Origin of the sequence: Nonomuraea sp. NPDC049709 (assembly GCF_040674815.1) — a bacterium.
In the GTDB taxonomy this organism is placed as follows: domain Bacteria; phylum Actinomycetota; class Actinomycetes; order Streptosporangiales; family Streptosporangiaceae; genus Nonomuraea.
This window is the reverse complement of the sequence record NZ_JBFANM010000013.1, coordinates 1-56,243: the sequence shown is the minus strand read 5'-3', so window position 1 is coordinate 56,243 and position 56,243 is coordinate 1. Positions and strand designations below refer to the sequence as shown.

54 protein-coding genes and 1 pseudogene (1 of these 55 running past the window's edge) are annotated in these 56,243 nt (G+C 72.4%); 32 read left to right on the top strand and 23 right to left on the bottom strand.

Features of this window, described 5'->3' with window-relative positions:
* Positions 1-3, bottom strand: partial view of an LLM class flavin-dependent oxidoreductase gene (locus AB0J69_RS15125; protein WP_364117138.1) — the start only. The gene continues 897 nt to the left of window position 1, outside the view; only the first 3 of its 900 coding nucleotides appear in the window; the start codon lies at positions 1-3; its stop codon lies beyond the left edge, outside the window.
* A 64-nt stretch (positions 4-67) separates the two neighbouring features.
* Here AB0J69_RS15125 and AB0J69_RS15120 point away from each other — a divergent pair, with 64 nt between their 5' ends.
* From AB0J69_RS15120 to AB0J69_RS15110, 3 genes are all read left to right on the top strand, one after another.
* Complete coding sequence (locus AB0J69_RS15120; RefSeq protein WP_364117137.1) at positions 68-442, top strand: helix-turn-helix domain-containing protein; 375 nt, start codon at positions 68-70, stop codon at positions 440-442.
* A 164-nt stretch (positions 443-606) separates the two neighbouring features.
* Positions 607-2,139 carry a hypothetical protein gene (locus tag AB0J69_RS15115; protein WP_364117135.1) on the top strand — a complete coding sequence of 511 codons (1,533 nt, stop codon included), beginning with the start codon at positions 607-609 and terminating at the stop codon, positions 2,137-2,139.
* A 145-nt stretch (positions 2,140-2,284) separates the two neighbouring features.
* A complete protein-coding gene (locus AB0J69_RS15110; protein WP_364117133.1) occupies positions 2,285-3,910 on the top strand; it encodes a hypothetical protein in 1,626 nt (541 codons plus the stop codon).
* A gap of 104 nt (positions 3,911-4,014) precedes the next feature.
* On the opposite strand, the gene AB0J69_RS15105 is transcribed toward AB0J69_RS15110, so the two are convergent.
* A complete protein-coding gene (locus tag AB0J69_RS15105) occupies positions 4,015-5,205 on the bottom strand; it encodes a helix-turn-helix domain-containing protein (protein WP_364117132.1) in 1,191 nt (396 codons plus the stop codon).
* Positions 5,206-5,392: 187 nt separating this feature from the next.
* Here AB0J69_RS15105 and AB0J69_RS15100 point away from each other — a divergent pair, with 187 nt between their 5' ends.
* From AB0J69_RS15100 to AB0J69_RS15050, 11 genes are all read left to right on the top strand, one after another.
* A complete protein-coding gene (locus AB0J69_RS15100; protein WP_364117130.1) occupies positions 5,393-6,169 on the top strand; it encodes an ABC transporter ATP-binding protein in 777 nt (258 codons plus the stop codon).
* A gap of 23 nt (positions 6,170-6,192) precedes the next feature.
* Positions 6,193-6,963: an ABC transporter ATP-binding protein gene (locus AB0J69_RS15095; protein ID WP_364117386.1), complete on the top strand. Its 771-nt coding sequence runs from the start codon at positions 6,193-6,195 to the stop codon at positions 6,961-6,963.
* On the top strand, positions 6,960-7,850 hold the full coding sequence (locus AB0J69_RS15090) for a branched-chain amino acid ABC transporter permease (RefSeq protein ID WP_364117128.1): 891 nt from the start codon (positions 6,960-6,962) through the stop codon (positions 7,848-7,850). The genes AB0J69_RS15095 and AB0J69_RS15090 overlap by 4 nt, the downstream gene beginning before the upstream one ends.
* A complete protein-coding gene (locus AB0J69_RS15085; RefSeq protein WP_364117126.1) occupies positions 7,843-8,940 on the top strand; it encodes a branched-chain amino acid ABC transporter permease in 1,098 nt (365 codons plus the stop codon). Before AB0J69_RS15090 ends, AB0J69_RS15085 begins: the two co-directional genes overlap by 8 nt.
* Entirely contained in the window at positions 8,930-10,201 is a 1,272-nt protein-coding gene (locus AB0J69_RS15080; protein ID WP_364117125.1) for an ABC transporter substrate-binding protein, read from the top strand. Before AB0J69_RS15085 ends, AB0J69_RS15080 begins: the two co-directional genes overlap by 11 nt.
* Positions 10,202-10,203: 2 nt before the next feature.
* A complete protein-coding gene (locus tag AB0J69_RS15075) occupies positions 10,204-10,965 on the top strand; it encodes an ABC transporter ATP-binding protein (RefSeq protein WP_364117124.1) in 762 nt (253 codons plus the stop codon).
* Positions 10,962-11,636 carry an ABC transporter ATP-binding protein gene (locus AB0J69_RS15070; RefSeq protein WP_364117122.1) on the top strand — a complete coding sequence of 225 codons (675 nt, stop codon included), beginning with the start codon at positions 10,962-10,964 and terminating at the stop codon, positions 11,634-11,636. The genes AB0J69_RS15075 and AB0J69_RS15070 overlap by 4 nt, the downstream gene beginning before the upstream one ends.
* Before the next feature lie 4 nt (positions 11,637-11,640).
* The gene (locus tag AB0J69_RS15065) at positions 11,641-12,498 is read left to right on the top strand and encodes a branched-chain amino acid ABC transporter permease (RefSeq protein ID WP_364117120.1); all 858 of its coding nucleotides are present in this window, start codon (positions 11,641-11,643) and stop codon (positions 12,496-12,498) included.
* Positions 12,495-13,511 carry a branched-chain amino acid ABC transporter permease gene (locus AB0J69_RS15060; RefSeq protein ID WP_364117119.1) on the top strand — a complete coding sequence of 339 codons (1,017 nt, stop codon included), beginning with the start codon at positions 12,495-12,497 and terminating at the stop codon, positions 13,509-13,511. Before AB0J69_RS15065 ends, AB0J69_RS15060 begins: the two co-directional genes overlap by 4 nt.
* A gap of 42 nt (positions 13,512-13,553) precedes the next feature.
* Positions 13,554-14,831, top strand: a complete 1,278-nt coding sequence (locus AB0J69_RS15055) for an ABC transporter substrate-binding protein (protein WP_364117118.1) — start codon at positions 13,554-13,556, stop codon at positions 14,829-14,831.
* Positions 14,832-14,893: 62 nt separating this feature from the next.
* The gene (locus tag AB0J69_RS15050) at positions 14,894-16,294 is read left to right on the top strand and encodes a glycerophosphodiester phosphodiesterase family protein (protein WP_364117116.1); all 1,401 of its coding nucleotides are present in this window, start codon (positions 14,894-14,896) and stop codon (positions 16,292-16,294) included.
* An 88-nt stretch (positions 16,295-16,382) separates the two neighbouring features.
* Here the strand turns inward: AB0J69_RS15050 and AB0J69_RS15045 are convergent, their stop codons facing one another.
* The 7 genes from AB0J69_RS15045 to AB0J69_RS15015 form a co-directional block, all read right to left on the bottom strand.
* Complete coding sequence (locus AB0J69_RS15045) at positions 16,383-17,855, bottom strand: hypothetical protein (RefSeq protein WP_364117114.1); 1,473 nt, start codon at positions 17,853-17,855, stop codon at positions 16,383-16,385.
* An 89-nt stretch (positions 17,856-17,944) separates the two neighbouring features.
* The gene (locus tag AB0J69_RS15040) at positions 17,945-19,192 is read right to left on the bottom strand and encodes a threonine synthase (protein ID WP_364117112.1); all 1,248 of its coding nucleotides are present in this window, start codon (positions 19,190-19,192) and stop codon (positions 17,945-17,947) included.
* A gap of 131 nt (positions 19,193-19,323) precedes the next feature.
* Complete coding sequence (locus AB0J69_RS15035) at positions 19,324-19,509, bottom strand: DUF4236 domain-containing protein (protein WP_364117111.1); 186 nt, start codon at positions 19,507-19,509, stop codon at positions 19,324-19,326.
* 89 nt (positions 19,510-19,598) lie between these two features.
* A complete protein-coding gene (locus AB0J69_RS15030; RefSeq protein ID WP_364117109.1) occupies positions 19,599-20,075 on the bottom strand; it encodes a (2Fe-2S)-binding protein in 477 nt (158 codons plus the stop codon).
* A 15-nt stretch (positions 20,076-20,090) separates the two neighbouring features.
* The gene (locus AB0J69_RS15025; RefSeq protein ID WP_364117108.1) at positions 20,091-22,379 is read right to left on the bottom strand and encodes a molybdopterin cofactor-binding domain-containing protein; all 2,289 of its coding nucleotides are present in this window, start codon (positions 22,377-22,379) and stop codon (positions 20,091-20,093) included.
* A gap of 8 nt (positions 22,380-22,387) precedes the next feature.
* The gene (locus AB0J69_RS15020; protein WP_364117106.1) at positions 22,388-23,608 is read right to left on the bottom strand and encodes an oxygenase MpaB family protein; all 1,221 of its coding nucleotides are present in this window, start codon (positions 23,606-23,608) and stop codon (positions 22,388-22,390) included.
* A gap of 23 nt (positions 23,609-23,631) precedes the next feature.
* Complete coding sequence (locus tag AB0J69_RS15015) at positions 23,632-24,855, bottom strand: oxygenase MpaB family protein (RefSeq protein WP_364117104.1); 1,224 nt, start codon at positions 24,853-24,855, stop codon at positions 23,632-23,634.
* 178 nt (positions 24,856-25,033) lie between these two features.
* Here AB0J69_RS15015 and AB0J69_RS15010 point away from each other — a divergent pair, with 178 nt between their 5' ends.
* The 4 genes from AB0J69_RS15010 to AB0J69_RS14995 all read left to right on the top strand — a co-directional run bounded on the left by AB0J69_RS15010 (position 25,034) and on the right by AB0J69_RS14995 (position 28,699).
* Entirely contained in the window at positions 25,034-25,702 is a 669-nt protein-coding gene (locus tag AB0J69_RS15010; protein ID WP_364117102.1) for a helix-turn-helix domain-containing protein, read from the top strand.
* 110 nt (positions 25,703-25,812) lie between these two features.
* Positions 25,813-26,823 carry an ABC transporter substrate-binding protein gene (locus AB0J69_RS15005; protein ID WP_364117100.1) on the top strand — a complete coding sequence of 337 codons (1,011 nt, stop codon included), beginning with the start codon at positions 25,813-25,815 and terminating at the stop codon, positions 26,821-26,823.
* On the top strand, positions 26,820-27,914 hold the full coding sequence (locus AB0J69_RS15000; RefSeq protein ID WP_364117099.1) for an iron ABC transporter permease: 1,095 nt from the start codon (positions 26,820-26,822) through the stop codon (positions 27,912-27,914). Before AB0J69_RS15005 ends, AB0J69_RS15000 begins: the two co-directional genes overlap by 4 nt.
* Entirely contained in the window at positions 27,911-28,699 is a 789-nt protein-coding gene (locus tag AB0J69_RS14995) for an ABC transporter ATP-binding protein (protein ID WP_364117097.1), read from the top strand. The genes AB0J69_RS15000 and AB0J69_RS14995 overlap by 4 nt, the downstream gene beginning before the upstream one ends.
* On the opposite strand, the gene AB0J69_RS14990 is transcribed toward AB0J69_RS14995, so the two are convergent.
* Positions 28,650-33,071, bottom strand: a complete 4,422-nt coding sequence (locus tag AB0J69_RS14990; RefSeq protein WP_364117095.1) for a cation-translocating P-type ATPase — start codon at positions 33,069-33,071, stop codon at positions 28,650-28,652. The two genes, AB0J69_RS14995 and AB0J69_RS14990, sit on opposite strands and share 50 nt — an antisense overlap.
* Before the next feature lie 286 nt (positions 33,072-33,357).
* On the opposite strand from AB0J69_RS14990, the gene AB0J69_RS14985 reads away from it, so the two are divergent.
* On the top strand, positions 33,358-34,791 hold the full coding sequence (locus AB0J69_RS14985; RefSeq protein WP_364117093.1) for a glycoside hydrolase family 43 protein: 1,434 nt from the start codon (positions 33,358-33,360) through the stop codon (positions 34,789-34,791).
* On the opposite strand, the gene AB0J69_RS14980 is transcribed toward AB0J69_RS14985, so the two are convergent.
* From AB0J69_RS14980 to AB0J69_RS14970, 3 genes are read right to left on the bottom strand one after another with little or no spacing between them, the layout of a single operon-like run.
* The gene (locus AB0J69_RS14980; protein WP_364117092.1) at positions 34,788-35,660 is read right to left on the bottom strand and encodes an LLM class F420-dependent oxidoreductase; all 873 of its coding nucleotides are present in this window, start codon (positions 35,658-35,660) and stop codon (positions 34,788-34,790) included. The two genes, AB0J69_RS14985 and AB0J69_RS14980, sit on opposite strands and share 4 nt — an antisense overlap.
* A gap of 13 nt (positions 35,661-35,673) precedes the next feature.
* Entirely contained in the window at positions 35,674-37,092 is a 1,419-nt protein-coding gene (locus tag AB0J69_RS14975; RefSeq protein WP_364117090.1) for an amino acid permease, read from the bottom strand.
* Between the two features lie 24 nt (positions 37,093-37,116).
* A complete protein-coding gene (locus tag AB0J69_RS14970) occupies positions 37,117-38,250 on the bottom strand; it encodes an aminotransferase class V-fold PLP-dependent enzyme (RefSeq protein WP_364117088.1) in 1,134 nt (377 codons plus the stop codon).
* A 76-nt stretch (positions 38,251-38,326) separates the two neighbouring features.
* Between AB0J69_RS14970 and AB0J69_RS14965 the strand changes: the two genes are divergently transcribed.
* Positions 38,327-38,863, top strand: a complete 537-nt coding sequence (locus AB0J69_RS14965; RefSeq protein WP_364117086.1) for an XRE family transcriptional regulator — start codon at positions 38,327-38,329, stop codon at positions 38,861-38,863.
* Here the strand turns inward: AB0J69_RS14965 and AB0J69_RS14960 are convergent.
* Entirely contained in the window at positions 38,857-40,194 is a 1,338-nt protein-coding gene (locus AB0J69_RS14960; RefSeq protein WP_364117084.1) for a HEAT repeat domain-containing protein, read from the bottom strand. The two genes, AB0J69_RS14965 and AB0J69_RS14960, sit on opposite strands and share 7 nt — an antisense overlap.
* Before the next feature lie 99 nt (positions 40,195-40,293).
* Here AB0J69_RS14960 and AB0J69_RS14955 point away from each other — a divergent pair, with 99 nt between their 5' ends.
* Positions 40,294-40,794: a DUF305 domain-containing protein gene (locus tag AB0J69_RS14955; protein ID WP_364117083.1), complete on the top strand. Its 501-nt coding sequence runs from the start codon at positions 40,294-40,296 to the stop codon at positions 40,792-40,794.
* Here the strand turns inward: AB0J69_RS14955 and AB0J69_RS14950 are convergent.
* Positions 40,739-42,298, bottom strand: coding sequence for an SDR family oxidoreductase (locus AB0J69_RS14950; protein WP_364117081.1), 1,560 nt, complete (start codon positions 42,296-42,298; stop codon positions 40,739-40,741). The two genes, AB0J69_RS14955 and AB0J69_RS14950, sit on opposite strands and share 56 nt — an antisense overlap.
* A 167-nt stretch (positions 42,299-42,465) precedes the next feature.
* On the opposite strand from AB0J69_RS14950, the gene AB0J69_RS14945 reads away from it, so the two are divergent.
* The 3 genes from AB0J69_RS14945 (at position 42,466) to AB0J69_RS14935 (ending at position 43,821) form a co-directional block, all read left to right on the top strand.
* Positions 42,466-42,882: a hypothetical protein gene (locus AB0J69_RS14945; RefSeq protein ID WP_364117079.1), complete on the top strand. Its 417-nt coding sequence runs from the start codon at positions 42,466-42,468 to the stop codon at positions 42,880-42,882.
* A gap of 142 nt (positions 42,883-43,024) precedes the next feature.
* Complete coding sequence (locus AB0J69_RS14940; protein WP_364117077.1) at positions 43,025-43,354, top strand: DUF3140 domain-containing protein; 330 nt, start codon at positions 43,025-43,027, stop codon at positions 43,352-43,354.
* A 245-nt stretch (positions 43,355-43,599) separates the two neighbouring features.
* Positions 43,600-43,821: a helix-turn-helix domain-containing protein gene (locus AB0J69_RS14935; protein ID WP_364117075.1), complete on the top strand. Its 222-nt coding sequence runs from the start codon at positions 43,600-43,602 to the stop codon at positions 43,819-43,821.
* Positions 43,822-43,855: 34 nt separating this feature from the next.
* Here the strand turns inward: AB0J69_RS14935 and AB0J69_RS14930 are convergent, their stop codons facing one another.
* Both AB0J69_RS14930 and AB0J69_RS14925 read right to left on the bottom strand, forming a co-directional pair.
* On the bottom strand, positions 43,856-44,542 hold the full coding sequence (locus AB0J69_RS14930) for a response regulator transcription factor (protein WP_364117074.1): 687 nt from the start codon (positions 44,540-44,542) through the stop codon (positions 43,856-43,858).
* Between the two features lie 16 nt (positions 44,543-44,558).
* Positions 44,559-45,689: a histidine kinase gene (locus tag AB0J69_RS14925; protein WP_364117072.1), complete on the bottom strand. Its 1,131-nt coding sequence runs from the start codon at positions 45,687-45,689 to the stop codon at positions 44,559-44,561.
* A gap of 135 nt (positions 45,690-45,824) precedes the next feature.
* Between AB0J69_RS14925 and AB0J69_RS14920 the strand changes: the two genes are divergently transcribed.
* Positions 45,825-47,339, top strand: coding sequence for an alpha/beta hydrolase (locus AB0J69_RS14920; protein WP_364117070.1), 1,515 nt, complete (start codon positions 45,825-45,827; stop codon positions 47,337-47,339).
* Positions 47,340-47,864: 525 nt separating this feature from the next.
* Here the strand turns inward: AB0J69_RS14920 and AB0J69_RS14915 are convergent.
* Positions 47,865-48,584: an ASCH domain-containing protein gene (locus tag AB0J69_RS14915; protein WP_364117068.1), complete on the bottom strand. Its 720-nt coding sequence runs from the start codon at positions 48,582-48,584 to the stop codon at positions 47,865-47,867.
* Between the two features lie 527 nt (positions 48,585-49,111).
* On the opposite strand from AB0J69_RS14915, the gene AB0J69_RS14910 reads away from it, so the two are divergent.
* A complete protein-coding gene (locus AB0J69_RS14910) occupies positions 49,112-49,333 on the top strand; it encodes a hypothetical protein (RefSeq protein WP_364117066.1) in 222 nt (73 codons plus the stop codon).
* Between the two features lie 21 nt (positions 49,334-49,354).
* On the opposite strand, the gene AB0J69_RS14905 is transcribed toward AB0J69_RS14910, so the two are convergent.
* On the bottom strand, positions 49,355-49,978 hold the full coding sequence (locus AB0J69_RS14905; protein ID WP_364117064.1) for an ATP-binding protein: 624 nt from the start codon (positions 49,976-49,978) through the stop codon (positions 49,355-49,357).
* Here AB0J69_RS14905 and AB0J69_RS14900 point away from each other — a divergent pair.
* Together AB0J69_RS14900 and AB0J69_RS14895 are read left to right on the top strand one after the other, a co-directional pair.
* Positions 49,965-50,426 (top strand): tyrosine-type recombinase/integrase, encoded by a 462-nt coding sequence (locus AB0J69_RS14900; protein WP_364117063.1) that lies wholly within the window; start codon positions 49,965-49,967, stop codon positions 50,424-50,426. The genes AB0J69_RS14905 and AB0J69_RS14900 overlap by 14 nt on opposite strands.
* Before the next feature lie 142 nt (positions 50,427-50,568).
* Entirely contained in the window at positions 50,569-51,246 is a 678-nt protein-coding gene (locus AB0J69_RS14895) for a hypothetical protein (protein ID WP_364117061.1), read from the top strand.
* Here the strand turns inward: AB0J69_RS14895 and AB0J69_RS14890 are convergent.
* Positions 51,216-51,419, bottom strand: a complete 204-nt coding sequence (locus tag AB0J69_RS14890; RefSeq protein WP_364117059.1) for a hypothetical protein — start codon at positions 51,417-51,419, stop codon at positions 51,216-51,218. The genes AB0J69_RS14895 and AB0J69_RS14890 overlap by 31 nt on opposite strands.
* Positions 51,420-51,662: 243 nt before the next feature.
* Positions 51,663-52,070: a hypothetical protein gene (locus tag AB0J69_RS14885; RefSeq protein WP_364117057.1), complete on the bottom strand. Its 408-nt coding sequence runs from the start codon at positions 52,068-52,070 to the stop codon at positions 51,663-51,665.
* Positions 52,071-52,144: 74 nt separating this feature from the next.
* On the opposite strand from AB0J69_RS14885, the gene AB0J69_RS14880 reads away from it, so the two are divergent.
* The 4 genes from AB0J69_RS14880 to AB0J69_RS14865 all read left to right on the top strand — a co-directional run bounded on the left by AB0J69_RS14880 (position 52,145) and on the right by AB0J69_RS14865 (position 54,359).
* Complete coding sequence (locus tag AB0J69_RS14880; protein ID WP_364117055.1) at positions 52,145-52,771, top strand: ABC transporter permease; 627 nt, start codon at positions 52,145-52,147, stop codon at positions 52,769-52,771.
* A complete protein-coding gene (locus AB0J69_RS14875) occupies positions 52,768-53,274 on the top strand; it encodes an ATP-binding cassette domain-containing protein (RefSeq protein WP_364117054.1) in 507 nt (168 codons plus the stop codon). Before AB0J69_RS14880 ends, AB0J69_RS14875 begins: the two co-directional genes overlap by 4 nt.
* Positions 53,244-53,558 carry a hypothetical protein gene (locus tag AB0J69_RS14870; RefSeq protein ID WP_364117052.1) on the top strand — a complete coding sequence of 105 codons (315 nt, stop codon included), beginning with the start codon at positions 53,244-53,246 and terminating at the stop codon, positions 53,556-53,558. Before AB0J69_RS14875 ends, AB0J69_RS14870 begins: the two co-directional genes overlap by 31 nt.
* A 189-nt stretch (positions 53,559-53,747) precedes the next feature.
* On the top strand, positions 53,748-54,359 hold the full coding sequence (locus tag AB0J69_RS14865; protein WP_364117050.1) for an ATP-binding cassette domain-containing protein: 612 nt from the start codon (positions 53,748-53,750) through the stop codon (positions 54,357-54,359).
* Positions 54,360-54,661: 302 nt separating this feature from the next.
* On the opposite strand, the pseudogene AB0J69_RS14860 reads toward AB0J69_RS14865, so the two are convergent.
* Both AB0J69_RS14860 and AB0J69_RS14855 read right to left on the bottom strand, forming a co-directional pair.
* Positions 54,662-54,991: pseudogene (locus AB0J69_RS14860) on the bottom strand (SDR family oxidoreductase); the annotation flags it as partial.
* A 636-nt stretch (positions 54,992-55,627) separates the two neighbouring features.
* A complete protein-coding gene (locus tag AB0J69_RS14855; protein WP_364117048.1) occupies positions 55,628-56,104 on the bottom strand; it encodes a hypothetical protein in 477 nt (158 codons plus the stop codon).
* Between the last annotated feature and the right edge of the window lie 139 nt (positions 56,105-56,243).

Sequence of the window (56,243 nt, the reverse complement as noted above, 5' to 3'; positions counted from 1 at the left end):
CATGACTTCATGCTCCGGATACCGGCGCCATTAGGCAAAGGCGAGGTTAGTGACTAATCTTTGGTAAGTGGATAGCGAAACACTCCAGAGTGCCCGCCCGGCCATTCACGAGCCGAGCTGCCGGAGCTTCCAGGACATCGTCGAGCTCGTCGGCCGCCGGTGGACCAGCGCGATCCTGCTCGCCGGCCGGCGCGGCGCCCGCCGGTTCGGCGAATACCGGGTGTCGGTGCCGGGGATCTCCGATCGGCTGCTCGCCCAGCGCCTGAAGGAGCTCGAATCCGAGGGCCTGATCACCCGCACCGTGATCCCCTCCACGCCGGTGCAGATCCGCTACGCCCTCTCCCCCGACGGCGAGGAGCTGATGAGGATCCTGCAGCCGCTGGTGGACTGGGGCCACCGGCGCAGCGGGCCCCATGAGGACCGGTCCGCCGGCACCGGATGACCCGCGTGCGGCTCGGCCTCGCCGTGCCCCGGACCGGGTGCCCGCCGCCGGGCGGCCCGCTCACGACCGGCTCCGCCCGTCCAGCGCCGCAGGCCGCCGATGTCCGCCCGGACGGATAGGGTTCGTGATCAATTGTGAAGATCACGTAAGAAGGGCGGGCCGCCGTGCTCTCCGTGCCGATCCGCGGGCCGCGGCGGGCTCAGCCGGTGTTCTGGTGGTGGCTGGCGGCCGCGTACGCGTTGTGGGAGCTCGTCCTGCCCCTGCTGGACCCCCCTCGGCGGATCGTGTGCGCCGGGATGCCGACCGTCCACCGGGTCGGTCCCGCCCGCCGCGCCGCCGCGGACGTGGCCGAGGTGATCGGTGACGCGGTGTATCTGGCGGGGCCGTTCCTGCTGGCGGCGATCGCCGTGTTCGTGGCCAGGCACGACGGCGCCCGGGTGCCCCTGCGGGTGGCCGCGCTGGGGTTCGGGCTCCTCGCGCTGCCCGAGGTGCTGGTGGTCGTCGAGGAGCTGCTCGCCCCGCCCGCGGAGCCGCCGCCCGGCTGCCTGCCGGAGCCCACCCCGGCCGCGTTCCGGATCCTGTCGATCACGCTGTCGTGGGTCGTCTCCCCGCTGACCCTGGTCCTGCCGGCCGGTGCGGCCGGCACGCGCATACGCCCCGACCGCGGCTCCGTCGTGCGGCTGGTCGCGGCGGCCGTGGCAGTCGTGCTCCTCGTGCCGGCCGTGCGGGTCCTGCCGGAGTGGCTGGCCGGGCCTCCGCTGGCGGACGACGGCACGCCCCGATACGCCGTGCTCGGCAACGGCATGCCCGAGACCGTGGACCTGGTGACCGGGCGGATCGCCGACGAATATCTGCCCTATCTCGGCAAGCGTGTGGCGCAGGTCCAGGCGGTCGCCGCCACCCGGCAGCCGGGCGAGTACGTCGCCAGCGTACGGCTGGCGAGGGGCCCGGACGAATGGTCGCCACGCGGACATGTCTCGCGCCTGCACCGCCTCACGGTGGACGCCGACGGCAAGGCGAAGCTCGGCGAGTCCCTGACCGGCCGGCTGACCGGGATCGTCGACCGCCTCGCGGTCTCACGCGAGGGCCGAGTCGCCTACGCCCGCCGCACCGAGGGCCGCGACCGGCAGGAACAGTCGTACGCGGGCGTGCTCGGTCCCCGCCGGGAGTGGCCCGCCAAGACGTACGGCCTCTACTGGAGAGACGCCCACACCCTGGCGCTGCCGGACGACCTCCACGTCACCCCGCTCACCCCCGGCTCGGCGACCGGCCCCTTCGAGTGGTGGGAGGCGGGCATCGACGTACGGCTGCCCCCGTCGGACCCGCGCTCCACCGCGGCGCGGGTCCCGGCACCGCGGGAGGACGGCGCCCACACCCTTCCGCTCCCGCTGCCGGACGGCCGGACCCTGCGGGTGCGTCACGGCAGCTACGAGCAGCGGTCGCAGCTGCTGCTGTACGAGGGCGACCGCACGGTGGCCACGGTGCTCACGCTCGACTGCGGCGACATCGTGTCCCTGGCCGTGGAGCCGTCCGGCCGGCATGTCCTGATCGGCAAGGACAACGAGAACGACCAGGTCGCCGGCCACAACCCGTGTGGCGGCAGGGACTACGAACTGCTCCGGGTCAGCCTGGCGGCCGGGTTCCGCCAGGAGGTCGTCTGGCGGGGCGACAGCTCCGTCCACGGGCTCACCTGGTGATCCCGGGGCCGGCGGGCAGGCGGCGGGCCGGCCGAGGCCGGAGGACCGTCTCCTGCTCCTGGCCGTTTCCGCCGCGGCAAGCCCTTGGGCATGCATTCGCAAAGCGTGCCTACCGACCGTGTGCGGCCTGCTACTTGTCGTTGTCATGCTTGTTGGTGAGATCGCCTGTGCGCCCGCTGGAGGCGCTGACGAGGCTGGGGCCGCGGAAGCCCACTCGATCGGCCGGCGCCGGTGCGCCCTGCTCGCGGTGGCCGTCCTGGCCGGAACCGCGCTCTCGGGCGGGGTTCCCGCCGCCGCTGCCGCTCCCCGGCCCAGCACGGCCGCGGTGGAGACCTATCTGGAGCAGATCCGGGACGAGCCCGGCCGGCTGGAAGCGTTCCTGACCGAGCTGCCCAAGGGCGCCGATCTGCACACGCACCTGTCCGGAGCGGTGCCCACCGGCCGGTTGCTGGAGTGGGCGATCGATGACCGGTTGTGCGTCGACGAGCGCATGGTCGCCGTGGCACCCCCGTGCCGGTCCGGCGCCCGGCCGGCCGCCGATGCCCGTACCGACCGGGCCTTCCGGGACCGGATCATCGCCGCCTGGTCGATGAAGGGCCACAGCGAACGCTCCGGCGAGTCCGGTCACGACCACTTCTTCGCCACCTTCGCCAAGTTCGGCGCCGCCTCCGAGAACAAGCCACGGATGCTGGCCGCGATCGCCTCCCAGGCCGCCGCCGAGCACACTTCCTACCTGGAACCGCTGATCAGCCGGCAGAGCGAGGCGATCAAGAAGCTCGCCGCCACGGTCACGTGGAGCGAGGACCTGGCGGCGATGACCCGGCAGATCACCGCCAAGCCGGAATTCGACCGCATCGTCGCGGCCGCCGACGCCGAGACCGACGCCGACCTGGCCCGGACCCGCGAGCTGCTCGGGTGCGACACCGCCCGCCCGGATCCCGGCTGCGCGGTGGACATCCGCATCGATCACCAGGTGGCCCGCATCGGCGAGCCGGCCCGGGTGCTGACCAACCTGCTGGTCGGCTTCGCCCTGGCCGAACGCAACCCCCGCGTGGTCGGGGTGAACCTGGTCCAGCCCGAGGATGACCCCAAGGCCATCAGCGAGTACGGCCGCCAGATGCGGATGATCGCCCACCTGCGCCGCTCGTACCGCACCGCCCGGGTGAGCCTGCACGCCGGCGAGCTCACACCGCAGTTCGCCGGCCCGGCCGCGCTGCGGTCGCACATCCGCCAAGCCGTTCTCGTCGCCCGCGCCGACCGCATCGGCCACGGCGTCGACATCGCCGGCGAGGACGACTCCACCGACACCCTGCGCACCATGGCGGCCCGGAACACCCTGGTGGAGATCAATCTCACCAGCAACTGCCAGATCCTGCGCGTGTGCGGCAGCCGGCACCCCTTCGCGCTCTACCGGCGGCACAGCGTCCCGGTCGCCCTGTCCACCGACGACCAGGGCATCGAGCACACCGACCTGAGCCACGAGTACGCCCGCGCCCTGCGCGACTTCGACCTCACCTACGCCGACCTGAAGACCCTCGCCCGCACCTCGCTGGAGCACGCCTTCCTGCCGGGCGCCAGCCTGTGGCGCGCGGTGGGCGAGCACCGGCCCGTCGCGGCGTGCGCCGGCCAGGTGCCCGGAACCGACCGGCCCGGCGGCGCCTGCGCCGCGTTCCTGCGCGCCAGCGACAAGGCCCGCGTCCAGTGGCAGCACGAGTCGGACCTGCGCCGCTTCGAGCAGCGTTACACCGCATCGCCCGCACCGTCACGGTAACCGGTGTCCGCCCCGGGTGCTTGATCCGTGGCGCCCGCCGCGCCCGCGCCACGGATCAAGCACCCGGGGCTCGTCCAGAGCCCGGGAGCCGCGGGGCGGGCAGGCTAGCGTTCGCTTCCCAGCAGGCGCACCGCCTCCAGCGCCAGGGCCAGGTCCACGATGTCGCGCGGCCGGGTGAGCGAGCGGCCGGTGAGCTGCTCGATCCTGCGTACCCGGTTGATGATCGTGTTGCGGTGGCAGAACAGCCGCCCGGCGGCCCTGGCGGCGGAGCCGTCGCAGGCGAGCCACGTCTCCAGCGTGGCCAGCAGCGTGTCCCGGTCGGCGGGGTCGAGCGCGAGCAGCCGCCCGAGCGCGCCGTCCACGAGATGGCCGGTGACGCCGGCCTGGCTGATCATCAGCACGGCCGGGACCCGCTCGTCCAGGCGGGCGATCTCCGGTCCCCCGTCCACGCACGTCCGCATGGCCAGGGAGGCGAGGTCGTGCGCGCTCCGTACCTGGTCCAGGCCCTCCACGACCGGGCTCACGCCGGCCACGCCGCTGACGATGAGGCTCAGCTCCTGGCACAGCTCGTCCAGCGTGGCCTGGCCGAGCGCTACCACGGCGACCTCGTGTGCGGGGCGCATCCGCCACATCAGCCGCATGGCGCCCAGGGTCGCGGGCAGCCGCACGTCGTGGTGGCGGGGGAAGCGGACGGTGACCACGGCGTAGCGGCCCCGCTCCGGCAGGTCGAGGGCGGCCGCGGCGGTCCGTACGACCCCGGTGTCGGCGGTGCCGTCGAGCAACGCGTCGAGGAGGGCGTTGACCCGCTCCTGGCTGCGGCCGAGGATCTCCTGCTCGCGCCGGCCGTAGATGTCGCAGGCCACCATGGACTGCCGGTCGATCGCGTGCCACACGTGGCCGGCCGCGCGGACCAGGACGCCCAGCCGCTCGGGGCGCTCCCGCTCCATGTGCTCCACGATCGCCGACCAGGTGACCTGGCCGGCCAGGCGGTACATGCGCAGCAGGGAGTCCAGCGGCAGCCCCTGCTCCGCCCTGCGCTGCGCCATGGATGCGGTGAAGACCAGGTCCCGCCGCTCCGAGGGCTCCTGGAGGATCGCCGTGATGCCCTGGCGCACGCCTTCGAGGGTGCTCTTCCAGTGCTCGTCGTAGGGGACGCAGGCGCAGTAGGCCGCGTCACCGCCACGCGTCCGGCTGACCAGTTCGTCCGTCAGCGCGGGCAGGCGTTCGAGCAGGGCCCTGGCGGCGGTGTGCAACGTCTGGCGGACGTCCTCGTCCACGACCGAAGAGGGACGCATCCCCCGAGGCTGCCATCCCCCTTCTACTAGAACAAGGCTCTGTAGCGTTTTGTGATCTGCCGTTGTGCGGCTGCACAACCGGCCCGGGGCCGGGATGGGCAGGGAGCCTGACTTCACCCCGGCATCTGGACGACGGTGCACGTCAAAGGTTTGGGTGAGCCGGCATGAGGTCTTGTGAGGAGATCGAATGGCGGAGCTGACCGTGGACGATCTCGCGGTGGACTACGGTCCCGTCCGGGCTCTGGACGGGGTCTCCATCCGCGTCCCGCCGGGGTCGGTCGTGGCCGTGCTCGGCGCGAACGGCGCGGGGAAGACGACACTGCTGCGCGCGGTGTCGGGAACGCTCCGGTTCCAGCGCGGGCGGGTGGCCAGGGGCTCGATCGGGATGGACGGCACGCGCATCGACGGGCTGGCCGCCGCGACCGTGGTACGGCGGGGCGTCACGCACGTGCCCGAGGGCCGCCGCGTCTTCGCCCGCATGACGGTGGAGGAGAACCTGCGCGCGGGCGGCATGGGCACCCCGCGCAGGGCCGCGGGCCGGGCCAGGGAGCGGGTCCGCGAGCTGTTCCCGGTCCTGGCCGAGCGGGCCCACCAGCGGGCGGGGCTGCTGTCGGGCGGCGAGCAGCAGATGCTGGCCATCGGCAGGGCGCTGATGGCAGAGCCGTCGGTCCTGCTGCTCGACGAGCCGACGCTCGGCCTGGCACCGCAGATGGCGGCCAGGATCGCCGCGACGATCAGGACGATCAACGAGGCGGGCACCTCGGTGCTGCTCGTGGAGCAGAACGTCGCCACGGCACTGTCGCTGGCCTCGTACGTGTACGTGCTCGAGGTCGGCTCGGTCGCGCTGGAGGGACCCGCGGCCACGCTGGCGGACAGCGACGAGGTCAGGCGCCGCTACCTGGGTGTCGGCGGGGAGTCGCCGGTGCTGGAGGTCAGGGCCGGGCTGTCGAGGTGGTCCGCGTGACCCCGACGTACCGACCGGGTGGTATGCCGGCGCTGGAGGTCCGTGACGTGACGGTTCGGTTCGCCGGTCTGACGGCTCTCGACGGCGTCGGCTTCACGGTCGCGCCCGGCACCGTGCACGCGATCATCGGGCCCAACGGCGCCGGCAAGTCGACCTGCTTCAACGTGCTGTCCGGGGTCTACAAGGCCACCGCGGGCAGCGTCCGGTTCGGCCGGGACGAGCTCACCGCGCTGCGCCCGCACGAGGTGGCGGCGCTCGGCGTCGCCCGCACCTTCCAGAACATCGCGCTCTCCCCCCGCCTGCCGGTACGCGACAACCTGCTGCTGAGCCGCCACCGGCTCACCCGTGCCGGCTTCGTGTCGGCCGGGCTCGGCCTGCCGCGCGCCCGCCGCGAGGAGCGGGCCCACACCGCCCGGGTGGTGGAGATCGCGGAGTTCGTCGGGATCGCCCCGCTGCTGGCCACCCCGGTCGGCCTGCTCCCGTACGGCGTGCAGAAGCGGGTGGAGCTGGCCCGGGCGCTGGCGATGGAGCCCCGGCTGCTCCTGCTCGACGAGCCGGTCGCCGGGATGAACAGCGGCGAGCGGGTGGAGATGGCCGAGCTGATCGTCTCGGTCAGGGAGAGCCTGGGGATCTCCATCCTCCTGGTCGAGCACGACATGGGCATGGTCATGCGGCTGGCGGACCGGGTCACCGTCCTGGACTTCGGCCGCCGCATCGCCGACGGGCCGCCCGCCGAGGTGCAGAACGACCCCCAGGTCATCGGCGCGTACCTGGGCGCAGAGGAGGTTGTGTGATCACATTCCTGGAGCTGCTCGTCAACGGGATCTCCATCGGGGCCGTCTACGCGCTGATAGCGCTGGGCTTCGTCGTCATCTTCAAGGCGACGGAGGTGGTCAACTTCGCGCACGCCTCGCTGCTGCTGGCCGGCGGCTACGTGGTGGCGCGGCTGCACCCGTACGTCGGGTTCTGGCTCGCGCTGCTGATCGGCGTCTGCGCGGCCGCGGTCATCGGCGCGCTGGTGGAGTTCCTGGTCATCCGCCGGTCCAAGGCCGGCTCGCACAGCGTGCTGGCCATCGTGACCATCGGCGTGGACATCATGCTGACCACCGAGCTCACCCGGCAGATCGGCACCGAGGTGCTGGCCATGGGCGACCCGTGGGAGTCGCGCGTGCTGCACATCGGGGGGATCACGATCGCCGAGACCAGGATCGTCGCGCTGGTCACCGCCGGGGCGCTGATCGGGGCGTTCCTGCTGGCGTTCAAGTTCACCGGCTGGGGCGTGGCGATGCGGGCCACCGCCGAGGACCCCGAGACGGCGGCCCTCATGGGGGTGCGGCTGGGCCGCATCTCGCTCAGCGCCTGGGCGGTGGCCGGCGCGCTGGCCGCGGTGGCCGCGCTGTTCCTGTGCGTCTTCCCCACGCCCGGCCTGGACCGCAGCTCCTCGCTGGTGGCGCTCAAGGCCTTCCCCGCCGCCATCCTCGGCGGCCTCGACTCCACCACCGGCGCCCTGGTCGGCGGCCTGATCGTGGGCGTCACCGAGGCACTCATGACCGGCTACCAGAACGACCTGGCCTTCCTGGGCAGGGGGATCGGCGACGTCTCACCGTTCCTGATCATGATCGTCATCCTGCTGCTGCGGCCCGCGGGCCTGTTCGGGACCAAGGAGCTGGCCCGTGTCTAGGCTCCCCGTGTTCAGGATCGCCGTCCTGCTCGCCTTCGTGGCCGTCCCCTTCTATCTCGAGGGCTTCTGGCTGCAGGCCGGGCTGTTCGCCATGTCGGCCGCGGTCGGCGCGATCGGCATCAACCTGCTGACCGGCGCCACCGGGCAGCTCTCGATGGGGCACGCGTTCTTCCTGGCCGTGGGCGCCTACGCCTACGTGTACTTCGCCGCCGAGCCCACCCGGACGCTGGGCGGCCTGGGGCTGCCCACCCCGGTCGCCGCCGTGCTCGCCGTCGCGGTCGCCGGGGCCGCGGGCGGGCTGTTCAGCCCGATCGCCAGCCGGCTCAAGGGCGCCTACCTCGGCATCGCCACGCTGGCGCTGATCTTCGGGGGCCAGCACCTGCTGTTCAACGCCGAGCCGGTGACGGGCGGGTTCAACGGCAGGGCCGTGCCGCCCATGGAGGTCTTCGGGTTCGCCTTCGCCGACGCGCCCGAGCTGGTCCTGCTGAACGTGCCGTTCGGCGCGCTGGAGCGGCTGTGGTTCCTGGGCGGGCTGACGCTGCTCGCGGCGGCGCTGTTCGCCCGCGGTGTGCTGCGCGGCCGCCCGGGGCGGGCCATGAACACCATCCGCGACCACGAGATCGCGGCCGGGGTGATGGGCGTGCCCGTCACCCGCTACCGGGCCGCGGTGTTCGCCCTGTCGTCCATGTACGGCGGGCTCGCGGGCGTGCTGCTCGCCCTGGTCTTCCAGCGGACCGTGCCCGACTACTTCGGCATCCTGCTCTCCCTCGACTACCTCGCGATGATCGTGATCGGCGGCCTCGGCTCGGTGGGCGGCGCGGTGATCGGCGCCGTCTTCGTCTCGCTGCTGCCGCAGCTGCTCACCCGCTACAGCGACGCCATCCCGCTGGTCGCCGCGCCGGGCACCGCCGGCGTCTCGCCCTCCGAGGCCGCCCGCATCCTGTACGGCGCGGTCGTGGTCATCGTCGTGCTCTTCCTCCCGGGCGGCCTGCTCGGCCTGGTCCCCTCGCTCCGCAGGAGGTTGTCCGGCCTCCGGCCACCCCTGTCACCCACTCCGTCCCCCGACACCAGGAGCTCACATGTCCCGTAACCGCACGGCCGCCCTGTCCGCGCTGGTGGCGCTGGGGCTGCTCGCCACCGCCTGTGCCAGCGGCAAGGCCACCGGTGGCGACCAGGCGCCCGCCACCGCCACCGGCGGCGTCAAGACCGGCCCCGGTGTGACCGCCGACACGATCACCCTCAGCCTGCTCACCGACCTGACCGGCCCGTACGCCTCGCTCGGCAAGAGCCTCACCCAGGCGCAGCAGCTCTACTTCGAGCAGGTCAACCAGGCGGGCGGGATCTGCGGGCGGAAGATCGAGACGATCGTGCGCGACCACGGTTACGACGCGCAGAAGGCGATGGCCTCCTACGCGGAGGTCGCGCCGAAGACGGCCGCGATCCCGCAGTTCATCGGCTCACCGATGGTGACCGCGCTGAAGGACAAGATCACCGCCGACAAGATCCTCACTCTGCCCATGGCGTGGGCGACCGGCCTGCTCGGCAGCGAGGCCATCCAGGTCACCGGCACCACCTACGACGTCGACATGATCAACGGTGTCGACTTCCTGGTGAAGGAGAAGGGCATCAAGGCCGGGGACAAGATCGGTCACCTGTACTTCGAGGGCGACTACGGCGAGAGCGCCCTGGCCGGCTCCAAGTACGCCTCGGACAAGCTCGGGCTCTCCCTGGTGGAGCAGAAGATCAAGGCGACCGACCAGGACATGACCGCCCAGGTGGCGGCGTTCAAGAAGGCGGGGGTCAAGGCCGTGCTGGTCTCGGTCGGCCCGCGCCAGGCCGCCTCGCTGGCGGGCGTCGCCCTGGCGGGCGGGATGGACGTGCCCTTCGTGGGCAGCAACTCCGCCTACAGCCCGCAGCTGCTGCAGACCCCGGCGGCTCCCGCGCTGCTGAAGGACTTCTACTACGTGACCGCGGGCGCACCGATCAGCGCGCCGCTGCCGGCGTACCAGAAGCTCATCACCGACTACCAGGCCAAGTACGCCGGCCAGCCGCTGGACAGCGGCGTCGCGGCCGGGTGGACGGCGGCCATCATCGTCGGCGACGCGCTACGCAAGGCGTGTGACGCCAAGGACCTCAGCCGGGAGGGCATCGTCGCCGCCCACCGGTCGCAGAAGGCGTGGGAGGCCGGGCTGGGCGGGACGCCCATGGACTTCAGCGTCTTCGACCGGCCCGCCTCGCGCTCGTCCTACGTGGTCAAGCCGGACAAGCAGGCCGTCGGCGGTGCCACGATCTTCAAGGAAGCGGCCGTGTCCGATCTCGCCGAAGAGTACTCCGTGCCGTCGGCCGGCTGATCATGGCCGCGTTACTGGAGGTCGGCCGGCTCACCGTGCGGTTCGGTGGGGTCAGTGCCCTGTCGGACATCGACCTCGCCGTCCGCGAGGGCGAGCTCGTCGGCCTCATCGGGCCCAACGGCGCGGGCAAGAGCACCCTGTTCGACTGCCTGACCAGGCGGTGCGAGCCGCAGGAAGGCTCGCTGCGGCTCGGCGGCGAGGAGGTCACCCGCCTGCCCGCCCACCTGGTCGCCGGGCGCGGCATCGCCCGCACGTTCCAGAACACCGCCCTGTTCCCCAGCCTGTCGGTGCGCGAGAACGTCATGACCGGCGCCCACCGGCACGGCCGGGCCGGGTTCTGGGCCGCGGCGCTCGGGCGGGCCGTGGCCGAGGAACACCGGATGGGTGCCGCGGCCGACGTGCTGCTGGACCGGTTCGACCTCACGCGCTACGCCGACCATCCGGCGGGCGGCCTGCCGTACGGGGTGACGAAGCGCGTCGAGATCGCGCGGGCGCTGGCGGGCGGGCCGCGGCTGCTGCTGCTCGACGAGCCCGCGAGCGGGCTCGCCCCCGGAGAGGTGCCGGCGCTCGCCGACCTGATCAGGCAGATCCACTACGAGCGCGGCGTCACGATCATCGTCGTGGAGCACCACATGGACTTCGTCCTCGCGCTGTGCCGCAGGATCGTCTGCTTCGAGCTGGGCCGCAAGATCGCCGACGGCCCGGCCGGCTCGGTGCGGCAGGACCCCGCCGTCATCTCCGCCTGCAAGGGGATGGCCTGGTGAGCGGCCTCGACGTGCGGGGGCTGCGCGCGGGGTACGGCGCGGCCCGGGTGCTGCACGGCGTCGACCTGGCCGCGGGAGAGAACGAGATCGTGGTGCTGCTCGGCCCCAACGGCGCGGGCAAGACCACGCTGCTGCGCGCGCTGTCCGGGCTGGTCGGCGCCCGGGGCGCGGCCACGCTCGACGGGGTCGCGCTGCTGGGCCGCGCGCCCGACGAGATCGCCAGGCTCGGCGTCGCCCATGTCACCCAGGAGGGCGGCACGTTCGGGCCCCTCACGGTGGAGGAGAACCTGCGCGTCGGAGCGTACGCCCGGCGGCGGCCGCGCCGCGGCGTCGCCGAGGACCTGGCGCGGGTGTTCACCTACTTCCCCGGGCTCCAGGCGCACCTGGGGCAGCCCGCCGGCACGCTGAGCGGCGGCGAGCAGCGGATGCTGGCCATCGGCAGGGCGCTGGTGGCGCGGCCGCGGCTGCTCCTGCTGGACGAGCCGACGCGCGGCCTGGCACCGCCGCTCAGGTCCAGGCTGTTCGGCACCATCCACGCCATCAACCGGCACGAAGGAACCATCATGATCATCGTCGAGCACAACGTGGCGGCGGCGCTGGAGGTGGCGCACCGGGCCTACCTCGTCGAGTCAGGCCGGATCGCCGGCCTGCGGGAACGTCGCAGGTGGTGACCGGATGTTCGGCCAGCAGCTCTTGGAGGGGCTCGGAGCGGGCGCGGGATACGCCGCCCTCGCGCTGGCCCTGGTGCTCACCTACCGGTTCACCGGGATCGTCAACTTCGCACAGGGCGAGCTGGCCATGCTCGCCACGTACGTGGCCTGGCAACTGGTCGACTCCGGGATGCCGTACTGGGCGGCGCTGCCGGTGACCGTGGCCGTCGCGTTCCTGGCCGGGGTCGTGACCGAGCGGACCGTCATGCGGCGGGTGGAGGACCGCGCGGGCGAGCTCACGCTCGTGGCGACGACGATCGGCCTGTACGTCACGGTGAACGCGATCGCCGCCCTGGTGTGGACCTCGGCCCTGCGCGCCTTCCCCAGCCCCTTCCCCGACGGCCCGGCCGGGGTGTCCGCGCTCGTGGCCGCGTGCGTCGCCGGGCCGGTGCTCGGCGCGGTCGCCCTGGTCGTCCGGCACACCGGCCTCGGCCTGGTGATGCGCGCCGTCGCCGCGGACCCGCGGTCGGCCCGGCTGTCGGGGGTCCGGGTCGGGCGCGTGCTGGCCCTGGGCTGGGGCGCCGCCTCGGCCATCGGCGCGGTCTCCGGCGTCCTGCTCGCTCCGATCCTCTTCCTGGAGCCCACCATGATGACCGGCGTCCTGGTCTACTCCTTCGCCGCCGCCACGCTCGGCGGCCTGGACAGCGCTCCGGGCGCGGTCGCCGGCGGGCTGATCGTCGGGGTCACCGAGACGCTGGCGGGCACGTACCTGGGCTTCGTCGGGGCGGATCTGAAGATCGCGGTGCCGCTGGTGCTCATCGTCGCCGTGCTGCTGCTGCGACCGCAGGGCCTGTTCGGCTCGGCGCCCGTGGAGCGGGCGTGAACACGGTTCCCGGACTCGTCCCCGCGGGCCACCGCAGGCTGCCCGTCGGCCAGGCGGCCGGGGACCGGCGGCAGGTGTGGCCGTGGCGGCGCGCCGGGCTGGGCGCTCTGGCGGCGGGCGCCGTGGCGCTGCCGTTCGTGCTGCCGCCGTACCTGTTGTTCCAGGCCACGCTCGTGCTCGTGTACGCCGTCGCGCTGCTCGGCCTGGACCTGGTGGTGGGGCGCGGCGGGCAGATCTCCCTGGGCCATGGCGCGTTCTTCGGCGTCGGCGCCTACACGGCGGCCGTCATGATCGCGCAGTTCGGCCTGCCGTACCCGCTGACTTTGCCGGTCGCGGCGCTGCTCACCTTCGGGCTCGGCTGGGCGGCCGGGCTGCCCGCGCTGCGGCTGCGCGGGCTCTACCTGGCCATGGTGACCTTCGCGGTCGCCGTCGTGCTGCCGCCGCTGCTCAAGCGCTTCCCGGCGATCACCGGCGGGGCGATGGGGATGCCCGTGCCCACGCCGCGGGCGCCCGTGCTGGACGACGACCAGTGGGTCTACTTCCTCGTCCTCGGGGTGACCGTCACGGCCTTCGCCGGGATCCGCAACCTGACGGCCTCGCGGGGCGGGCGGGCGCTCACCGCGATCCGGGAGCACCGGGCGGCGGCCGAGGTGCTCGGGATGCGCCCGGCGACCCACATGACGCACGCCTTCGCCTGGAGCGCCATGTACGCGGGCACGGCGGGCGCCCTCTACACCTGGACGGCCGGCTTCGTCTCCCCCGACTCCTTCGCCCTCAGCCTGTCCATCACGCTGCTGGCCGGGGTGGTCATCGGCGGCCCGGCCACGCTGACCGGGGCGCTGCTCGGCGCGTTCGTCGTGATGGGCGTGCCCGCCGTGGCCCGGGAGTTGAACCCGGCCGCCCCGGGCGTCATCTCCGGCCTGCTGATCGTCCTCGTCGTCTACGCGGCGCCGACAGGGCTCACCGGCCTGCTGCGCCGGGCCGCCTGGAGCGTCGCCGGGAGGCGCACATGAGAACTGCTGGGAGGCGCACATGAGAACTCTCGGGAGGCGCACATGAGAGCTGGGGTCGTGCCGCTGGCCAGATGTCTCGTCGCGTCGCTCGTCCTCCTGGCGTCGGGCTGCCGGCCGGCGGCCGGCGAGGTCACGCTCACCGGCGACTGCGCTGGCCAGGTGGGCACCGGGATGACCGCCGAGTCCGTCAGGGTCGGCGGGATCTACCCGCTGTCCGGGCCCGCCTCCGCCTACGCGGCCGTCGCCCAGGGGGTCCGCGCCTACTTCGACCACGTCAACGCGCGCGGAGGCGTGGAGGGGCGGCGCATCGAGTTCCTGGTTCGCGACGACGCCTACCAGCCCGCCCGCGCGGTGGAGGAGGCTCGCCGCCTGGTGCTGCACGACCGGGTGTTCGCGCTGTTCCAGACGCTCGGCACCCCGTCGACGGCCGCGGTGCGTGAGTACGCCGACCGGTGGAGGGTGCCGCAGGTGTTCGTCGCCACGGGGGCCACCCAGTGGGGCAGCGACACCAGGCGGCCCTGGACGATCGGCTTCCAGCCCAGTTACGTCGCCGAGGCCCGGGTCTACGCCCGCTACCTGGCCGAGGCCAGGCCCGAGGCCCGGGTCGCGGTGCTGTACCAGAACGACGACTTCGGCCACGACCTGCTCGACGGCTTCCGCCAGGCGATCGCCGGCACGTCCGTGCGGCTCGTGGCGGCGCTGAGCTACGAGGTGACCGACCCCAGCGTGCAGGGCCAGCTGGCCAACCTCGCCGCCTCCCGGGCCGACGTCCTGCTCAACGTCAGCACGCCGAAGTTCGCCGCCCAGGCGCTGGCCACCGACGCGGCCATGACCGGCTGGAACCCCCTGCACATCGTCAACGGCGTGGCCGCCTCCCCCGCCGTCCTGCAGCCCGTGGGGTACGCCAAGGTCCAGGGCATCGTGACGGCCGGGTTCCAGAAGGAGCCGGGCGCGCCGGACTGGGCCGACGACCCGGGCATGCACACCTACCTGGCCGCGCTGGCCCGGCACGCGCCCGAGGCCGATCCCGCCGGGCAGCAGGTGGTCTTCGGCTGGACGGCGGCGCAGGCCTTCGTCAAGGTGCTCGAGCGGATGCGCTGCCCCTCCCGTGAGGCCATGCGCGCGGCGATGCGCAGCCTGCCGGACGTCGAGCTCGACCTGCTCCTGCCCGGCATCACGCTCTCCACGGGGCCCGATGACGGGTTCCCGATCGAGTCGATGCAGCTCACGCGCTTGGAGGGCAACCGCTGGGTACGGTTCGGCAAGGTCATCGACACCCGCGCCGAGTTCGGCCCGGTCCCGCCCCAAGATCACCCTTGATTGCGGCGGAGTCCGCCGTCCGTTCACGAGCATGCCATGTCCCTATTACAGGGTCTCTGTCCATGATTCGGAAGTTCCGCCGTACGCTGACCGTCACCGGCCTGGCCTCCCTGGCGGCCGCCGCCACCCTCACCTCGCTCCCTCCGGCGTCCGCCGCGGACGGGTTCGACCGCATACACGAGCAGTTGCTGCGGCACGGCACCGGAGCCCCGCTCATGATCGCCGCCCACCGAGGGCAGTGGCGCGACGCGCCGGAGAACTCCCTGGCCGCGATCCGGGCCGCCGTCGAGGACGGCGCCGAGATCGTCGAGATCGACGTACGGCCCACCCGCGACGGCCACCTCGTGCTCATGCACGACGAGACCGTCAACCGGACCACCAACGGCACCGGCCGCGTCGCCGACCTGACCCTCGCGCAGATCAGGTCGCTCCGCCTCAAGCAGGGCCTGGGCGGCAACCAGGCCGCGCTCACCGGCCACACCGTGCCGACCTTCGAGGAGGCGATGCTGGCCGTCAAGGGCCGGGCCCTGGTCAACCTCGACAAGGGCTGGCCCGTCCGGGAGGCGATGTACGAGGTGCTGAAGCGGACCGGCACCGTGGACCACGGCCTGTTCAAGGGCGCTCCCACGGTGGAGGAGGCCGCCGCCTTCATGGCCCGGGACGCCGAGATCCTCTACATGCACATCATCGACGACAGCACCGCCGGCGTGGTCGGCACCTTCCCCGGCCGCCAGCCCGTGGCGTACGAGGTGGTGTTCGACCGGGCCGAAGATCCGCAGGTCGCTCCCCAGACGCTGGAGAAGATCGCGCGGCACAGCCGGATCTGGATCAACAGCATGTGGTACGGCCTCGCCGCCAGGTACACCGACGAGGCGTCCCTGCGCGACGCGAACCTCGGCTGGCGCGCGCTGGTCAAGACGTACGGCGCGAACATGATCCAGACCGACAACGTCGAGGCGCTGGACCACTGGCGCGACGGCGGCAACCTGTCCCACTGGAGCCGGCAACCCGGCAACCGCACGGTCCGCGTCGAGGGCGAGGACTTCGCGCCGGGCGGCGAGGGTGTCGGCTACCACGACCTCGACCCGAACCGCTGCACCGTGGCCCGCCCCGAGGAGGGCGTGGACATCTGCGACCTCGAGGGCGCGATCGCGGTGAACTGGATCCGCGGCGGCGAGTGGCTCAAGTATCGCTTCGAGGTCAAGCGGCCGGGCCTCTACCAGGTCTCGGCCCGCGTCTCCTCGCCGTACTCACCGGCCGGCACCGTCGTGCTCGACTGGGGCACGGGCACCGGCACCACCGCCGCGATCGCGAACACCACCGGCCACGACGCGCTGACGCTCCAGCCCCTGGAGCGCCGCCGCCTCACCAGGGGCACGCACGAGCTGGTCCTGCGCATGCCGGAGACCGCCTACCAGAACTTCAACCTCGACTACCTGCAGCTCGACCTGATCAACCGCTGACCCCCGAGCCGAACCGCGCCCGCCTCCACGACGGCCTGACGGCGAGCATTCTGCGGCGACGGCGGGCGTCGCCGCAGACGCTCACCGATCAGGGAGCGATGCCCACGCCGCCGCGCCGGGCCAGGGCCCGTTCCCGCTCCGCCGTGAGCGCGGGCCAGTGGCGGCCGCCCGGGCGTGGCAGCACGCGGGAGGCGTAGTCGGCCGGCACGAAGCCGGGATCGTAGTGGCAGCCGGTGCCGTAGACGGTGTCGAACGCCGGGCAGGACGCGGCGAGCGACTCGGGCGTGGGCTTGGCGCCGGTGCGCACCCACCCGGACAGCGCCGAGATCGCGGCGGCGTACTCCGAGGCGCTCAGCGCGCTGTGCTCGCTCTCCCGGGTGAAGGCCTGCACCAGGTGGTCGCCGGCGCGGGCGCCCTCCAGGCTGGCGCGGTAGGCCGCCTCGTGCTCGACGAAGGCCGTGGGGTCGTCGATCGCGTGCATGGTGAGCACGGGCAGGGCGACCGCCCCGGTGACGTCGCTGTCGAAGGACAGGTCCCGAACGGCCGACGGGTCGGCCGAGAACCGCTCGACGCCGGCGTTGAGCGCCTTGTCGTCGTGGGAGCCGGAGTAGCGTACGCCCCGGTTGCCGAACGGGTTCCGGCCGCCGAGCCGCGCGTGCACGATGTCGCGGAACGTGAAGGTGGCGAACCGCAGATGCGACTCCAGCGTGCGCTCCGGGATCCTGGTCACGGCCAGGATGTCGTCGAGGTTGCGCTGCTGCAGGGGCGTACGGGCCTCGGGCTCGAGGTCGTGGCCGGTGCACTCGCTCAGCCGGGCGCGCAGGCCGGTCGACGTCATCGTCGAGTCCGCGCGCAGCCCCATCCACAGCGGATACTGCGGCTCGGTGGGGCGCGGGTGGTTGCGGCAGTAGTACTGGTAGACCACCCGCAGGTCCACCCGGTAGTCGTAGCCGCGCGAGCCGCCCGCCAGCACGCCGCTGGTCAGCAGCACCCCGTCGTACGGCGAGCCCGGCCGGCGGCCGTAAATCTCGGCGACCTTGGCGGCCACGTTGCCGCCCCAGGACTGGCCGTGGACGTAGGTGCGCTGCGGTCGCCCGAACCTCTCGACGAACAGCCGGCGCAGGTTCTCGGTGTCCTCGGCCGCCATCCTGGTGCCGTAGCCGCCGCGCCGGTAGGCCGAGCCCGCCCAGGCGTAGCCCTCGCGGACCAGCACCGACCAGCGGGCCAGGTCGTCGGGGCTGCGCTCGGGGTCGGACGCCTCGGTCAGGTCGGGGCCGCCGTGGGCGTGCATGACCAGCGACCCGTTCCAGTCCGCCGGGATGGCGATCATGTAGTGGGCCCCGTTCCGGTCCTGCCCGCGGTGGCAGGTCGCCTGCGCCGTGAGCGGCTCCGGGCAGGGCACGGTGACCATCGTGCCGGCGGGCGCCGCGGCCGCGGGCGAGCCGAGTGCGGCCAGCAGCGGTCCGATGAGCAGGCCGGTCAGCGCGATGCGCCCGCGCCGGCGGGGTCGGGATCCGAAGGGTGTCCGGGGGGTGCGGCCAGGGGCCTGGCTCGTGTCCACGTAAGTGGTCCTCCTTCGTCAGCCCCGCGCCCTGCTGCGGGCGCGGGGCTCTGATGCTAGGAAGGAGGCCCTGTTAAGAGAATGTTTCGTCAATTGTGTTCGTAGATCGCGGGCCGGCGTTCGGGGAGATGGCCGTCCACCGGCAGGATCGGCGCGTCCACCGGGACCGTCTGCGGATATTTCAGGCCGGCGCCGGTGTTCAGCACCACCACCTCCTCGTCCCCGCCGATCCAGCCCGAGGCGCGCAGCTTGCGGGCCGCGGCGAAGGCCGCCGCGCCCTCCGGGCAGACGAAGGCGCCCTCCAGGGCCGCGACCTCGCGCAGCTCGGCCAGCAGCTCGGCGTCGGTGACCGCGATCGCGGTCCCCGAGGTCTCGGCCAGCGCCTCGAGGATGAGGAAGTCGCCCAGGGGTTTGGGGACGTTGATGCCGAAGGCCACGGTACGGGAGTCCGCCCAGTGCCGGCTCTCCCGCTCGCCGGCTTCGAACGCGCGTACGATCGGCGCGCAGCCCTCGGCCTGGACCGCCACCAGCCGGGGCGGCGGGCCCGACACCCAGCCGAGCTCCCGCAGCTCGTTGAGGGCCTTGTGGATGCCGATCAGGCCCACGCCACCGCCGGTCGGGTAGAGGATCACGTCGGGCATGCGCCAGCCGAGCTGCTCGGCGATCTCGATGCCCATCGTCTTCTTGCCCTCGATGCGGTACGGCTCCTTGAGCGTCGAGGTGTCGAAGACCTGCCCGTCCGAGGCGGCGACCAGCTCGCCGACCATCCGCCCGGCATCGCTGATCAGCCCGTCCACCAGATAGAGGTCGGTGCCCGACGCCACGCACTCCCGCCGGGTGATCTCCGGTGCGTCCACCGGCATGACGACCGTGGCGGCCAGCCCGGCGCGGGCTCCGTAGAGCGCCCAGGCGGCCCCGGCGTTGCCGTTGGTCGGCATCGCCAGCCGCTCGATGCCCAGCTCGGCCGCGCGGGACACGCCGACCGCGGCGCCGCGGGCCTTGAACGAGCCGGTGGGGATCAGGCCCTCGTCCTTCATCAGCAGCCGCGGCACGCCGATCCGCTCGCCGTAGCGCGCCATCGGCAGCAGCGGCGTCATCCCCTCGCCGAGGGTGGTCACCGCCTCCGGGCTCCTGACCGGCAGCAACTCGTGATAGCGCCACAGATCCGGCCTGCGCCGCGCGATCTCCGCCGGGCTCACCGAGGAGCCGGCGGCTGCCAGGTCGTAGCGGGCGAGCAGCGGCGACCCGCACTTCGTGCACAGGTTCTGCGGGCGCTCGCTGTCATGGACGGCTCCGCATCGGCCGCATTCGAGATGGGACAACCGGCTGAAAGTCACGCACGCTCCTTCGACGCTGCGACCGGCCCCCCGCACGTCGCCGGGAGCGGCTCGTCGTCCGTGGGGCGTGGGCTCTTGTCCCACCCGCCCTACCCTGCCCGGGGCCGGGGACGAGGTGAAGGGGATGCCGGTCAGCGGTTGCGGAGGTTCTTGCGCCAGTGGAAGCCGCCGGGCAGGTTGACCGACAGCGTACGGCGGCCGTCCGCGGTTCGCGTCACGCGGAAGAGCCGGTTGCCCCAGCTGTGCCCCACGCCGCCGCGGGACAGGTTCAGCCGGAAGGGACCGAGCTTGATGGACTTTCGATAGCTCAAACCCATTGCGGGTTCCTCCTTGAGAGCTCGCGAAGAACCTTCAGCTACCCAAACAAGAGGCGACATATCGGGTTTCGTAATCTTGTGGCAAAGCCTCACATGTTCTCGGCGCCCGCCTTGATGGCTTCGCGGATCCGGAAGTACGTGCCGCAGCGGCAGATGTTGCGCAGCCCGTCGAGGTCGGCGTCGGTGATCCCGCGGCCTTCGGCGGCGGCACGGCGGACCAGCGCCACGGCGGCCATGATCTGGCCGGGCTGGCAGTAGCCGCACTGCGCGACGTCGTGGTCCAGCCAGGCCTGCTGCATGGGGTGCAGGTCCTTGCCGGCCGTGGCCGCGAGCCCTTCGATGGTGGTGACCTCGTCGGCCGGCTGGAGATCCGCGACGGGGATCGCGCACGGGTTGATCGCCTCGCCGTTGAGGTGGCTGGTGCAGGCCTTGCAGACGTTGATGCCGCAGCCGTACTTCGGCCCGGTGATGCCGAGGAGGTCGCGCAGCACCCACAGCAGGCGCACGTCCCCGGCGACGTCGACGGTGACCTGCTCCCCGTTGACGCGGAAGGTGTACTCAGGCACTCGGCTCTCCTCAGGTCAGCGGGCGACGTCCAGGCCGTCGGTCGGGGACGGCGGGATGGGCGGGACGGTCGGTTTCGGGGTGAAGGACAGCGTGCCGTGGTTGATCGGGAAGCTGGTGGGCATCGTCCCGGTCGCGCGGCCGTACGCGCAGGCGACCGCGGCCATCGACGCGGCCACGCCCAACTCGCCGGCACCGCCCGGGGTCTCGGAGGTGCTGGGCATGACGATGATCCGGAGCTCGGGCGGGGTGTTCCACTGCCGGGTGTAGAAGTAGTTGTCCCAGCTCGCCTCGAGGAAGTGCCCGTCGCGCAGGTGCAGGCTGGAGGTCAGGGCCAGCGCGATGCCGTCCATGATGCCGCCCATCATCTGCGCCTCCAGGCCGCGCGGGTTGACGGCGAGGCCGACGTCCACGGCGAAGACGGCCTTGGTGACGCGCGGCCCGGTCACACCGTCGCGGATGGCGCGGTTGACGGTCTCCGGGCGGCAGTCGATCTCCACCAGCGCGGCGCTGACCGACTTGTACTCGGCGTGGAACGCGATGCCCTGCGCGGTGCCCGGCTGCATGGGCCGCCCCCATCCGCCGGCCTCGGCCACCTTCGCCAGCACCGCCCGTGAGCGGGCGTCGCGGAGGAAGTCGTGCCGTAACCGGTAGGGGTCCTTGCCCATCCGCGCGGCGAGCTGGTCGACCATGAGCTCCCGGGCGCAGGTGACGTCGGGCGAGTAGACGTTGCGCATGCTGCCGGTGTTGAAGCCCTTGTCCGTCTCGGCGAGGAGCCGGCTGGTGACGCCGAAGTCGTAGGACGTCGCCTGGCTGAGGTGGAAGAACGTCTGGGAGAACCCGATGTCGCCGACCGGGAGCCGCGCGGCCAGGGCGGTGATGATCTCGCCCAGCCCGTGGCCGAGGTCGGTGGAGACGCCGGTGTGCCGTTGCTTGTAGCTCAGCACGGTGTCGCCGAGGTAGGCGATGCGTACCCGGGAGGTGGCCATCGGATGGGCGCGGCCCTGGCGGGAGTCGTCGGCGCGGTGCCACATGAGCTTGACCGGTTTGCCGATCTTCCGGGACACCTCGGCGGCTTCCAGCGCCGCGTCGAAGAACAGCTTGCGGCCGAAGGAGCCGCCGCCCTCGACGACGTGCACGGTGACCCGGCCGGGCGGCAGCCCGAGCCTGGCGGCGACGGCCTGCTGGGCGACGATCGGCGACTTCAACGCCGACCAGATCTCGGCGCGGTCGGCCCGTACGTCGGCGATCGCGCAGTTGGGCTCCAGCGCGCTGTTGCTGCGGAAGTGGAAGGTGAACTTGCCTTCGACGACCGGGGTCGGCGGTCTGAGCCCGATCGGCGGCTCCGCGGCCTCCAGCTCCCGCAGCACGCTCGCGTCGGACTTCCCTTCCGCGGTGCCGGGCCGCCAGGAGACCCGCAGGGCGCGTACGGCGTCGATGCACTGGCCGAAGGTCTCGGCGCGCACCGCCACCCCGGTGGAGATCACCACGGCGTCGGTGACGCCCGGCATGGTGCGGACCTCGGCGAGGTTGGCCACCGAGCCGACCTTGCCGTTGATGGTCGGCGGGCGGCACACCATCGTCGGCTTCGCGTCCGGGACGTCGAGGTCCATCGTGAACTTCTTGCGCCCGGTCACCGCGTCCAGCGCGTCGATCCGGTTGTGCGGCCTGCCGATGACGGTGAAGCTCGCCCGTGGCGTGAGCGCCACGGACACCTGCCGGGTCCGCGTGCTCGCGGCCTTCCCGGCGAGGGCGCCGATGCCGACGCCACGGCCGGAACGGTCGGTGATCACCCCCGCCTTCAGGGTCAGGTCGCCGACCGCCGAGCCGAGTTCGGTCGCCGCCGCCGCCAGCAGCCGTTCCCGGGCGATGGCGGCGGCGACCCGGATCGGGGTGTAGGTCGCGATGGTCGTGTTCGATCCGCCGGTGAGCTGGTTGAAGACCAGCTCGGGGCGGGCGTCGGCCAGAGTGACCCGTACGCGTTCCAGCGGCACGGCCATCTCCTCGGCGATCAGCATGGCCGTCGAGGTGGTGATGCCCTGCCCCACCTCGGCCCGCGGCAACGCGAAGGACACCGTGCCGTCCTGATGGACCTCGACCGAGATCAGGCCCGAGGTCGGCAGCGCCGCCGCGGTCATCAGGTCGTTGAGGTCGAGCAGCGCCGGCAGGGCCAGGGGCTCCGCCGATGGCAGCGGGTCGGCGGCCGCCGGCGGCGGATCGAGTTCGGCGGCGGCCACCAGGGTCGGAGCCGCGAGAACGTACCCGAGAAACCGCCGCCGCGCGATGGCGTCATTCGATTCCGTCATTGTTCAGCTCATCCAGGACGGTTGGTCGTGGGGATCTCTATCTTGGTCTCCTTGCCCTTGGTGAGGAAGAACAGGATGTACTTGCGCGCGGCCTCGTCGATGACCCAGGCGACCTCGGGCACGAGCGGCAGCGGGATGAGGCCCTCGCGGAACTTCACGAGCTTCGGCCAGGCAGTGGCGATCAGCGGGTCCCACAGCGGCTCGCGCCGGATGCCGTCCCAGTCGGCCACCTGGTCGCCGACCAGGTAGCGGGCCAGCGCGTTGCACAGAGGCCGGCTGATGCTGCCGGGGCTGGTCTGCTCGGCGAGCTGGCCCAGCAGGATGTCGGTCAGGATCACGCCCTCGGGCGTCGGACCCATGTTCCTGGGCAGGATCTGGTCCGACTGAGCGTTGGCCGCGTCCCAGGTGGCGGGGACGTACTCGTCCTTGATGCCGAGCAGGTGCGCGGTCACCTGCCACACGTGCAGGTACGCCTCCGACTCGGCGGCCGTGATCGGCACCTTCCATTCGCGCATCTTGCGCATCGCGAAGGTCGGCAGGGTGTGCCAGGTGACCAGCATGTCCTCCTGGCTGATCGGGATGTCACCGCCCCAGTGGGGGGACTGCTGCAGCAGGTGCCGCACCGCCGCGTGCACCAGCCGGGTCTTCACGGCCTCGACGATGCAGGAGCCGTCGGGCCGGTAGGCGTTCAGGGATCCGACGGCGAACCCCAGGATGCTCGTCTTGGCGACGCGGTCCTCCATGTCCGCGCCGCCCTTGGAGTAGTAGACCGCGCGAGCCTCCTTGGGGATGGCGGTGCTCAGCATGCCGCCGCCGACGCCGTTGAGCAGGTTGAGGTAGAGCCCTCTGGCCTTGTTGAACTCGGCCGCGGTGCCCAGCTTGCCGTGGTCCGCCCACGACGGCAGCTCGCGGGCCCGCTCCATGAACGACCGCAGATCCTCCGGCAGCCCGGCGGGTAACGGCTGATCGTTGCGGGTCCAGTCCCACAGCAGGCGGTTGACCTCGGGCACCGCGCCGCGATCGATCAGCGAGGCGACCAGCGGGTCGGCCTCCTCGTCCCAGACCCACCGCGGATCGGCTCCGGCGCCGGAGCCGGCGACCGAGCCGGTCGGCGCCCAGGTCCACGGCGTCAGGGGGCGCGCTCCAGCCGGGGACGCCATCCCCATCGCCCCGAGCGCGCCCAGGGCCCCGCCTGAGATCAGCATCTTGCGTCTGCTCAGCTCCGCCATGCTCCGAACTCCCTTCGAGCGTGTCAGGACGGGCGGTTGGTGTCCGGGATCTCGATCCTGATCGGCTGCGCCTCGGACAGGAAAAGCAGGGCGGCCTTGCGCAGGAACTCGTCGAACAGCCAGTACGCCTCCGGCGCCAGCGGGAACGGCAGCAGCCCCTCGCGGACGGCGATGAAGGGCCCCCAGGACACCTTGAGCAGCGGATCCCAGACCAGCTCCCTCGGGATCTTCAGCCATCCGGCAATCCGGTCGCCGAGCATGAAGCGCGTGAACGCGCCGAGTATGGGCTTGGACAGGATGCCGGCATCGACCGAGGAGCCGAGGTTGAGCAGGATGTCGGCCAGCTTGACGCCCTCGGGCGTCGGCGCCAGCACCGGGTCCAGGACCTCCTTGGCCTGAGCGTTGGCCTCGGCCCACGACGCCGGGATGTACTCGTCTTTGATACCGAGCAGATGAGCGGTCAGCTGCCACGAGTGCAGGAAGCCCTCGGACTCGGCGGCGGGGATGGGCACCCTCCAGGCGACCAGCTTCTGCATGACGGTCGTGGGCAGGCTGTGCCAGGTGACCATCATGTCGCGCTGGCTGATCGGGATCTCCTCCTCGGCGACCTCCGACCAGTGCGGGGACTGTGGCAGCAGGTGCCGCACCGCCGCGTGCACGAGCCGGGTCTTGACGCAGGTCACGATCATTTCGCCGTCGGGCTGGAAGGCGGTCCGGCTCATGACGTCGTAGCCGAGCTTGGCGGTCTTGGAGATGCGGTCCTTCATGTCCGCGCCGCCCTGGGAGTAATAGACCGCGAGGGCCTCCTTGGGGATGACCGTGCTCATCATGCCGCTGGCCAGCCCGTACAGGAGGCCGAGGTAGAGGCCGCGCTTCTCGTTGAACCTGAACGCGGTCGCGAGCTTGCCGTGGTCGGCCCACGAAGGCAGCTGACGGGCCCGCTCCATGAAGTCCCGCAGGTCCGCCGGCAGCCCGGCCGGTAACGGCTGGCCGTTCTTGGTCCAGGTACGTAACAGCTCGTTGACCCTGGGCACGTCCCCCCGGTCGAGCAGCGAGGCGACCAGCGGGTCGGCCTCCTCGTCCCACACCCATCGCGGGTCGGTGCCGGCCCCGGTGCCCGCCACCGAGCCCTTGGCCGACCACGTCCACGATCCCTGCGCGTACGCCGGCGCCGCGACGCCCAGCGCGCCGAGCGCGCCCAGCGCCCCACCGGCCTTCAGCACGTTGCGCCTGCTGAGTCGGTCCATGCCTGCGTTCCTCCTCCTCGCCGGAGCCTCCTCGTCGGAGCGACGAAGCGCTGTTTGATACGATGAAACACATAGCGCTTCCGTGTATCATCATTATGAGAGCACACTGTGAGGGGCATCACAAGACCGCACCGGCGGCCGTCGGGGCATGAGGCAGAATCAACTGCAGGAGGTGATCGTGGAATCTGCGCTGTCCGGGCTCATGACGCCTTCGGACTCGGAGTCGTTGCTGGAGCGCGCATACCTTGATGCCGTCGAACAGGTCGACGACACCGACGAGCTCCGCGCCCGCATACTCGACGCGGCATACGACCAGTTCTGCCGGATGGGCATCCGGCGCTCCACCATGGAGGACGTCGCCCGGCGCGCCAAGGTCTCGCGGATCACGGTCTACCGGCGGTTCGCCACGAAGGACGCGCTGGTCGAACACGTCGTACGCCGCGAGTTCCGCCGCTACTTCGACCGGTTCCTCATCGACATAGAGCAGGCGGGCACCCCGGCCGACCGCGTGGTCCTGGGCTTCGTGAGCTCGTTACGCGCCATCCGGGGCAACCCGCTGATCGGCGGCCTGATCTCCGCGGAGCCGGACCTGCTGGTGCCCTCCATGGTCGCCGACGGGGGCCGGACCCTCGCCACCGTGCGCCAGTTCGTCGCCGGGCAGCTGCGCCGCGAGCAGCACGCGGGCCACGTCTCCGCCGACCTGAACACCGACCTCGTGGCCGAGATGATGGTCCGGGTCTCCGCCTCCTTCCTGGCGACCCCCAGCCACATCATCGACCTCGACGACGACGAGCAGCTGGCCGCGGTGGCCCGCCAGTTCCTGGTGCCGATGCTGACCCCACCCTGATGCGATTTTGTGGCAATTGCGACTCATGTGCAGAATGGGGAGGTGCTTCCTGATCGAATCGCCCTGCCCATGCCGCTCATCAGCACCCCGCCGAAGGCGGGGGCCGGCTCATGAGAAAGCTCCTGGCCCTGGTGGCAGCCCTGATCCTGACCGCCTGCGGCCAGACGCCCGCCACCACCCGGCAGGCCGGTCCCGCCGCGGCGCCACAGGCAGGTTTCCCGGTCACGATCACCAACTGCGGGCGCACCCTCACCTTCGACCGGCCGCCCGCCAAGGTCGTCACCGGCTACCACCCCTCCCTGGAGACCCTGTTCGCCCTCGGCCTGCAGGATCGCGTCGCCGGGCGGACGAACTTCTCCGAGAGCGCGTTCCTGCCCGGCCAGAAGGAGCTGTACGACCGGATCCCGGAGATCTCGCCGACGATCATGCTGCCGCAGAAGGAGGTCATGCTCGCCCAGGGCGCCGACTTCGTCCTGGACAACGCGATGGCCGCCTTCGACGCCGCCGGCGGCTACGCCACCGTGGCGGAGCTGGACGCCGCGGGCTCCCCGGTGTACATCCTGGGCGGCTGGTGCAGCCCTGAGGAGACGCTCGAGTACACCCTCGACGACACCCTCACCGACCTGCGGAACCTCGGCAAGATCTTCGGCGTCTCCGACCGCGCCGACCGGCTGGTCGCCGACCTGCGCGGCAGGCTGGACGACGTGCGCGAGCGCGTCGCCGGCCGGCCGCCGGTCAAGGTGCTGGCCACCGACGGCGGCAAGGGCCCGGTCAACGCCTACGGCGGCGCCGGCATCACCAACCAGATGATCACCGCCGCCGGCGGGGTGAACGTGCTGGCCGGCGTCAAGGGCGACTACACCGAGGTCAGCGTGGAGCAGGTCAGCGCCGCGCATCCCGACGCCATCCTGGTCAGCGAGTACGCCACGCTTCGGGGCGAGACGATGCCGACTGTGCGGGCCAAGACCGCCGACACCCTCGCCATCGCCAGGAACAGCCCCGCGGCCAAGGACCGGCGGGTGCTCGCGGTGCCGGTGGCGGCCCAGCATCCCGGCTACCGCAACCTCCTGGCCATCGAGGACATCGCCCGCTTCCTGCACCCCGACGCGTTCACCCGATGACCAGCGCACTTCAGCGGGCCAGGCCGGTGGACACCGGCGGGGCGCACCGGCGCGGCGGCCGGTTCGTGCTGCTCGTCGTCATCCTCGCCGTGGCCGTGGTCGCCTCGACGTGGCTGGCGGTGAGCATCGGCGCGGTGCGGATCGGGTTGCCGCAGGCCTGGGGCATCGTCGCCGACCGCCTGGTGCCCGGCCTGGTCCCGCGCACCTGGACGCCGGTGCAGGAGCAGATCGTCTGGGAGTTCCGGCTGCCGCGCGCGCTGCTGGCGCTGCTGGTCGGGGCCGGGCTGGCGGTGGTCGGGGCGGTGCTGCAGGCGCTGGTGCGCAACCCGCTGGCCGACCCGTTCCTGCTCGGCATCTCCTCCGGCGCGTCCTTCGGCGCGGTGCTCGTGCTGATCCTGGGCGCCGGGGCGCTGGGCGGGCTGTCGCTGTCGGGCGCCGCCTTCGCCGGCTCGCTCCTGGCTCTGGGACTGGTGTACGTGCTGGCCCAGCGGGCGGGCCGGATCACCCCGTCGCGGCTGGTGCTGGCCGGGGTGGCGCTGGCCTACCTCTTCCAGGCCCTCTACAGCTTCGTGCTGCAGCAGGCGCAGAGCGGGCGGGCGGCCCAGCAGGTGCTGTTCTGGTTGATGGGCAGCCTCGGCGGGGCCCGCTGGCACATGCTGCCGCTGCCGGCCGCCGTCCTGGCCGTGGGCCTGGTCTACCTGCTGCTGCAGCATCGTCAGCTCAACGCGCTCACCGCCGGTGAGGAGAGCGCCGTCTCCCTCGGCGTGAACGTGCACCGCCTGCGGCTCACGCTCTTCGTCCTCACCTCCCTGCTGGTCGGCGTGCTGGTGGCCACCAGCGGGGCGATCGCGTTCGTCGGGCTGATCGTGCCGCACGCGGCCCGGCTGCTCGTCGGGGCCGACCACCGCCGGGTGCTCCCGGTCACGGCGCTGCTCGGCGCGGCGTTCCTGCAGCTCGTGGACGTCGCCGCCCGGGTCGTCAACGCGCCGCAGGAGCTGGCGCTCAGCATCGTCACCGCGCTGTTCGGCGTGCCGTTCTTCCTGTGGCTGCTGCGCCGCCGCTCGGTGGACCGGGCGGTGACCGTCGCATGAGGCTCGACCTGCACGGCGTCGCCGTGCACCTCGACGGCCGCCCGATCGTCCACGAGGCCGACCTGCTGGTGGACGACGGCGAGTTCGTCGCCCTGGTGGGCCCGAACGGCTGCGGCAAGTCCACCCTGTTGCGGACGATCTACCGGGCGCTGCGTCCCTCGGCGGGGCTCATCCGGGTGGACGGCGACGACGTGCACGGCCTGCCCTGGCGGGAGTCCGCCCGGCGAACCGCCGTGGTGGCCCAGGAAACGCCCGCCGAGCTCGACTTCACGGTCGGGGAGGTCGTGCTCATGGGGCGCACGCCGTACAAACCCGATGCCGTGGGGGACGCGGAGCGGTGCGCGCGGGCCCTGGACCGCGTCGGCCTCGCCGGCGCGGCGGACCGCGTCTACGCCACCCTGTCCGGCGGCGAGAAGCAGCGCGCCCTCGTCGCCCGCGCCCTGGTGCAGGAGACCCGCCTGCTCCTGCTCGACGAGCCCACCTCCCACCTGGACATCCGCCACCAGCTGGAGATCCTGCACCTGGTCCGCGAGCTGGGCACCGAGCTGGGCCTCGCCACCCTGGCCGTCCTGCACGACCTCAACCAGGCCGCCGCGTTCTGCGACCGCCTCTACGTCATGAGCGCCGGCCGCATCCTGGCCGGCGGGCCGCCCGGCCAGGTCCTCACCCCCGAGCTGATCTCCGAGGTGTACGGCGTGCGCGCCGTCCATCGCCCCCAGCTCGTCTTCGAACGGCTCAGTCGGAGCCGGGCCACCAACCAGGCGGGTCCAGGGGCCAGCGGCTGAGGGCGGCGCCCAGCACGCTCCCGGCGGTGGCGCTGCTGAGGGCGATGCTCCAGCCGATGGGCCCGAGGGGCGTGCAGCCGAAGAAGCCGCTCACGAAGGGCGTCTGGATGACGGCGGTGAGCAGGGCGGCCGAACCGAGGCCGGCGGCCAGGACGTTGCGGTCGAGGCCGCCGGTCAGCAGGGTCTGGCCCAGCTGGCTGCCGACCAGCGCGGCCAGCGCCACGGTCGAGGCGCGGCGGGACCGTCCGGTGAACCGGGCGGCCAGCCACGCGCTGCCCGCTCCCGCCGCGGTGGCCAGCGCCCGGTTGTACATCTCCTGGGTGAGGGCCTCGCCGAGGGACATGTCGGGGCCCTCGCGCAGCAGGTGCGCGACGTCGTGCTCGCTGGGCGGCCGCAGCGCGATCGCCAGCGCGGGGGCGAGATCGGTGAGCAGGTTGACCAGCAGCAGCTGGCGGGCGTTCAGCGGGGACCGCCCGGTCAGAGCCGTGCCCAGGACGGTGAAGGCGATCTCCCCGAGGTTCCCGCCGAGCAGGATGCCCAGGGCGTGCCGGACGGACGACCACATGGCCCGCCCCTCGACCAGCGCCGCGATGATGGTCTCCAGGCGGTCGTCGGAGACGACGAGGTCGGCGGCGGCCTGCGCGGCGGGCGTGCCGCGGCGGCCGAGCGCGATGCCGACGTCGGCCAGCCGGATGGCCGGGGCGTCGTTGGCGCCGTCGCCGGTCATCGCGACCACCTTGCCCAGCCGCTGGTAGGCCTGGATGATGCGGACCTTCTGCGCCGGGCTGCAGCGGGCGATGACGTTCACCTCGGGCAGCCGCTTGTCCAGCGCGGCGTCGTCGAGCTCGTCGATCTCCGCTCCGGTGAGGACGTGGTTGGGGGTGGCGCCGGGGTGCACGGTGGCCGCGATCGCGTCGGCCGTGGCGGGGTGGTCTCCGGTGATCATGACGGTACGCACGCCCGCCTCGTGCAGGCGGGCCGCCGCGGGGGCGGCGCTGGTGCGTACCGGGTCGGCGAGGGCGAGAAAGCCGAGGAAGGTCAGGTCGCGGACGGTGTCCTCGCCGACCCCCTCCTGGGTGGCGGGCATGCGGCGTTCGGCCACGGCGAGCACGCGGTGACCGGCCCCGGCGAGCCGTTCGGCCAGCTCGGTCAGGGCGGTGTGGTCGCCGTCGGTCATCTCGCGTTCCCGCCCGCCGGTCCGGTGCCGGCCGCAGCGCGACAGCACGACCTCGGGGGCGCCCTTGACGCTGAGGAGCACCTGCCCGCCGGCGCGGCCGAGGGTGGCGTGGAAGCCGCGCGAGGGCTCGAACGGCAGGGCGAGGGTCTTCCGCCAGCCGCGGGCGCCTGTGCCCGGCCGGATCCGCGCGCGGCGGGCGCACTCGACGACGGCGCGGTCGGTCTGATGGGCCAGGTCCTCCGGGTGGCGGGCGTCCGGGCTGGCCCGCAGCGCCGCGGCCACCACCGTGCGGCAGGAGTCGTCCAGCGATCGCACGGGGCGGGCACGGGTGCCGTCGTGGACCTCGCGCACCGCGAGCCGGCCCTCGGTGAGGGTGCCGGTCTTGTCGAAGCACAGCACGTCCACCCGGCCGAGGGCCTCGATGGTACGCGGGTTGCGCACCAGCGCGCCGAGATCGGCCAGGCGGCGGGCGGCCGACAGCTGGGCGGCGTTGACCAGGAACGGCAGGCCCTCGGGCACCGAGGCGATGGCCAGGTTCACCGCCGCGCTCAGGCTGTCGCGCACCGGCACGCTGTGCAGCAGTCCCGCTCCGGTCACGGCCGCGGCCGAACCCAGTGCCACCGGCAGGCTGTGCCGGGTGAAGCGGCGCAGGTGCTGTTCGACGCCGGTGGCCGGGGCGCTCTGGCGGGCGGCGGCCATGCTGCGTCCGACCTCGGTGTCGGCGCCGGTCGCCACGACGACCGCCACGGCCCGGCCGGCTGCCAGGGTCGTGCCCTCGTACAACATCGACCGGCGATCGGCGAGCTCCGCGGCGATGACCGGAGCGACGTCCTTGGCCGCCGACAGCGACTCCCCGGTCAGTGACGACTCGTCGGCCTCCACCCCGTCGGCGCGCAGCAGCCGGCAGTCGGCGGGGACGACGTCGCCCGGGCCCAGCAGCACCACGTCTCCGGGGACGAGCTGCTCGGCGGTGACGATCTGCTCGATGCCGTCGCGGCGGACGGTGGCCCCGACGGCCGAGCGGGCCAGCAGGTCGGCCAGGGCCCGGTCGGTGCGTACGCGTTGCGCGGCCCCGGTCAGCGCGGAGACCCCGGTGATGCCGGCGACCAGGCCGGCGTCCACCAGCGAGCCGACGACCGCGCTCAGCGCCGCCCCGCCGGCCAGGACGGGAGTCAGCGGGTTGGCCAGCTCCTCCATGAACGCCGCGCCCAGGCTGCTGCCCAGCGGCTCCAGACGACCGCCCGCCCGCCACCTCTGCCGCGCCTCCTCGCTGCTCAGCCCCTCTTCGCCGGTGTCCAGGCGGCGCAGCACGGCCTCGGCCGGCATCAGGTGCCACGGGGTACGGGCGACGGCGCGGGCGGGTGTCTGCGTGTGCAGGTGGTGGGCCCGCCAGGCGCCGTCGGCGAAGGCCAGCGCGGCGCCGATGTTGACCGCGCGCAGGCTGCGTACCGACGGCCGCGCCGACCCGCCCTGCAGGGCCGAGGCCGCGCCGATGCCGGTGGCCGCCTGCGACAGCACGATCGCGTCGCGATCCACGGAACGAGCCGCCGCCACGGCCTCCACCAGCAGGACCGCGGTGCCCAGCTCCGATCCGACCAGGACGTGCGCGCCCCACGGCGGCACCTCGCCGTCCCTGTGCACGCCCAGCCCGCAGTCCGCCGCACCGAGCGCCCGCCGCTCCCCCGAGATCAGCATGACCGCCCCGCCCGCCGCCTGGATCTCGCGCACCGCGGCCGACAGCCCGCGCCGGCGTTCCACCACGACGTCGGCGTGGCCGCCGCGCGCGGGCCGCTGCTCGTCGGTGGCCAGCACGATCCGCAGCCGGGCGCGCCGGGCCGCGGCGACGACCGCGTCCAGGCCGGGGGCCGTCTCCTGCTCGGCCGCCAGCACCGCTTCCAGCCTCCCGCGGCGGGCCAGGCCCAGGACCACCTCGGCGCCGGTCCCGGCCAGCCGCTTGCGCTGCCGGGCCCCGGTACGGCCGCGCAGCTCCAGGTCCTCGACCGGACCCAGGACCCATTCGCCGTCGCGGCGCACGGCCCGCGCGTCGCCGTCGGGCGCGAACAACGCGAAGCCGACCTCGGCCACCTCCCCGGCGTCCGCACCGGCCAGCGGGATCAGGTCGGTCAGCTCCCAGCGCCCCGTACGCAGCACGGCGTCGTCCAGCAGGAGCGTGTCCACCCGGCCGAGCAGCCGCAGCGCCGAACGGTCCATCACCAGCGCTCCGTTGCGCGCCAGCACCCGCCCCAGATGAGAGGCGAACGCCACCCGTCCCGCCTCGCTCGCCTTGGGCAGGGTGGCGAGCCCCACCGCCGCCGCGCGCCGCCACCCGACCAGCGGCGTGGCCACCGGCATCGCGGCCGCCCCGGCGGCCAGGATGCGCCGCTGGTACCTCTCCACCGGCCCGTCCGGCAGCGCGCACGGGCGTTCGACCACGACCGGATCGGCCGCCGCGTCGTCGGGGCCGCGGATCAGCCGCGGCTCGGCCTCCTGCCACGCCTGCTGGTCGGCACGGGCCTCGCGCCACTCCCCGATCCGCTGCGCCACGTCCAGCACCACGCCGGAACCGCCCGCCGCCATCGCGTGCGCCAGACCGGCGGCCATGGACACCAGCGACTCCGCCCGTTCCTGCCCGTGCAGCCGCTCGGCGGCCAGCTCCCGCAGGCGCGGGTGCAGCGAGACGGCCGAGAGCAGGCCCGCCAGCTCGGTCGGCAGCGGCGCCCACGGCGCCACCCGCGTGAGCCCGGACAGGACCAGCGCGGCCGAGTCGACCGCCAGGTTCGGCAGCACCCGGGTACGCTCCGGCCCCTCGGCCGGGTGGTGCAGCTCCTCCTCGGCGACCTCCTCCTCGAGGCTGGCCGGAGCCGACTCGGCGTGCGCCACCAGGGCCACCAGCTCGCGACGGAGCGGCGGCGGGTCGCCCACGGCCACCACCACCCGGCACGCCGGGGCGTTCACCCGCGCCCACAACACGCCCGGATGCCGCTCCAGCGCGCGCTCCACCCGGCGGGCCACCCGAGCGCCGCCCGGGCCGTGCACGCCGTGCGTCTCGATGTGCAGCCGTCCCGGGCGTTCCCACACGTCCCGAGCCTCGCGGCCCCCGCCCAGCAACCAGCCCGCCACCCCGGTCGCCAGCTCGACGGCGCCCGAGACGGGAGCGGGTGCCCGCAATCCCAGCAACGCCACTACGGTCCCCACACCCTTGTCATGGGCCTCTCCCTGCCCGCGCGGGCCCGTGTCATGCCACCGCCGTCAGGCGGGCCGCGCGCCGGTGATCGGGTCGATGCGGAGCCGGTAGCCGGAGTGCCTGTCGATACCTGATCTCCGGTGTTGACCGACCTGGTGTGCGCGATCACACTGAGGTGACGCCGAGGTGAACACCCGCCTTGACCGCGATTTCGTGCCGCGTGTTTCCGCGCCGAGATGTTAGCGCTAACAGCCGATGTCGGAAGGCAGTCCGAAAATGTCCAGAGCCTGGTTACGGGTGAGCGCGGTCCTCGCCGCCGCCTGCCTGCTGTTCGCGTCGTTGTCCGTCACCGCCCCGAAGCGGGCGGCCGCCCTCGAACCGTTCACCGGCTACCTGATGGCGCACTTCACCGGGGAGTCGGCGAACGGCGAGCAGATCTACCTCGCCCACAGCGACGACGGGCTGCGCTGGACCGACCTGAACAACGGCCAGCTGGTCCTGCGCTCCACGGTCGGCACGCGCGGCGTCCGCGACCCGGCCCTCGTCCGCTCCCCCGCCGGCGACCGCTACTGGATCGTCGCGACCGACCTGCGCATCGCGAGCGGCACGTCGTGGAGCGACGCCGCCAACCGGGGCAGCACCTCGCTCGTCGTGTGGGAGTCACGCGACCTGGTGAACTGGTCGGCCCCGTGGCTGATCAACGTCGCCGGCGGCATCCCCGGCGCCGGCAACGCCTGGGCGCCCGAGGCCGTCTACAACCCCGCGACCGGCGACTACGTGCTCTACTGGGCGACCAACTCGGCCCGCAACGGCGTCACCAAGCACCGCATCTGGTACGTCCGCACCGGCGACTTCCGCACCTTCACCGCCCCGCAGCTCTACATCGAGCGCGGCGGCACGCAGGGCCTCATCGACACGCAGATCGTCGAGGTGCCCACCAGCGTCGGCGGCTACCGCTACTACCGGGCCTCGGCGGACGGCCACATCACCATCGAGGCCGCCAACTCGATCCTCGGCTCCTGGACGACCCTCGGGAACCTGTCGCACATGGGCATCTCCAACGGCACCGGCGGCGGCAACGTCGTGGAGGGGCCGATGTGGGCGCAGTTCAACGGCCGGAACGAGTGGGCGCTCTGGCTCGACCAGTTCGCCACCGGGCGTGGCTACATGCCCATCACCTCGACGAACCTGGGCAGCACGCAGAACTTCCGCACCCGTACCGACTACGGGATGGGCGGCAACCGCAAGCGCCACGGCTCCATCCTCAACCTGACCGCCGCCGAGGAGAGCCGGGTGCTCGGCCGCTGGGGCGCCACCGTGCCGATCAACCGGATCCAGTCGTACAACTTCCAGGACCGCTACGTCCGCCACGCCGACCTCGACGTACGCATCGACGCGAACGTCAGCCCGGCCCAGGACGCCCAGTTCCGGCTGGTGCCCGGCCTGGCGAACAGCTCCGGCCACGTCTCCTTCGCCTCGGTGAACTTCCCCGGCTACTACCTGCGCCACTACGGCTTCGACTTCGTGCTGGCCCCCGACGACGGCACCGCCGCCTTCGCGGCCGACGCGACCTTCCGCCAGGTTCCGGGGCTGGCCACCACGTCATGGGCGTCGTTCCAGTCGTACAACTACCCCGACCGGTACGTCCGCCACTACGACTACCTGCTCAGGCTCGATCCCGTCACCGACGCGCAGGGACGCGCCGACGCCACCTTCCGCGTGACGTCCTAGGAGTCCTTGCGCAGGCCGAGGACCTCGGCGGCGGTCTCCAGCGCGGCGAGGTGCTGCTCCACCGAGCGCAGGCCCGCCCGCATGGTGTTGACGGCGATGTGCGTGGCCCCGGCCTCCCTCCAGCCGCGGGCCAGCCCGTCCAGCTCGTCCTCGCCGCCCCGCCAGTTGACGCGGCCCTCCATGCCGAGCGTGGAGGGGTCGCGTCCGGCCTGCCTGGCGGCCTCCCCGACCATGGCCTTGGCCTCGTCGAGCTCGTGGCCGGGGGCGAACTGCGGGAACCACCCGTCGGCCAGGCGGCCGGCCCGCCGGTAGGCAGCCGGCGACTGCGCGCCGAACCACACCGGGATCGGCCGCTGCACGGGCAGGGGTGCCAGCCCCGCTCCCGTCACCCGGTCGAAGGTGCCCTCGAACGTGACCGACGGCTCGGTCCACAGCCGGCGCATCAGCTCGACCTGCTCCTCCATGCGCCTACCCCGGGTGGCGAAGTCCTGGCCGAGGGCTTCGTACTCGACCTGGTTCCAGCCCAGCCCCACGCCCAGCCGGAACCGGCCGCCGGTCAGCAGGTCGACCTCCGCCGCCTGCTTGGCCGCCAGGGCGGTCTGCCGCTGGGGCAGGATGATGATGCTGGTGACGAGCTCCAGCGAGGTCACCCCGGCCAGATAGCCGAACATGACCATCGGCTCGTGGAAGGTCGTGCGCACGTCGTAGGGGCCGTCCCAGCCCTGGTGGACCGCCGGGTCGGCGCCGAGGACGTGGTCGAAGGCCATCACGTGCCGGTAGCCGAGCTCCTGGACCCCCTGCCCGTAGGCGCGCACGGCGCCCGCGTCGCCGCCGAGCTCGGTCTGGGGGAAGACGACGCCGATCTGCATGGAATGACTCCCGTCAGGCTCCTGCTCTTTCCTGATCATCATCGCCCACCGCCGCCGATCGTCCGCGCGCGACCCTCTGACGGGAGATGGCGAAGTACACCACACTGATGATCACGAAGAACGGCACCCCGGCCCACCACGCCGGCCGCAGCGGCTCGATGAACAGCGTCGACACCAGGACGGCGGCGAGGAAGAGCATCACCACCCCTGAGGTGGCGGGCGCGCCCCAGAGCCGGACCGGCGACGGCGGCAGCCCCTGGCGGGCGCGGGTGCGGCGGAAGGCGTGGTGCGTCACCAGGATCAGCAGCCACACCACCAGCGCCCCGAACACCGACACCCCGAACAGCGCGAGATACGCCCCGCTCTCGCTGGCCGCCGAGACGATCGCGGCCAGCGCCAGGCCGAGCGCCGAGAGGGCGAGGGCGTTGCGCGGCACGCCGGAGGCGCTGAGGCGGCCGGTCCAGGCGGGGGCGTACCGGTTGGCGGCCAGCGAGTGCATCATCCTGGTGGTCAGGTAGAGGTTGGTGTTGGCGCTGGACAGGGCGGCGGTCAGCACGACGAGGTTCATGACGGTCGCCGCGGCGGGGATGCCGGCGGCCGAGAACACGCGGACGAACGGGCTCTCGGTGACCGAGCCGCCCTGGGCGGTGGTGGTCCACGGCGCCACGGTGAGGACGATCGCGATGGCGAGCACGTAGAACAGCGCCAGGCGGGTAACCATGCGGCGGGCGGCGCGCGGGATGTCGCGCACCGGGTTCTCCGACTCGGCGGCGGTGACCGAGACGGCCTCGGTGCCGATGTAGCTGAACAGCACGAACACCATGGCCAGGAACAGCCCGCTCGTCCCGTTGGGCAGGAAGCCGCCGTGCGCGGTGAGGTTGGAGACGCCGGTGGCGTCCGCGCCGGGCAGGCCGACGGTCACCAGGAGCACGCCGAGCAGGATGAACACGATGATGGCCACCACCTTGATCATCGCGAACCAGTACTCGACCTCCCCGAACAGCTTGACCGCGGCGGCGTTCGTGACCAGCACGACGGCCGAGAAGACGGTGACCGGCAGCCACAGCGGCAGCGACGGCCACCAGAACTGCACGTAGATCCCGGCCGCGATGACCTCGCCACCGATGGCGATGACCTGGATCGTCCAGTACGTCCACCGGACCACGAACCCGGCCCACGGCCCCAGATAGCGGTGGGCGATCACCCCGAACGCGCCCGCCTCCGGATGGACCACCACCATCTCGGCCAGCGCCCAGCCGATCACCAGCGCCACGCCCGCGCAGATGACGTAGGCCACGATGGTGGCCGGGCCGGCCTGGGAGATCGCCAGGCTGGAGCCGAGGAACAGCCCGGTGCCGATCGCGCCGCCGAGCCCGATCATGGTGAGCTGGCGCCCTGTCAGCCGGCGTTGCAGCCCGGATTCGTTGTCCACGGAAGACCTCTTCCCAGGGGGTGGTCAGGTCCTGCGGCAGGCCCTGACGGCTTCGACGGCCGCGTCCACGTCGGACCGGTCGTTGTAGTAGTGGAACGACAGCCGCAGCAGGTCGCCGCGCGGCGCCGTCCAGATGCGGCGCTCGGCCAGCCTGGCGGCCAGCGCGTTCGGGTCGTCGTCGGCGATGGCGACCTGCGGGCCGCGCGCCCCGGCTGGGCTCACCACCCGCTCACCGTCCGCCGTCAGCCGCTCGGCCAGCTCCTCGACCAGGGCGGACACATGCTCCTGTACGGCGTGCGGATCGACCCGCTCGATGAGGTCGAACCCGGCGTTGGCCGCGTAGGCGGACGGGATGGGCGGCGTGCCGGTCTCGAAGCGCCGGGCGTCGCCGGGGAAGTCGAGCAGCCGGGGATCGAAGGCGAACGGCTGCGTACGTCCGAACCAGCCGGTCAGCTCGGGCTCGCGCTGCTGCTCCATGCCGCCCCGGACGTACAGGAACGCGATCCCGGGCAGGCCGAGCAGGTATTTGAGCGACCCGGACGCCAGGTAGTCGCAGCCGAGCCGCTTGACGTCGATCGGGACGACGCCGGCGCCCTGGTAGGCGTCCACGAACACGCGGGAGCCCCGGTCGTGCGCCAGCCGTACGACGTCCTCGACGGGCAGGCGGGCGCCGTTGCGGTAGCTGTGCAGCGGCACGGAGACCAGGTTGACGCTCTCGTCGATGACCTGCTCGTAGCTCTCGGCCGGCACGTTCTCGCCGGTGTCGGCGGCCACCCGCACCTCGGCGCCGCGCTGGCGCTGGGCCAGCCACACGTGCGCGATCGACGGGAACTCCAGGTCGTTGGTGACGATGCCGGGGCGGCGCGACCAGTCGAGCGACGCGGCGGCCTGGAAGGCGGCCTCCGACGCGCACGAGAGCACGGCCACCTCGCCGGGCTCGGCGCCGATGAGCCGGGCGAAGCGTTCCCTGGCCCGGCCGACCTGCCCCATCCAGGTCTCCCAGGGGGCGCCCTCGGCGCGCAGCGAGTGGCCGATCTCCTGGAGCGCGTACGCGAGCCGCGACGACAGTGCGCCCTGGCTGCAGCTCGCCAGGTGCACGGAGTCGGCCAGGGAGGGGAACTCGGCCCGGAACTGGGTGGCGTTCAACATGCACGACATTTCGGGCACACTATCGGGCGCCTTTTAACCAGGTCAACAAGAGTTTAACGTCATTAACGCCCGGTAGGATCTCCGCGTGATTGGCGCCAGGATCCGGAAGCTCCGCACCGAACGGGGGCTGACCCTCGCCCAGCTCGCCGCGGCGGCGGGCGTGTCCGGGGGGTTGATCAGCCAGGTCGAGCGCGACCTCGCCGACCCGAGCCTGGAGACGCTCAGGAAGATCGCCAAGGTGCTGGAGCTGCCGCTGTTCAGCCTGTTCCAGGAGCCCGACGCGGCCGCCGTGGCCGTGGTGCGGCAGGACAAGCGCATGCTGGTCAGGTCCCCGACCGGCGGCGTCGCCTACACCCGGGTCTCCCCCGGGCACGGGCGGCTGGAGGTCCTGGAGGGCCGGCTGGAGCCCGGCGGGTCGTCGGCGGCCGAGCCGTGGGCGCATCCGTCCGAGGAGTGCGTGCTCGTCCTGCGGGGGCGGCTGGTCGTGGAGGTGGCCGGGGCCGAGCACCTGCTGGAGGAGGGCGACAGCTGCTACTTCGACTCCTCGCTCCCCCACCGCTACCTCAACCCGGGCGCGGAGCCGGTCGACTTCCTGATCGCGGCGACCCCGCCCAGCTACTGAGCCGGTTTCCGGGCGATCAGGGCGTTCCAGAAGCCGATCCGGCGTAGCGCGAACCGCAGGGCGGCGCAGGGGTGGTCGTCTCCGGAGCAGCCGCCGGCCTCGTACAGGCGCCGGACCCGGCGCAGCGCCGGCGCCAGCGGCGCGGCCGGCCGTCCCCAGGCCGCCAGGGCGGAGACGATCGCCACCTCTCCGTGATCGAGCCCGCCGCTCAACTGGTGACGCCCCTCCGCCAGGGACGTCACCGTGATCGGGGGCACCGCGGCCAGCCGGCGCGCGAGGAACGGCACCAGTTCCCCGGCCCAGGGGCGCATGCCGGCGAGCATCCGGTGGAAGTCGCGCGGGATCGTACCGGCGATCATGGCCTGCAGGGCAGGCAGGGCCCGGGCGTCCCCGGCCCGGCACAGGGCGCGCACCACCTCCTCGCGGACGTCCGGCACGTCGTCCTCGTCGAGCACGGGGGCGAGCAGGTCGGCGACCGGGCACACCTTCCGCTGGTCCAGGCCGGACAACACCCGCGCCGCCCCCTCCCGCGTGCGGATCTCACCGTCCCGGCCAGCCGCCAGGCGGGCGAGGGCGCGCAGCAGCTCCATGATCTTCTCGTCCTGGTCGGGGCGGGTGCCGTCGAGGCACGGGCCGAACCGCAGCAACCGGTCGGCCGCGCGCAGGCCCGGCCGGATCCCCTCCGGCGTGCCGAGCACGCTCAGCGTGAAGTCCAGCTGCGCGATGGGCCTGCCGTCGAGCCCCTCGATCGCCGCGTGGACCGGATCGCTCGCATCGTGCCCGTACAGCTCCACCCACGCCCGGCCGCCCGTCCGCCAGGAACCGGCGAGCGCCGCCATCACCTCGCCGGGCACCGGCTCGTCGAGCGGGAGCACGTGCCCGCACAGGCCGAGCGCCGCCGCGTACCGCAGCTCGGGCTCCCACGCCAGCAGCCCGGTGAGCCAGCGCTCGGCGGCCGCGCGGTCCGGCCCCCAGGTCCTGGCCGCCAGCTGGGCCACGGCCAGCACGACGGCCACCCGCGCGGGGCGGTCCGCCTCGGCGGGGAGCCGGTCGCGCAGGGCGGGCAGGATCGTCCGGGCCTCGTCCCAGGTCCAGCCGAGCACGTGCGCGGCCATCCGCCGGACCTCGGGGTCGCGGTGCGCCAGCCGGGGCAGCAGCGCGCCGGCGCCCCTGCCGGACGCCGCCCACACCATGCCGCCCCACCGCGGGTCCGGCTCGACCGGGATGCCCAGCTCGGACAGCAGCTTCCGCATGCCCCGGCCGCTCGGCTCGCCGGGCTCGTCCCAGTCGCCCCACGCCTTGATCAGGGCGTCGCTCCGCTCGGGGTCCATGGCGTCCACAGTGCCGGAGCCCGCGCGCGCCGCGCACCCGATATGCGCGGCTCGGCAACCGGGCTGAACCGTTCCCGGCCGCTCCGCGTACCTTCGTACATGCGTTGGAGAATGGCCTTCGTCGCGCTGCTGGGCCTGCTGGCGGTGAGCGGCTGCGCCGCGGCGGCGGACACCCAGGCGGCCGGGTACAACCAGGCCGACGTGCGGTTCAACCAGCAGATGATCACACACCACCGCCAGACGATCCAGCTGGCCGAGCTCGCGGCCGAGCGGGGCGGCAGCGCGTACGTGCGGGACCTCGCCAAGGAGATCATCCCGAACGAGCAGGCCGACATCCGGGAGATGTCCGGCTGGCTCACGTCGTGGTCGGAATCGGTGCCCGCCGAGGAGACGGCGGAGGAAGGCGCGCAGCTACGGAAGGGCGCCGGGTTCGACCGGGGCTGGCTGACGATGCTGAAGGGGCACCTGGAGCACGGCGTCCACATGGCGAAGGAGATCCAGACCGCGGGGAAGCACGCGCCGACGCGCCGGCTCGCCGACCGGATCATTCAGGTGCAGAGCGGCGAGCTGACCGCCATCGCCGAGCGCCTGGCTCTCTAGCCGTGTTGACCATGCCTCCGCCCACCGGACCGGGTGACCCGGCGGAGCGTTCGCCGCGCCGGGCCGCGGCGGCCACGTTGACCGGCATCCGGCCGAAGATCAGGCGGTGGAAGGGTGAGATCGCCCACCAGTACAGGTGGCCGAGCAGCCCGTGCGGGTGGAAGATCGCCCGCTGGGTGTAGATCGTCCGGTCGCCGGAGCGGGTGACGCCGAGCTCCAGCCAGGCCAGGCCGGGCAGCCGCATCTCGGCCCGCAGCCGCAGCAGGCGGCCGGGAAGGACCTCCTCCACCCGCCAGAAGTCGATCGAGTCGCCCACCCGCAGCCGGGCCGGGTCGCGGCGGCCGCGCCGCAGCCCCACCCCGCCGACGAGCAGGTCGGCCAGGCCGCGCAGCTTCCAGGCGACCGGCAGGGAGTACCAGCCGTTGCGGCCGCCGATGCCCTCGATGACCTGCCACAGCGCCTGCGGGCTCGCCGGCACGGCCAGGCTGCGATCGTCGACGAAGAGGCTGCCGCCCGCCCAGTCGGGGTCGGTGGGCAGCGGATCGCTCGGCGCGCCCGGGGTGGACGCCGAGGACCAGCGGGTGGCGACGTCGGCCTCCTTGATCTTCATGAGGGCCAGCGACACCGCCCGGCGGAAGCCGATCAGGCCGCTGTCGGGGTCGGGCACGTGGTGGGCGATGTCGTGCTCGCCGCAGACGGCCTCGTTGCGCAGGGACTCCACCAGCGGGCGCGCGATGGCCGACGGCACCGGCGTGACCAGCCCCACCCACAAACTGGACAACCGGGGGCTGAGCAACGGCACGGGGATGATCAGCCGGGGCGGCAGCCCGGCCACGGCGGCATAACCTCGCATCATGTCCGCATATGTCAGGACGTCGGGGCCGCCGATGTCGAACCCCCGGTTGACCGTGCCCGGCACATCCGCCCACGCGACCAGATAGCGCAGCACGTCGCGGACCGCGATCGGCTGGGTCCGGCTGCGTACCCAGCGCGGCGTCGTCATCACCGGCAGCCGCTCGGTCAGGTGGCGCAGCATCTCGAACGAGGCCGACCCCGACCCGATGATCACCGCGGCGCGCAGCACCACCGCCGGCACGGTGCCCCGCAGGAAGATCTCCCCCACCTCGGCCCGGGACCGCAGGTGCGGCGAGAGCCCCTCGCCATGGGTGAGACCTCCCAGGTAGACGATCCGCCGCACGCCCGCCGCGGCCGCCGCCGCCGCGAACGTACGCGCCGCCAGGCGGTCCCGCTCGGCGAACCGGCCGGTCGCCCCCATCGTGTGGATCAGGTAGTACGCGACCTCCACCCCGTCCAGGGCCCGGCGCGTACGCTCGGGGTCGGTGGCGTCCGCCTCGGCGACCTCCGTCCGGGGCGCCCACGGCAGGTCCCGCAGCCGCCCGGCCGAGCGCACCATGCACCGCACGTCGTGACCGGCGGCCAGCAACTCGGGCACCAGCCGCCCGCCGATGTAACCGGTAGCCCCGGTGACCAGGCACAATGCCATGAGGTCAGACTTCCCCCGCACGCGCGCGCCATGCTCGGGTGGCGCGCCGATCCTGGGTCACGGGTGGGCCGGGGAGCCTTCGGCCCCGCGCGTCGCCGGTCGTTTGGTGATCCGGTTCGCGGGGAGGTCACGGACATGATGCGGGTCGGCACGCCTGCGAGGCGATCATGAGAGCGGGTTCGGCGGAGACGCGGTACGACTTCGCCTTCGACCGCCGGTACGGCCCGCTGCTCGGGCTGCTCCGGATCCGTCCCGACAACAGCTACGTCCTGGTGACCGACCGGGCGCTGCGGGTGCGTTTCGGGCCGTGGGAGGTGGTCACCTCGCTGGACAACGTGGCCGAGGTCCAGGTGACCGGCCCGTACGCGGCGATCAAGGCGATCGGCGTGCGGATGTCCCTGGCCGACCGCGGCCTCACCTTCGGTTCCAGCACCCGCCAGGGGGTGTGCGTCCGGTTCCGCCAACCGGTCGGCGGCGGCGAACCCGTGGGGCTGCTGCGCCACCCCGCGCTCACCGTCACCGTCGCCGACTGCCATGGCCTGGCCGCCCACCTGCGGCAGCACCTCCGCACCGGCCCGGAGTGACCCGCACCTTGACGAAGGGACGGGCGTGTCCATGGCCGCGCTGGGCGGGTGAGCGTTCCGGCCGGGGCAAGGGGGAACCCATGACCAGGAACAACAAGGCCGTGCACAGTCCATCGGCCCTGCGCGAGGACGAGGTCGCCTGATGGCCGAGGAGGAGCGGGCGGTCGTGGCCGAGTTCGGCCGAGCGGTGAACATGACCGCCAAGGAGCTGGAGCGCTGGCTGGGCACGGAGGAGTCGATGGCGGTGGGGCAGAAGGACGACGGCGGCGAGTCCACCGGGCACGAATCCGGCCGCAAGATCGTCAAGCTGCTCCACGCGAGGAAGTCGTCCCTGACCGAGGAGGACTACGCGCACATGCGCAAGGTCATCGGTTACATACACCGGCATCTGGCGCAGCGTCCCGACGGCGACGTCCGGGACACCAGATGGCGTCATTCGCTGATGAACTGGGGCCACGATCCCCTCAAGTGAGTGACGGCGTCGCGGCTGCGGCGGCACCGGCGGCGAGCACGTGAAAACGCTTCCTCCAGATGGCCGATCCTAGGCGTTGACGGGCTGCGGCCCACAACGTCAGCCCTATCGAGATAGGCAGGAAAATCGGGCATCGCGCGGCCTCCAGCCGAGCAACGACCTGTTGACGACATCATGTAACCGTTTTATCTTGATGAACATTCTGTTTCGGGCTCGGCATCGCAAGAGAGGCGTAGCACGTGAGCATGACGCGGGTCCGTGGCGGTGCTGGGGCGACCAGTCCGCCGATCGAGGAGGCACGCGCCCCGTCCCACCGCAGGAACCGGTTACGGCGACTCCGCGAGAGCGACGCGCCTCTCAGCGAGGTAGCCGCCCAGGTGGGGTACGGCTCGGAGTTCTCCTTCGCCAACGCCTTCAAACGCGAGTACGGCACAGCCCCCGGCCGCTATCGACACCAGGCCGCGTGAACAGGACCTCACTGACCAGGATCAACACGCTCCATCAGCGCGGGCTTCCGCGGCCGGCGTCTGCCTCGGCCGGCCGGGATGTGCCGTCCAGGTAGGCGAGCACGGCGAGGACGCGGCGGTGGCCGGAGTCGTCCGGTGCCAGGCCCAGCTTGGCGAAGATGTTGCCGATGTGCTTGTGGACGGCGTTGTCGGAGATGCGCATCCGCTCGGCGATGGTGGCGTTGTCGTGGCCCTGTGCCATGAGGGCGAGCGACTCTCGCTCGCGAGCCGTGAGGGTGTCCAGGGGATCGCCGCCGCGGCGGGCGAGGAGCTGGGCGACCACTTCGGGGTCCATGGCGGTGCCGCCGGCCGCGACGCGGCGCAGGGCGTCGACGAATTCGGCCACCCGGCCGATGCGATCCTTGAGGAGGTAGCCGATGCCGCCGCGGCCGTCGGAGAGGAGCTCGCCGGCGTACTCACGCTCGACGTACTGCGACAGCACCAGGATCGGCAGCGCGCCATGCTCGCGGCGGGCCCGCAGCGCGGCGTGGATTCCCTCGTCGCGGTACGAGGGTGGCAGCCGCACGTCGACGGTGGCGATGTCGGGGCGGTGCTCGGCGACGGCGTGGAGGAACGCCTCGCCATCGCCGACGACCGCCACGACCTCGCAGCCCTTTGCCGTCAGTAGCAGCTCCAGGCCGCTGGCCAGCAGGACGTTGTCCTCCGCGATCACGACCCGCACGGGACCTCCTGAACGATCACTGTGCGCACGGCACCTGGACGGCGAGCGTGGTGGGGCCGCCCGGCGGGCTGTCGAGGCGGATGACGCCGTCCAGGGCGGCGACCCGTCGGCGTATGCCGGTGATCCCGGTGCCGCGCGCCTCGTCGGCACCGCCCCTCCCGTCGTCGGTGATCTCGATGGACAGCACGTCGCCGGCGCGTTCGATCCGGAGGGCCGCCCGGGTGGCGGCGGCGTGCTTGGTCACGTTCGTCAGCGCCTCGGCGATCACGTAGTAGGCCACCGCCTCCAGGGTCGCCGGGAGGGTGCCCAGCTCGGCGAGTTCGATGTGGACCGGCACGCTCGACCGGGCGGCCAGCGCCGTCAGCGCCCCGTCGAGCCCGCGGTCGGCGAGGATCGGCGGGTAGATCGTCTGGAGCACCGTGCGGAGCTCGACCATCGCCTCTTCCGCGGTCTCGTGCGCCTGCGCGAGCAGCGTCGCCACCGTGTCCGGGTCGTCGGCGAGCGACTCCCGGGCCAGGCCCAGCTGCATGGCGATGGTCACCAGGCGCGCCTGCGTCCCGTCGTGCAGATCGCGTTCGATCCGCTGGAGCTCTGTGCCGTGGGCGTCGACCACGCCGACCCGGCTTCTGGTCAGCACGCCGACCCGCTCGGTGAGCCGCTCGCGGTCCGACTGCGCGAGCACTGCCAGGCACAGCCGCGCGTGCAGGCGTGCCAGCGCCGGGAGCACCCACCAGGCCGCCGCACCGAGGACGGCGATCTGAACAGAGCCCCCGATCAGCGCGGTCGCCCAATCGCCCACATGGACATCGAAGAACGAGAACAGGGTGGGACGCGCGTCGGCGGGAAAGGCCCACCACAAGGACAATGTCACCGCGGCGGCCAGGATGTTGCCCAGGCACATCAGGGCGGCCAGACCGAGCGGGAGCCCGACGGCGACGTGCGCGAGCGCCCAGGAGAGGTCCCGCCGCACGGTCGACCGCCCGTCGGCCGGAACGCCGAGCAACCCGCCGGCTCGGCGACGGTGCCAGCCCGCCCAGCCCCGCGCCGCCGCCGGCACGAGCAGCACCGGCAACGCGAGCGCCGTGACCACGGAGGTGGCCAGCGTGCCCAGCAGGTAGGCCGAGCCGGACAATGCCCGGTCACGCATCAGCACCTCCTCTCGACGACGGTACGGGATCATAGTCCGTCACCGATCCTCACCTGGCACTACAGCGGGCTGTACCAACGCGCGTGCGGCCGGCTGTATCGTTCCGGACGTCCGGCCCCCCTAGCGTCCTCGACCATGAAGCCGACATATGCGCGAACCCGCAGGGGCCTGGTCTCAGCCCTCGCCCTGATCGCCCTATCCGTCGCCGTTGCGCCCTCGGCAGGAGCCGACGGCGGCCCGCCCCCACCGCTCGACTGGAAGCCCTGCGCCCAGGGCCCCGACGACGCCCAGGGCAGGGAACTGGACCAGGCCGGCGCACAGTGCGCTGAGCTCACCGTCCCGCTCGACCACTCCAGGCCCGGCGGCCGCACCATCAAGCTCGCGCTGTCCCGCCTCCCCGCCACGGACCGCGCCCATCGCATCGGCACCATGGTCCTCAACAACGGCGGCCCCGGCGAGAGCACGCTGGGCATGCCCCTGCAGATGCGCGCGGCCATGAAGGAGGTCGCCACCCGCTACGACCTCATCGGCCTGGACCCCCGCTTCGTCGGGCGCAGCACGCCGCTCGACTGCGGCTGGCCCATCGGCATGTGGCTCCGCTCGGCCGGCCCGACCCGCGCCCGGTTCGATCGCCAGGTGACGATACAGCGCGACCTGGCCGAGCGCTGCGCCCGGCGCCACGCCGACGTGCTCCCCTACGCCAACACACGCGACACGGCCCGCGACATCGACCTCGTGCGCAGCGCCCTCGGGGAGCGCCGCATCTCCTTCCTCGGCTACTCCTACGGCGCCTACCTAGGCGCGGTCTACACCCAGATGTTCCCCGGCCGCATCGACCGCTTGGTCCTGGACAGCGCGGGCGACCCGGACAAGTGGGGCTCCAGGGCGATGCAGGGCACCGAAGACGAGGCGGAACGCGCGCTGCGCGGCTGGGCGGCCTGGGCCGCCAAACGTCACGGCACCTATGGCTTCGGCGCCACTCCCGCCCGTGTGCTCACCACCCTGAACGCGATCGTCGCCGCCGCGCAGGACCGCCCGCTGCGCGTCGGACCCTACGAGGTGGACGACCAGACGGTCCCGTACATCCTCTCCGGCTCCGGCGATGACCGCCCCGCTGCCCGCGCGCAGTTCGCCTCCACCGTCCGGACCCTGAACGAGGCCGCGCACGGCCGCCCCGCCGACCCCGGCCCCGAACTCGACGGACTCCTCACGGTCGTGCTGACCAGCGCCGGCTCTCCGCTCGCCGGCCCAGCCGCCGCGATCACCTGCGGCGACCGCGCCGCGCCGCGCGACCCCGACACCTACTGGAACGACGTCCAGCGCAGCCGTACGCGCCACCCCCTGTTCGGCCCTCTCAAGAACAACATCTGGCCCTGCGCCTTCTGGCCGAACCAACCGCGCGAGCGCCCCACACACATCGCCAACCCCACCCCCGCGCTGATCGTGTCCGCCACCGGCGACACCGCCACCACCTACGAGGGAGGCAAGGCCATGCACCGGGCGCTGACCGGCTCCCGCCTGCTCACCCTGCGCGGCGCCACCGCCCACGGGATCTACGGCGAATACGGCAACGCCTGCGTGGACGCCAAGGTCAACGCCTACCTGGCCACCGGTACCCTGCCCACCGCCGACCCGATCTGCCATCCCTGACCTGACCAGCCCCTCGGCTTGCTTTTCAGAAGTTGTCACTTCAGGCGGGGAGGGGCTTCACGTCATGCGGAGGATGACCTTGCCGGTAGTGCGGCGGTTGATCAGGGCGCTGAGAGCGGTAGCGGCCTGGTCGGGAGAGTTATTCAGTGCCCGCCACAGGCTGGATGCGGCCCGAGGTCGGTCCGAGCGAGCAGGTCGTGGAGCGGCGCGGCGGCACGGCTGCCGCGCAGGCGGAGATGGGCGCCCAGCCAGTAGCCGCCGACGGCGATGTTGCGCTCGCTGAGAACCCCAGGGCCAAGGGGAGCGGGGTCGATCCCGCCGGAGGTGCCGTAGGTGATGAGGCGGCCGAAGGAGCCAGGACCATCCGCTCGCGCGGCCCGGACCCGCGAGCGCCCAGCCTACTTGCCTTACGTGCCTGACAAGATCATGTCACTTTGACCTGCGGGAAGAGGCTAACAACCCAAGATAACGCGACGGCCCTGTCCTGTCCTGTCATGGGTGTGCGGCTCGGTGACGCGGTGATCGTCACGCAGTGGCGCGTTGGAGGAGTTCGATCTCGATGGCCAGCACGCCGAGCGCCTCTTTCTCGGGGCCGTAGATGCGACGGATGTTGGCCAGCTGCTGCTCGCGCGGGCTGTCGGGGTTGACGTTGGCCGGGCCCTCGGCGTCGAGCATCTCCTCGAACGAGGCGTACCGGCTCACCCGTTTGACCCGGGTGAGGGCGTCGTCGCGCCCGCATACGAACCGGATGTGGTCCCCAGCCTTGAGGTTGCGCAGGTTCGGGTACTGCACCCGAACCTCGATGGTTTTTCGGCCAGCGGCGACCAGGTCAAAGTATCGGCGGTAGAGGATCATCTCGCGGGCGCGCACGCCCGTGGAGCCTTGCGGGCGAGCGGTCATGATCCTGTCCAGTTCGGCGGTGGTGTAGCTGCGGTAGAAATGCTTGGGGTCGGCGAGCATGCGGCCGACCAGCCAGACCATGGCGTCGACGAAGGAGTCGGTGTCGCCGGGCCAGGTGGTGATGTCGAGCATCCAGTCGCGGGCGCCGGGCGGCGGCGGCACCTTGCCGTCGCGGATCAGCGACTTGGACAGTTTGGCGCCGGTGTCGGTGAGGACCATCGGGGTGAAGATGCGCGGCGGCGGGGCCAGGCCGGGCAGCAGGGCGAAGGCCTCGTCGACCAGCTGGCAGCCGTAGGCCCAGTCGCCGCCCTTGACCATGACCGACAGGGTGACCGGGTCGCGCATGGCCATGCGTTCCCTTGACCAGGTTGCGGTACAGGGTGGCCAGGTCCAGGTAGGCGCCGCCGTCGGCGGTGACGGCCACCTGGTAGGGGCCGTGGTCGGTGCACACGGCGGCGAAGTCGGCGCCGCCCGAGCCGGTCCGCACCAACTTGGTGCGCTCGGCGCGTTTCTCGGCCCAGCCGCACTCGGGGCAGGGCAGGCGCAGGTGCACCTGGCCGTGGGAGGGGACCAGAGGCCAGCGGATCTGTTCCAGCCGTCCGAGGGTGGCCAGGAACTCGTGCCGGAAGACCGGGTCGTGCTGCTGGGTGGTGTAGGTCTCCACCTCGTAGTCGACGCCGGTGGCGTCGGCCAGGGAGTCGAACAGGGCGCGGTAGTACTTGCCCAGCAGCTCGCGCACGCCTTCCCGGCCGAGGGCGTGGTAGTAGGTCTGCTGGTAGGCGTGGTGGGTTTCGGGGTCGAGGCGGATGTCGTACGGGGCGTTGTCCAGCGCGCCGAAGCGCACCACGGCGTCGACGTTGAAGGTGCGCTTGGTGGCCTTGGCCAGCAGGAACGCCGCCGTCTGCACCAGCGAGGTGCCCAGGTGCGCGGCGCCGTTGATCTGGGTGCCGACGCAGAAGGCGACCCGGTCGGGGTTGGTGGCCTGCAGCCGCGGGCGGACCATGTCCACCGCGCGGAGCATCGCATTGGCCAGGACGTTGTTCGGGCTGATGATCGCTGCGCCGGTGCTGCTGCGGGCGGGAGTGCCGGTGTGATCCATCACGGGCCCTTCCTGGTCAGACGGCGGGGACGGGGAGCTGGGCGAGCATGAAGTCGACGCGGCGGCCGGCGTCGTCGGCGGGCACGAAGATGGGCCGGTAGCCGGCGTCGTAGTAGCCCTGGATGATGAGCTCGTGCACGCGGCGGATCTCGCGTTCCTTGGCCCACACGTCGTCGTCGGCGGAGTTGAAGTAGTCCAGGGCGTCCAGGATGAAGACCGCGTCGTAGCGGTAGACGCGGGCCGCCTGCTCCAGTTCGGTGTATGGGCCGAGGCCGAAGAAGGCGTCCCAGCCGTAGCCGTCGGGGATGCCGCGGTTGTAGAAGTGCAGGCCCGCGGTGTGGGCGCAGTATTCGGCGATGAACGCCTCCAGTACGTCGCGGGAGTAGGCGCGCCGGTCGCCGACCTGCAGGTGGCGGCCGAGCCGTTCGCGATGCCGGCGGTAGATCTCCCGGGCGGGTTCGCCCTCGGTGTTCGGGATTCGGCGCTCGGCCAGCTCGGTGAAGACGGCCTCCTTGCCGGCCGAGGGGCCGCCGGTGATGACGTAGCGGCGCGGCGGGGTGTCCGGGTTGAGCAGCGAAGTGGTCGGTCTGGACCTGGACCAGCTGGAGCCGGCCGATCCCGAGCGGTTGCGCCAGGCCAAGAAGGCGCGCCTGACCGGCGTACGCGGCAAGGGCCGCACCAGCCCCACCGTCTTCCTCGGCCGCGACGCCCGCCAGGCGCTGGCCGACTACCTCGCCCAGGAGCGGCCCGGCGACGCCGCCGCCAGCACCGGGGCAGTGGCGCTGCTGCTGTCGGCCGCCTCCATCGCCGCCCGCCGCCCCGACGGTCGCCTGTCACCCCGCTCGATCAACACCATCGTCGGCGAGATCGGCCGCCTGCACGACGCCCAGACGCCCGACCGCGACCGCAAGCTCGGCGCCCTGCGCCCGCACGACGCCCGCCACACCTTCGCCTTCCAGCTCTCCCAAGCCTCCGGCCACAACCGCGCCGAACTCGAACGCCGCCTCGGCCACGCCAACGACCGCTACCTGCGCCTGTACACCAACCCGCCCGACGACATCGCCGCCGGCTATATCGAGGATCTCTGACCCGATGCCCTCGCGCCCGGCCGCGCACTACGGTGCTAGCATCGTGATGCGGTTGCTGCTGGAGCCCTTGCCCGCGTCGTGGCCGACACCGCCACCCCCGCGACCGACTGGACTGCGCGGCCTGCTCGCCCGGCTGCAGGAGATGGCCGACGCGGTGCGGAACCCAGGCAACCTCAACGACCTCGAAGGGCCCCTGCGGCGGGCAGCCACGCAGGCGATCGTGCGGCAGGCTTACTACCGGACCGTGGGCGAACAGGACGACGAACAGCGCAGGCACGCCGCCTTCGCCGCAGCGTGGAAGAGCCACCTGGCCGCGCTGCTGGCCCAAGACACGGTGAAGCTATCAGGCCGCTCTCCGATCACCGCCACCGGCCGCGACACCGACCTGGCGTGGAACCTGTATGACGCCGCCAGCCGCATCAGAGCGGACGCGATCACGCACGCCACCGCCACGCCTAGCAAACGTGAGCACTCCAGCCCGCCAACCGCGTGGTACCGATTCTCGATCGCCGCCGGGGACGACTACCCGCCGCTCGGCGAGGTCCACTACGCGATCTGCGAGCCCTGCGGCGTCGGCCTGCTGAGAAAGATCGACTTTTCGTCGGATTGGCGGTTCTGCGGGCTCGGCACCCGTGCCCTGCGTGAGCTGGCGGCTCGCCACCCGGCACTGACCTGGTACACCACCGGCCAATACGAGTCCGCCAAGAGCTTCTACGAGCGTTACCGGAAAGACAGCAGCAGCCCCTGGACCGCCAATCAGTGCCCCTGCCCACACTTTGAAGGACGTGATCAGACGAGAAAGGCACGGCCCACCACCTGACGAAGGGCCTTGGCCCGGACCTGATGCGCGCCGTCCTGCCAGGGCGGGCGCGCACCGGCCCCTACCACGATCACGAAGTTAGTTCGGGCTGCCCGCTCCACCACGTTGAGCCCTTCCTGGATTTCGCGCTGGAGCTCACGCAGCCGCAGATAGCGGGCCACGAAGACGCCCACGCAGACCACGCCCCTACCTCGCCCGCCACACCGAGCCCGCGACCACCCCACCACTCGCCATAGCCGCATGACCATCACCAAGCGTCACCCCCGACCCCAAGGAACTTCTGCCGGGGGCTGTACTACACCGTGGCGGCCGTCGAGCGGTTGCGTGAAGTCGCTGCTCCGCCACGAGGTGTTCGTGCCGGGTCTGCGCAAGTGGGGCGACCCCGCCGCCGGGGAAATACTGGTCGAGGACCCGGTTCACCTCTCGCCGGAATCCGCGCTGCTTGAGATGTCCTGAAGCAGCGCGAATGCTTTTCCCGCGATATCCAGAGCCGTTTTTGTCTTACCCAGCTCGCCGGCAAGTTTGTCGTTACGGGACTCCAGTCTGGCAGCCTCGGCTTTGAGTTTCTTGTTCTCAGCGCGCAGCGCGGCCAGTTCCTCGGATTCGGCATCCTTGTTCGGTTTGCCGGTCGAGGCGGCCAGCGTTCCGTTCTCGGCCTGCTTTCGCCAGTGCTCGATGTGGGAGTGATACAGCCGCTTCTTGCGCAGCAGTGCGCCCCGCTCAGGGCTGCCCTCCGGCAGTGCGTCGAAGGCCGCAAGGATCCGCGCCTTGTATGCCTTGGTGAACGTCCGCCGCTTGGGCCGGCCCGGCTGCTCATCGGTCACCCGACCATCCTGCCCTGGGCAGCGACTACCTGCGGACCGCGCGGGCCCTCGGCCGCGACCTACTCACACAGCTCATGGTGGGCGCGCGCATCGCGCTCACGGTCGGGATCGGCTCCGTGCTGCTCGGCGGCCTGCTCGGCGTGGCCGCCGGGCTGCTCGCGGGCTTCGCGACCCGCTGGCTGGACGACGCGCTATCGGCCGCGCTCGACATCGTCATCGCATTCCCGACGCTGCTGCTGGCCATGCTGGTGGTGGCGGCGCGGGAGGCTTCGCTCGGCTCGGCGGTGATCGCCATCGGGCTGGCGATGTCAGGGGTCGTCGCCCGGCTGACGCGGGTGCTGGTCAAACGGGTGCTGGCGGAGGATTACATCACGGCAGCGCGCACGTCCGGCACGTCGTGGCCGCAGGTGGTCGTCGAACAAGTGCTGCCGAACATCTGGCCGACGCTGCTCGTCAACCTGGCGCTGCAGCTCGGGCTGGCGGTCCTGGCGGAGGCGGCGCTGTCGTACCTCGGCCTCGGGACGCCCCCGCCGAACGCCTCATGGGGGCGGCTGCTCCAGGAGGCGCAGGCGACCGTGCTGATCTCCCCGACGGGCGCTATCGCGCCGGACGTGCTGCTCGTCGTTCTCGTCGTGGGCGTGAACCTGATCGCCGACGGCCTGCGCGACCTGGCCGACCCGATGCGAGGGAGAAGCCGATGAACCCCCTTGAGGTGACCGGCCTGTCCGTGCGCCGCGCCGACGGCCGCGAGCTGGTCCGCGACCTGTCCCTCACCCTGGCGCCCGGCGAGCGGCTGGGCCTGATCGGCGAGTCCGGCTCCGGCAAGTCGCTGACCGCGCTGGCCGTCATGGGCCTGCTGCCCGCTGGCATGACGGCAGGCGGCAGCGTCCTGCTGAGCGGCACGCAGGTGATCGGGACGCCGCACCGGAGGCTGAACCGGGTCCGCGGCTGGGCCGCTGCGGTGGTCTTCCAGGAGCCGCAGACGGCGCTGGACCCCCTGACGCGGATCGGGCGGCAGCTCGCGGAGCCGATCCGCCGCCACCGCAGCATGCGCGGCGCGCGGCTGCGGGCCGCCGTGCTCGAGGCGCTCGCGGAGGTGCGGCTGCCGGAACGGGTGGCCGGCGCCTACCCCCACGAGATCTCCGGCGGCCAGCGGCGCGCGCGGCCATCGCCATGGCCCTGGCCTGCGAGCCCCGGCTGCTGATCGCCGACGAACCGATCACGGCCTTGGACATCACGGTACAGGCCGAGATCCTGGCGCTGCTGGACGGGCTGGTGACGCAACGGGGCATGGCGCTGCTGTTCATCAGTCACGGCCTGGCCGTGGTCGCCGACGTCGCGGACCGGGTGGCGGTGCTCAAGGACGGATCCACGGTGGAGTCAGGAAGGACACGTGACATCGTGCGCGAACCACGCCACGCCTACACGCGCGCACTGGTGAACAGCGCGTGGGCGCTGGAGTCCGAGCTCGACAGGCTGGCCCCATGAGCGGCCGTCCCGGGCAGGGCGGTAACGCGGGGCCCACGGAGGTCCCCGCGGTGCTGGCCACGGACCGGGCGGGCTTCGCCTACCGGGGCGGGCGGCCCGTGCTGGCGGACATCTCCATCACCGTGCCCGCCGGGCAAGACCACGCTGCTACGGCTGCTGCTGGGCCTGGCCGGGCCGACCTCGGGCCGGGTGTTGTTCGACGGTGCCGACCTGGCCCCGCGCGATCCCGCCTTCCGGCGGGCGGTGCAACCGGTGTTCCAGGACCCATACTCCTCGCTCGACCCGCGCCGGCGGATCGGCAGGATCGTCTCGGAGCCGCTGCGCTCGCTCGGCCTGCTCGCCCCCGGCTCCCGCGCGGCCAGGCGGGACGAGGCCGCCGACCGAGTGGCCGAGGTCCTGCGCTCGGTCGGGCTGCCGCCCGACGCCGCCGACCGGTACCCGCACGAGTTCTCCGGCGGGCAGCGGCAGCGCATCGCGATCGCCAGGGCCATCGTGAGCCGGCCGCGCGTGCTGCTCGCCGACGAGCCGGTCAGCGCGCTCGACGTCACCACCCGGGTACGCGTGATGGAGCTGCTCGGCCGGCTGACCGAAAGCCACGAGGTGACGGTCGTGGTGGTCTCGCACGACCTGAGCGTGGTGGCGGCGCTGTACGCGGACACGGCGGTCATCGCACAGGGCCGGGTGGTGGAGCAGGGCCTGACGGCTGACGTGCTGGGCTCGCCCGCGCACCCGTACACGAGGAGGCTGCTCGACAGCGTCCCGAGGCTCAGCCGCGCCACCCGGCTCCACAATTCCCCGTAGCCGCAACGGCGTGCTCTTCGACGCTGGCCGCGCCATCAACAGCCGGCTCGGGTCGCTAATCGGGGTGCCGGGCAGCGCGATCTGGCAGGCCGAGCCGGGCCATTCCGCCGCGCGGCTCCGCGGCCCCGCAGACCGCCGATCACGGGTCGTGCCTGCTTGTCGTGGCCTGCGGGTTCGTCCGGGTCGTACGTTTCGTCCTCCAGGTACGTGCTGCGGTATGGCGACGCGTTGCGGGTGGCGGAGGGCAGCGTGCTCAGCATCAGGAACATCAGCGACGCGAACGCGCTGATCTTCTGCGTCTCCTACGGCTGACGCCCTCGCTCACGACGAGGGCCGGTGGCAGCAGGCCGAGGCTCGCGTCGAGGCCGCCGTCCACGACCAACGTCGTGCCGGTGATGTAGGAGGCGGCGGGCGAGAGCAGAAACCCCGATCGCCTCGGCCTGCTCGCGCGGCTCGGCGAAGCGCCGCAGCGGCACCCGCCACGCCAGCCGGTGATCGCCTCGCCCGGCGATTCGGGTCCTGGTCAGGCCTGCTGCGACGGCGTTCACCCTGATGTCGGCGGCGGCGTAGTCGAGGGCAGCCGCGCGCACGAGGTTGAGCACCGCGCTCTTCGATGCGTTGTACGCCAGGTGCCGGGGCCGGCCCGCACCCCGGCGACGGAGGCGGTCACGACGATGGCGCCACCTCCGGCCTCCCGCAGGGCGAGGGCGGCGGCCCTGATGCCCAGCATCGGCCCGCGCAGGTTGACCTCGAAGATCCGCTCGGCCGCGGCGACTACGCGCGGTCCTCCCACGGCAGCGTGCCGCCGGTCCCGGCGTTGAGCACGACGCCGTCCAGCCGCCCGTACGTCTGAACGGCCAGCTTCACGGCGGCCTGGTTGCACGTCCCCCGCCAGCGTCACCGCCCCCGCCAGGTCGCGCATCGCGGCTAGCAGATTGATGTCGAGGTCCTCACCAGCTACGCGGTCGCCTACGCCGGCTACTGGACCCAGATGAGCCGCCAACCGGCCCCCGAGGGCGTGCCGCACCTGCGTTCCTATCAGCGTCACGCCGCCACCGCCGCGCTGGCCTGGGTCCACCATCGCGCCGGGGCAGGCTTCCGGCATATCGTCGAGGTCGACGCAGGCAGCCGCAGTCCTCGCTATAGATGGCTAGGGTGTCTTCAATCCCATAAGACTGAGGTCTAATGATGGGTGCCCTCGGCTGGGGTGGGCGCAGACCTTGTTGCTGACAAGGGATCGCCTACTGTGATCAGACGAATGCCGTGGATCATCGGCGGAACTGTAAGCCTTGGTAGACGGTGGCGTGCAGGGCCTGTTCGTACTGCTGACGAGAGAAGACGAACGGTCCAAGAGTCCGAGACAGCTCCCAGTCCCGGTGGTTGTTGCGAAACCTCGACCAGCGAACCTCGGTGTCGGTGACGTCGATTCTGGCCAGCAGCGCCCAGCATTCCGCGATGCCGCAGTTGCAGCCGAGCAGCATGGTCTCGTCGTCTTCCTGGTTGTAGGCCACCTCCACGGGTTCGCCCAGGTAGTGCCGGGTAGGCCAGCCGGTCCAGCGTTCCATGAAGTAGCTGTACTCGCCTGCGAGCAGAGGTGCTGGCTCGAGCGCGGACTCCTCGGCGCGTTCCAGTTGCTCGTATCGCGCGTACGGGAGTTCCGCCTCCCTCACGAGATCGAGAAATGGCACGCCGTCGATCAAAATCCAGTGCTCGTCGTCGCCCATCCGGAACTCGATTTCCTGCACTTAACCTCGGGTATTCAACCGAGGGAGCCGGCTCCGCCTGAAACATGAGAAAAGGTGCCCCTGACCTGCAAGGATTTTGGGTGTCGACGCCATATCCAGTGCAGAAGCAGGTGCACCTTTCTGGTGAGCGAGCGTACCG

Coding starts and splice junctions, on each gene's coding strand:
- AB0J69_RS15020 (WP_364117106.1), bottom strand. CDS start 23,608: ATGGCGGAGCTGAGCAGACGCAAGATGCTGATCTCAGGCGGGGCCCTG.
- AB0J69_RS15035 (WP_364117111.1), bottom strand. CDS start 19,509: ATGGGTTTGAGCTATCGAAAGTCCATCAAGCTCGGTCCCTTCCGGCTG.
- AB0J69_RS14875 (WP_364117054.1), top strand. CDS start 52,768: ATGAACCCCCTTGAGGTGACCGGCCTGTCCGTGCGCCGCGCCGACGGC.
- AB0J69_RS14980 (WP_364117092.1), bottom strand. CDS start 35,660: ATGCAGATCGGCGTCGTCTTCCCCCAGACCGAGCTCGGCGGCGACGCG.
- AB0J69_RS15110 (WP_364117133.1), top strand. CDS start 2,285: ATGCTTGTTGGTGAGATCGCCTGTGCGCCCGCTGGAGGCGCTGACGAG.
- AB0J69_RS15005 (WP_364117100.1), top strand. CDS start 25,813: ATGAGAAAGCTCCTGGCCCTGGTGGCAGCCCTGATCCTGACCGCCTGC.
- AB0J69_RS14950 (WP_364117081.1), bottom strand. CDS start 42,298: ATGGCATTGTGCCTGGTCACCGGGGCTACCGGTTACATCGGCGGGCGG.
- AB0J69_RS14940 (WP_364117077.1), top strand. CDS start 43,025: ATGGCCGAGGAGGAGCGGGCGGTCGTGGCCGAGTTCGGCCGAGCGGTG.
- AB0J69_RS15015 (WP_364117104.1), bottom strand. CDS start 24,855: ATGGACCGACTCAGCAGGCGCAACGTGCTGAAGGCCGGTGGGGCGCTG.
- AB0J69_RS14895 (WP_364117061.1), top strand. CDS start 50,569: ATGGCCGACGCGGTGCGGAACCCAGGCAACCTCAACGACCTCGAAGGG.
- AB0J69_RS14935 (WP_364117075.1), top strand. CDS start 43,600: ATGACGCGGGTCCGTGGCGGTGCTGGGGCGACCAGTCCGCCGATCGAG.
- AB0J69_RS15000 (WP_364117099.1), top strand. CDS start 26,820: ATGACCAGCGCACTTCAGCGGGCCAGGCCGGTGGACACCGGCGGGGCG.
- AB0J69_RS15055 (WP_364117118.1), top strand. CDS start 13,554: ATGAGAGCTGGGGTCGTGCCGCTGGCCAGATGTCTCGTCGCGTCGCTC.
- AB0J69_RS15080 (WP_364117125.1), top strand. CDS start 8,930: ATGTCCCGTAACCGCACGGCCGCCCTGTCCGCGCTGGTGGCGCTGGGG.
- AB0J69_RS15065 (WP_364117120.1), top strand. CDS start 11,641: ATGTTCGGCCAGCAGCTCTTGGAGGGGCTCGGAGCGGGCGCGGGATAC.
- AB0J69_RS14870 (WP_364117052.1), top strand. CDS start 53,244: ATGGCCCTGGCCTGCGAGCCCCGGCTGCTGATCGCCGACGAACCGATC.
- AB0J69_RS15050 (WP_364117116.1), top strand. CDS start 14,894: ATGATTCGGAAGTTCCGCCGTACGCTGACCGTCACCGGCCTGGCCTCC.
- AB0J69_RS15075 (WP_364117124.1), top strand. CDS start 10,204: ATGGCCGCGTTACTGGAGGTCGGCCGGCTCACCGTGCGGTTCGGTGGG.
- AB0J69_RS14960 (WP_364117084.1), bottom strand. CDS start 40,194: ATGGACCCCGAGCGGAGCGACGCCCTGATCAAGGCGTGGGGCGACTGG.
- AB0J69_RS14955 (WP_364117083.1), top strand. CDS start 40,294: ATGCGTTGGAGAATGGCCTTCGTCGCGCTGCTGGGCCTGCTGGCGGTG.
- AB0J69_RS14920 (WP_364117070.1), top strand. CDS start 45,825: ATGAAGCCGACATATGCGCGAACCCGCAGGGGCCTGGTCTCAGCCCTC.
- AB0J69_RS14915 (WP_364117068.1), bottom strand. CDS start 48,584: ATGCGCGACCCGGTCACCCTGTCGGTCATGGTCAAGGGCGGCGACTGG.
- AB0J69_RS15095 (WP_364117386.1), top strand. CDS start 6,193: ATGCCGGCGCTGGAGGTCCGTGACGTGACGGTTCGGTTCGCCGGTCTG.
- AB0J69_RS14880 (WP_364117055.1), top strand. CDS start 52,145: ATGGTGGGCGCGCGCATCGCGCTCACGGTCGGGATCGGCTCCGTGCTG.
- AB0J69_RS15025 (WP_364117108.1), bottom strand. CDS start 22,379: ATGACGGAATCGAATGACGCCATCGCGCGGCGGCGGTTTCTCGGGTAC.
- AB0J69_RS14970 (WP_364117088.1), bottom strand. CDS start 38,250: ATGTCGTGCATGTTGAACGCCACCCAGTTCCGGGCCGAGTTCCCCTCC.
- AB0J69_RS14925 (WP_364117072.1), bottom strand. CDS start 45,689: ATGCGTGACCGGGCATTGTCCGGCTCGGCCTACCTGCTGGGCACGCTG.
- AB0J69_RS15100 (WP_364117130.1), top strand. CDS start 5,393: ATGGCGGAGCTGACCGTGGACGATCTCGCGGTGGACTACGGTCCCGTC.
- AB0J69_RS15105 (WP_364117132.1), bottom strand. CDS start 5,205: ATGCGTCCCTCTTCGGTCGTGGACGAGGACGTCCGCCAGACGTTGCAC.
- AB0J69_RS14945 (WP_364117079.1), top strand. CDS start 42,466: ATGAGAGCGGGTTCGGCGGAGACGCGGTACGACTTCGCCTTCGACCGC.
- AB0J69_RS14995 (WP_364117097.1), top strand. CDS start 27,911: ATGAGGCTCGACCTGCACGGCGTCGCCGTGCACCTCGACGGCCGCCCG.